The 56,985-nt window shown below is 72.3% G+C and carries 48 protein-coding genes (2 of these 48 cut by a window edge); 18 read left to right on the forward strand and 30 right to left on the reverse strand.

Annotated features, from left to right (window positions below; translation table 11 throughout):
• The 3 genes from glmS to ABZ899_RS00830 all read right to left on the reverse strand — a co-directional run.
• Positions 1–1,745, reverse strand: partial view of a glutamine--fructose-6-phosphate transaminase (isomerizing) gene (gene glmS, locus ABZ899_RS00820; protein WP_361338792.1) — the 5' portion only. Its footprint begins 73 nt before the window's first position; the window shows 1,745 of its 1,818 coding nt (coding positions 1–1,745); its start codon is at positions 1,743–1,745; its stop codon lies beyond the left edge, outside the window.
• A 14-nt stretch (positions 1,746–1,759) separates the two neighbouring features.
• Entirely contained in the window at positions 1,760–2,017 is a 258-nt protein-coding gene (locus tag ABZ899_RS00825) for a hypothetical protein (RefSeq protein ID WP_055623450.1), read from the reverse strand.
• Positions 2,018–2,103: 86 nt separating this feature from the next.
• Positions 2,104–2,961, reverse strand: coding sequence for a DUF4429 domain-containing protein (locus ABZ899_RS00830; RefSeq protein ID WP_361338795.1), 858 nt, complete (start codon positions 2,959–2,961; stop codon positions 2,104–2,106).
• A gap of 81 nt (positions 2,962–3,042) precedes the next feature.
• Here ABZ899_RS00830 and ABZ899_RS00835 point away from each other — a divergent pair, with 81 nt between their 5' ends.
• Positions 3,043–4,623, forward strand: a complete 1,581-nt coding sequence (locus tag ABZ899_RS00835; RefSeq protein WP_361338798.1) for a beta-N-acetylhexosaminidase — start codon at positions 3,043–3,045, stop codon at positions 4,621–4,623.
• Positions 4,624–4,685: 62 nt separating this feature from the next.
• Here ABZ899_RS00835 and ABZ899_RS00840 read toward each other — a convergent pair whose 3' ends face one another.
• From ABZ899_RS00840 to ABZ899_RS00885, 10 genes are all read right to left on the reverse strand, one after another.
• Positions 4,686–6,458: an IucA/IucC family siderophore biosynthesis protein gene (locus tag ABZ899_RS00840; RefSeq protein ID WP_361338800.1), complete on the reverse strand. Its 1,773-nt coding sequence runs from the start codon at positions 6,456–6,458 to the stop codon at positions 4,686–4,688.
• A complete protein-coding gene (locus ABZ899_RS00845; RefSeq protein WP_361338803.1) occupies positions 6,455–6,997 on the reverse strand; it encodes a GNAT family N-acetyltransferase in 543 nt (180 codons plus the stop codon). The genes ABZ899_RS00840 and ABZ899_RS00845 overlap by 4 nt, the downstream gene beginning before the upstream one ends.
• On the reverse strand, positions 6,994–8,277 hold the full coding sequence (locus tag ABZ899_RS00850) for a lysine N(6)-hydroxylase/L-ornithine N(5)-oxygenase family protein (protein ID WP_361338806.1): 1,284 nt from the start codon (positions 8,275–8,277) through the stop codon (positions 6,994–6,996). The genes ABZ899_RS00845 and ABZ899_RS00850 overlap by 4 nt, the downstream gene beginning before the upstream one ends.
• Positions 8,261–9,703: a lysine decarboxylase DesA gene (gene desA / locus ABZ899_RS00855; RefSeq protein ID WP_361338809.1), complete on the reverse strand. Its 1,443-nt coding sequence runs from the start codon at positions 9,701–9,703 to the stop codon at positions 8,261–8,263. Before desA ends, ABZ899_RS00850 begins: the two co-directional genes overlap by 17 nt.
• A 131-nt stretch (positions 9,704–9,834) precedes the next feature.
• On the reverse strand, positions 9,835–10,668 hold the full coding sequence (locus ABZ899_RS00860) for a siderophore-interacting protein (protein WP_361338811.1): 834 nt from the start codon (positions 10,666–10,668) through the stop codon (positions 9,835–9,837).
• Between the two features lie 101 nt (positions 10,669–10,769).
• Positions 10,770–11,816 (reverse strand): ABC transporter substrate-binding protein, encoded by a 1,047-nt coding sequence (locus tag ABZ899_RS00865; RefSeq protein WP_361338813.1) that lies wholly within the window; start codon positions 11,814–11,816, stop codon positions 10,770–10,772.
• 193 nt (positions 11,817–12,009) lie between these two features.
• Positions 12,010–13,170 (reverse strand): acyl-CoA dehydrogenase family protein, encoded by a 1,161-nt coding sequence (locus tag ABZ899_RS00870; protein WP_361338816.1) that lies wholly within the window; start codon positions 13,168–13,170, stop codon positions 12,010–12,012.
• Between the two features lie 6 nt (positions 13,171–13,176).
• Entirely contained in the window at positions 13,177–14,112 is a 936-nt protein-coding gene (locus ABZ899_RS00875) for a hydroxymethylglutaryl-CoA lyase (RefSeq protein WP_361338819.1), read from the reverse strand.
• The gene (locus ABZ899_RS00880) at positions 14,109–16,064 is read right to left on the reverse strand and encodes a biotin carboxylase N-terminal domain-containing protein (protein WP_361338821.1); all 1,956 of its coding nucleotides are present in this window, start codon (positions 16,062–16,064) and stop codon (positions 14,109–14,111) included. Before ABZ899_RS00880 ends, ABZ899_RS00875 begins: the two co-directional genes overlap by 4 nt.
• Positions 16,065–16,072: 8 nt before the next feature.
• Positions 16,073–17,689 carry a carboxyl transferase domain-containing protein gene (locus tag ABZ899_RS00885; RefSeq protein ID WP_361338823.1) on the reverse strand — a complete coding sequence of 539 codons (1,617 nt, stop codon included), beginning with the start codon at positions 17,687–17,689 and terminating at the stop codon, positions 16,073–16,075.
• A gap of 88 nt (positions 17,690–17,777) precedes the next feature.
• Between ABZ899_RS00885 and ABZ899_RS00890 the strand changes: the two genes are divergently transcribed.
• The 4 genes from ABZ899_RS00890 (at position 17,778) to ABZ899_RS00905 (ending at position 20,903) form a co-directional block, all read left to right on the forward strand.
• Positions 17,778–18,392, forward strand: coding sequence for a TetR/AcrR family transcriptional regulator (locus tag ABZ899_RS00890; protein WP_361338825.1), 615 nt, complete (start codon positions 17,778–17,780; stop codon positions 18,390–18,392).
• 96 nt (positions 18,393–18,488) lie between these two features.
• Positions 18,489–19,646 carry an acyl-CoA dehydrogenase family protein gene (locus ABZ899_RS00895; RefSeq protein WP_361338827.1) on the forward strand — a complete coding sequence of 386 codons (1,158 nt, stop codon included), beginning with the start codon at positions 18,489–18,491 and terminating at the stop codon, positions 19,644–19,646.
• 34 nt (positions 19,647–19,680) lie between these two features.
• The gene (locus ABZ899_RS00900; RefSeq protein WP_361338830.1) at positions 19,681–20,559 is read left to right on the forward strand and encodes an acyl-CoA thioesterase II; all 879 of its coding nucleotides are present in this window, start codon (positions 19,681–19,683) and stop codon (positions 20,557–20,559) included.
• 86 nt (positions 20,560–20,645) lie between these two features.
• The gene (locus tag ABZ899_RS00905; protein WP_361338833.1) at positions 20,646–20,903 is read left to right on the forward strand and encodes a hypothetical protein; all 258 of its coding nucleotides are present in this window, start codon (positions 20,646–20,648) and stop codon (positions 20,901–20,903) included.
• 66 nt (positions 20,904–20,969) lie between these two features.
• Here the strand turns inward: ABZ899_RS00905 and ABZ899_RS00910 are convergent, their stop codons facing one another.
• Entirely contained in the window at positions 20,970–21,764 is a 795-nt protein-coding gene (locus ABZ899_RS00910; protein ID WP_361338836.1) for a phosphatase, read from the reverse strand.
• 62 nt (positions 21,765–21,826) lie between these two features.
• Positions 21,827–23,308, reverse strand: a complete 1,482-nt coding sequence (locus tag ABZ899_RS00915) for a PucR family transcriptional regulator ligand-binding domain-containing protein (RefSeq protein WP_361338839.1) — start codon at positions 23,306–23,308, stop codon at positions 21,827–21,829.
• 223 nt (positions 23,309–23,531) lie between these two features.
• Here ABZ899_RS00915 and ABZ899_RS00920 point away from each other — a divergent pair, with 223 nt between their 5' ends.
• The 3 genes from ABZ899_RS00920 to ABZ899_RS00930 are packed head-to-tail and all read left to right on the forward strand — an operon-like array spanning position 23,532 to position 27,718.
• Positions 23,532–24,992, forward strand: a complete 1,461-nt coding sequence (locus ABZ899_RS00920; protein ID WP_361338842.1) for a sodium:solute symporter — start codon at positions 23,532–23,534, stop codon at positions 24,990–24,992.
• 57 nt (positions 24,993–25,049) lie between these two features.
• Positions 25,050–26,030 carry an agmatinase gene (gene speB / locus ABZ899_RS00925; protein ID WP_062670203.1) on the forward strand — a complete coding sequence of 327 codons (981 nt, stop codon included), beginning with the start codon at positions 25,050–25,052 and terminating at the stop codon, positions 26,028–26,030.
• Entirely contained in the window at positions 26,027–27,718 is a 1,692-nt protein-coding gene (locus ABZ899_RS00930) for a thiamine pyrophosphate-binding protein (RefSeq protein WP_361338845.1), read from the forward strand. Before speB ends, ABZ899_RS00930 begins: the two co-directional genes overlap by 4 nt.
• A 9-nt stretch (positions 27,719–27,727) precedes the next feature.
• On the opposite strand, the gene ABZ899_RS00935 is transcribed toward ABZ899_RS00930, so the two are convergent.
• A complete protein-coding gene (locus tag ABZ899_RS00935) occupies positions 27,728–28,534 on the reverse strand; it encodes an endonuclease (protein ID WP_361338848.1) in 807 nt (268 codons plus the stop codon).
• Between the two features lie 211 nt (positions 28,535–28,745).
• Here ABZ899_RS00935 and ABZ899_RS00940 point away from each other — a divergent pair, with 211 nt between their 5' ends.
• The 3 genes from ABZ899_RS00940 to ABZ899_RS00950 all read left to right on the forward strand — a co-directional run bounded on the left by ABZ899_RS00940 (position 28,746) and on the right by ABZ899_RS00950 (position 33,925).
• Positions 28,746–29,624 (forward strand): serine hydrolase, encoded by an 879-nt coding sequence (locus tag ABZ899_RS00940; RefSeq protein ID WP_361338850.1) that lies wholly within the window; start codon positions 28,746–28,748, stop codon positions 29,622–29,624.
• Between the two features lie 100 nt (positions 29,625–29,724).
• The gene (locus ABZ899_RS00945; protein WP_361338853.1) at positions 29,725–33,441 is read left to right on the forward strand and encodes an ABC transporter ATP-binding protein; all 3,717 of its coding nucleotides are present in this window, start codon (positions 29,725–29,727) and stop codon (positions 33,439–33,441) included.
• A gap of 94 nt (positions 33,442–33,535) precedes the next feature.
• The gene (locus tag ABZ899_RS00950; RefSeq protein WP_361338856.1) at positions 33,536–33,925 is read left to right on the forward strand and encodes a hypothetical protein; all 390 of its coding nucleotides are present in this window, start codon (positions 33,536–33,538) and stop codon (positions 33,923–33,925) included.
• A gap of 19 nt (positions 33,926–33,944) precedes the next feature.
• Here ABZ899_RS00950 and ABZ899_RS00955 read toward each other — a convergent pair whose 3' ends face one another.
• The 5 genes from ABZ899_RS00955 to ABZ899_RS00975 all read right to left on the reverse strand — a co-directional run bounded on the left by ABZ899_RS00955 (position 33,945) and on the right by ABZ899_RS00975 (position 40,141).
• Positions 33,945–34,592 carry a hypothetical protein gene (locus ABZ899_RS00955; protein ID WP_361338859.1) on the reverse strand — a complete coding sequence of 216 codons (648 nt, stop codon included), beginning with the start codon at positions 34,590–34,592 and terminating at the stop codon, positions 33,945–33,947.
• Between the two features lie 128 nt (positions 34,593–34,720).
• Positions 34,721–36,556, reverse strand: coding sequence for a glycoside hydrolase family 3 protein (locus ABZ899_RS00960; RefSeq protein ID WP_361338862.1), 1,836 nt, complete (start codon positions 36,554–36,556; stop codon positions 34,721–34,723).
• 343 nt (positions 36,557–36,899) lie between these two features.
• Complete coding sequence (locus ABZ899_RS00965; protein WP_361338866.1) at positions 36,900–38,132, reverse strand: MFS transporter; 1,233 nt, start codon at positions 38,130–38,132, stop codon at positions 36,900–36,902.
• Positions 38,133–38,234: 102 nt separating this feature from the next.
• A complete protein-coding gene (locus ABZ899_RS00970) occupies positions 38,235–39,035 on the reverse strand; it encodes a sugar phosphate isomerase/epimerase family protein (RefSeq protein ID WP_361338868.1) in 801 nt (266 codons plus the stop codon).
• A 59-nt stretch (positions 39,036–39,094) separates the two neighbouring features.
• On the reverse strand, positions 39,095–40,141 hold the full coding sequence (locus ABZ899_RS00975) for a LacI family DNA-binding transcriptional regulator (protein WP_361338871.1): 1,047 nt from the start codon (positions 40,139–40,141) through the stop codon (positions 39,095–39,097).
• A 321-nt stretch (positions 40,142–40,462) separates the two neighbouring features.
• Between ABZ899_RS00975 and ABZ899_RS00980 the strand changes: the two genes are divergently transcribed.
• From ABZ899_RS00980 to ABZ899_RS00990, 3 genes are read left to right on the forward strand one after another with little or no spacing between them, the layout of a single operon-like run.
• The gene (locus ABZ899_RS00980; protein ID WP_361338873.1) at positions 40,463–41,620 is read left to right on the forward strand and encodes a Gfo/Idh/MocA family oxidoreductase; all 1,158 of its coding nucleotides are present in this window, start codon (positions 40,463–40,465) and stop codon (positions 41,618–41,620) included.
• Positions 41,617–42,771: a dihydrodipicolinate synthase family protein gene (locus ABZ899_RS00985; RefSeq protein WP_361338876.1), complete on the forward strand. Its 1,155-nt coding sequence runs from the start codon at positions 41,617–41,619 to the stop codon at positions 42,769–42,771. The genes ABZ899_RS00980 and ABZ899_RS00985 overlap by 4 nt, the downstream gene beginning before the upstream one ends.
• Positions 42,768–43,598, forward strand: coding sequence for a sugar phosphate isomerase/epimerase family protein (locus ABZ899_RS00990; RefSeq protein WP_361338879.1), 831 nt, complete (start codon positions 42,768–42,770; stop codon positions 43,596–43,598). Before ABZ899_RS00985 ends, ABZ899_RS00990 begins: the two co-directional genes overlap by 4 nt.
• Before the next feature lie 64 nt (positions 43,599–43,662).
• On the opposite strand, the gene ABZ899_RS00995 is transcribed toward ABZ899_RS00990, so the two are convergent.
• The 7 genes from ABZ899_RS00995 to ABZ899_RS01025 all read right to left on the reverse strand — a co-directional run bounded on the left by ABZ899_RS00995 (position 43,663) and on the right by ABZ899_RS01025 (position 50,884).
• Positions 43,663–44,058, reverse strand: coding sequence for a hypothetical protein (locus tag ABZ899_RS00995; protein ID WP_361338882.1), 396 nt, complete (start codon positions 44,056–44,058; stop codon positions 43,663–43,665).
• A 235-nt stretch (positions 44,059–44,293) separates the two neighbouring features.
• A complete protein-coding gene (gene rbsD, locus ABZ899_RS01000; protein WP_361338885.1) occupies positions 44,294–44,683 on the reverse strand; it encodes a D-ribose pyranase in 390 nt (129 codons plus the stop codon).
• Positions 44,680–45,582 carry a ribokinase gene (locus ABZ899_RS01005; RefSeq protein ID WP_361338888.1) on the reverse strand — a complete coding sequence of 301 codons (903 nt, stop codon included), beginning with the start codon at positions 45,580–45,582 and terminating at the stop codon, positions 44,680–44,682. The genes rbsD and ABZ899_RS01005 overlap by 4 nt, the downstream gene beginning before the upstream one ends.
• A 108-nt stretch (positions 45,583–45,690) precedes the next feature.
• Positions 45,691–47,646, reverse strand: coding sequence for a substrate-binding domain-containing protein (locus ABZ899_RS01010; protein ID WP_361338890.1), 1,956 nt, complete (start codon positions 47,644–47,646; stop codon positions 45,691–45,693).
• Positions 47,636–49,156: a sugar ABC transporter ATP-binding protein gene (locus ABZ899_RS01015; protein WP_361338893.1), complete on the reverse strand. Its 1,521-nt coding sequence runs from the start codon at positions 49,154–49,156 to the stop codon at positions 47,636–47,638. The genes ABZ899_RS01010 and ABZ899_RS01015 overlap by 11 nt, the downstream gene beginning before the upstream one ends.
• Positions 49,153–50,172, reverse strand: coding sequence for a LacI family DNA-binding transcriptional regulator (locus ABZ899_RS01020; RefSeq protein ID WP_361338895.1), 1,020 nt, complete (start codon positions 50,170–50,172; stop codon positions 49,153–49,155). Before ABZ899_RS01020 ends, ABZ899_RS01015 begins: the two co-directional genes overlap by 4 nt.
• Positions 50,173–50,311: 139 nt before the next feature.
• The gene (locus ABZ899_RS01025; protein WP_361339523.1) at positions 50,312–50,884 is read right to left on the reverse strand and encodes a hypothetical protein; all 573 of its coding nucleotides are present in this window, start codon (positions 50,882–50,884) and stop codon (positions 50,312–50,314) included.
• A 126-nt stretch (positions 50,885–51,010) separates the two neighbouring features.
• On the opposite strand from ABZ899_RS01025, the gene ABZ899_RS01030 reads away from it, so the two are divergent.
• Positions 51,011–51,598, forward strand: a complete 588-nt coding sequence (locus tag ABZ899_RS01030; protein WP_361338897.1) for a TetR/AcrR family transcriptional regulator — start codon at positions 51,011–51,013, stop codon at positions 51,596–51,598.
• A 24-nt stretch (positions 51,599–51,622) separates the two neighbouring features.
• On the opposite strand, the gene ABZ899_RS01035 is transcribed toward ABZ899_RS01030, so the two are convergent.
• Together ABZ899_RS01035 and ABZ899_RS01040 are read right to left on the reverse strand one after the other, a co-directional pair.
• Positions 51,623–52,972, reverse strand: coding sequence for a hypothetical protein (locus ABZ899_RS01035; RefSeq protein WP_361338900.1), 1,350 nt, complete (start codon positions 52,970–52,972; stop codon positions 51,623–51,625).
• A gap of 79 nt (positions 52,973–53,051) precedes the next feature.
• A complete protein-coding gene (locus ABZ899_RS01040; RefSeq protein WP_361338903.1) occupies positions 53,052–53,462 on the reverse strand; it encodes an ATP-binding protein in 411 nt (136 codons plus the stop codon).
• 253 nt (positions 53,463–53,715) lie between these two features.
• Between ABZ899_RS01040 and ABZ899_RS01045 the strand changes: the two genes are divergently transcribed.
• The 3 genes in view from ABZ899_RS01045 to ABZ899_RS01055 are tightly spaced (at most 39 nt apart) and all read left to right on the forward strand, a layout consistent with a single transcriptional unit that may run on beyond the window.
• Positions 53,716–54,519 carry a helix-turn-helix transcriptional regulator gene (locus ABZ899_RS01045; RefSeq protein ID WP_361338905.1) on the forward strand — a complete coding sequence of 268 codons (804 nt, stop codon included), beginning with the start codon at positions 53,716–53,718 and terminating at the stop codon, positions 54,517–54,519.
• A gap of 8 nt (positions 54,520–54,527) precedes the next feature.
• Complete coding sequence (locus ABZ899_RS01050; protein WP_361338908.1) at positions 54,528–54,704, forward strand: DUF397 domain-containing protein; 177 nt, start codon at positions 54,528–54,530, stop codon at positions 54,702–54,704.
• Between the two features lie 39 nt (positions 54,705–54,743).
• Positions 54,744–56,985, forward strand: the 5' portion of a protein-coding gene (locus ABZ899_RS01055; RefSeq protein WP_361338910.1) for an ATP-dependent RecD-like DNA helicase. The gene runs 14 nt beyond the window's last position; 2,242 of the gene's 2,256 nt are visible here — the first part of the coding sequence; the start codon lies at positions 54,744–54,746; the stop codon falls past the right edge of the window.

The following is a 56,985-nucleotide window of genomic DNA, read 5'->3' on the forward strand; positions in this document are numbered from 1 at the left end:
TAGGCGAGGAGTTGCAGCGGGATGCCCATGAGGATCGGGTCCAGCTCGTCCTCGTTCTTCGGGACCACGATCGTCTGGTCCGCCTTCTCCTGCGGCTGGTGCGCGACCGCGAGGATCTTGCCGCTGCGGGCCTTGATCTCCTCCATCGCGGCGCGGTTCTTCTCCAGCAGGTCGTCGTCGGGGACGATCGCGACCGTCGGCAGGGCGGGCTCGATCAGGGCCAGCGGGCCGTGCTTGAGCTCGGAGGCCGGGTAGGCCTCGGCGTGTATGTACGAGACCTCCTTGAGCTTCAGCGAGGCCTCACGGGCGACCGGGTAGCCCCGGACCCGGCCGATGAAGAGCATCGAGCGGGCGTCGGCGTACTGCTCGGCCAGCTTCTCGATCTCCGCCTCCTGCTCCATGATCTCGGCGATCTGCGCGGGCAGCTTGCGCAGGCCCTCGATGATCCGCTTGCCGTCGCGCACGGACAGGTCACGGGTGCGGCCGAGGTGCAGGGCGAGGAGCGCGAAGGCCACCGTGGTGTTGGTGAAGCACTTCGTGGAGACCACACAGACCTCGGGGCCGGCGTGGACGTAGATGCCGCCGTCGGCCTCGCGGGCGATGGCGGAGCCCACCACGTTCACGACGCCCAGGACCCGGGCGCCCTTGCGCTTGAGCTCCTGCACGGCCGCGAGGACGTCGTAGGTCTCGCCGGACTGGGAGACGGCGACGTAGAGCGTGTCGGGGTCCACGACCGCGTTGCGGTAGCGGAACTCGGAGGCCGGCTCGGCGTCCGCGGGGATACGGGCCAGCTCCTCGATCATCTGGGCGCCGATCTGCCCCGCGTGGTACGAGGTGCCGCAGCCGAGGATCTTCACCCGGCGGATCTGCCGGGCCTCGCGGGCGTCGAGGTTGAGGCCGCCGAGGTGCACGGTGGAGAAGCGGTCGTCGATGCGGCCGCGCAGCACGCGGTCCACGGCCTCGGCCTGCTCGTGGATCTCCTTGTGCATGTAGGTGTCGTGGCCGCCCATGTCGTAGGAGGCGGCCTCCCACTCGACGAGGGTCGGCTCGGCGGTGGTGCGGGTGCCCTCGGTGGTGTACGTACGGAAGTCGTCGGCCTTGAGGGTGGCCATCTCGCCGTCGTCCAGGGTGACGATCTGCCGCGTGTGGGCGACCAGCGCGGCGATGTCCGAGGCGACGAACATCTCCTTCTCGCCGATGCCGAGGACGACCGGGGAGCCGTTGCGGGCCACGACGATGCGGTCCGGGAAGTCGGCGTGCAGGACGGCGATGCCGTAGGTGCCCTCGATGAGGCGCACGGTCTCGCGGACCTTGTCCTCCAGCCTCTCCGCCTCCGAGCGGGCGATGAGGTGGACGAGGACCTCGGTGTCGGTCTCCGACAGGAACTCGACGCCGTCCGCCTCCAGCTTGCGGCGCAGGTCGGCGGCGTTGTCGATGATGCCGTTGTGGACGACGGCGACCTTGCCCTCGGCGTCCAGGTGCGGGTGGGCGTTCGCGTCGGAGGGGGCGCCGTGGGTGGCCCAGCGGGTGTGGGCGATGCCGGTGGTGCCCTTGAAGCGCGCCGGTACCTTGGCCTCCAGGTCGCGGACCCGGCCCTTGGCCTTCACGGTCTTGAGACCGGCGGTCTTCGGGGAGGTGACGGCGATGCCCGCCGAGTCGTACCCGCGGTACTCCAGGCGCTGCAGGCCCTCCAGGAGCAGGGGCGCGACGTCACGCTTCCCGATGTATCCGACGATTCCGCACATATGAACAGGTACCCCTAGCCGTAGACGATGCGGCGCAGCTGCCGGAGCGAGAGCTCCGGCGGTGCCACCGCCCGGTATTTCAGGTCCGCCTCGATCCGTTCGAAGATCGTCGCGTTCACCAGGCCCTGGGCCTGGAGCTCGCGGTGGCGGCGACGGACGAACTGCTCGGTCGTCTCGTCGAAGTAGGCGAGCACGTCCTGGATCACCCTCAGTGCCTCGCCCCGGTTCAGGGGCGTGCTGCGGGTCAGATGATCAACAAGGTCGTCGTGCACTCGGTAGATCCTGGGGTATGGGAGATCGTTCCGCAAGAATTCTGCCCGATTTCGGGCAAGCGTGCGCCCGGTGGTGGGGGTGTCTCCTACAGACGCTTCAGTACGGCCTGCTTGGCGGCCGCGAACTCCTCGTCCGTCAGGACACCCGTGCGGTGCAGGTCGCCGAGCTCGCGCAACCGGCGCAGCAGCACGTCGTGGTCCTCGGGGTCCGCCTGCCGCGGGACCCGTCCCTCCGGCGCGGGTGCGGCCGGATGAGGGATACGGGCCTGCACCGCCGCCCCGACCAGGGCCATCAGCGGGTCCTTCCTGAAGCCCCACAGCTCCACCGCGTGCGGGTCGTACTTGGGCGGGGTCGTGGCGGACCCGTGGCGCACGACGAACCGGAGGTGGCCGTTCTCCAGGCCCGCGGCCGGCTGCCACTCCACCGCGCGGACGTCCGTGACCTGGATCGTGCGGGGCCCGCCCGCGGCCTTGGCCTCCTCCGTCTTCCAGTTCCACTCCAGACGGATGCGCTCGCCGTCGAAGGCGGCCGTGCCGTCCCCGGCGGAGAAGGACAGCGGCAGCGAGGGGCCCGGCAGTAGATACCGGTCCACCGGGCCGGCCGGGACCTCGTCCAGCAGCAGCGCGTTGCGGACCTCGTCCACGACATACTCCGCGACGCCGTACCGGTCGGGCTCCACGACCAGTTGGTACGGATCGTGGGGTTCAGTGAGGCGACCGCCCGTGGCGAGCAGCAGCGGGTCCGCGCCGTCCCGCAGCCGCAGCCTGAGCCGGCCGGCCCGCTTGCCCTGCTCGAAGGAGATCCCGGCCAACGCCTCGAGGGGTACGACGAGTTCGCCCAGCGCCGCGCGCAGCAGGCCGACGCTCTTGTCGCGGCCGGGGATCAGCCGCAGGGCGTCGCCGTCGAAGATCCAGGTGCCGTCCCGCTGGATGATTTCCGCCATGGGGTGGATTGTTCCATCCGGGTCGCGAGAGAGTGGTCCAGACCTCTTGGAGCGTCAACGGCTCATGGAAGGGACGCTTTTGTGAAGAACAGAACGCTGCGCCTTCTCGGTTCCCTGTTACTGGTCGCCCTGGGCGTCTCGGTGACCGGGGCCGCTCCCGCCCCCCGCTCGACGTCACCCACCCCGTTCGACCGCGTCATCCCCGCGCCCGCGCACACCACCCCGGGTGGGAACCCGTACCGGATCACCCGCGGCACCCACATCCGGGTCGACGGCTCCCGCGAGGCGCGCCGCGTCGGCGAGTACCTCGCCGGCCTCCTGCGCCCTTCCACCGGCTACCGCCTCCCGGTCACCGACCGCGGCGCCGGGGGCATCCGGCTGCGCCTGCACCAGGGCCCGTTCGGCGCCGAGGGCTACCGCCTCGACAGCGGGCCCGGCGGCGTCACCATCACCGCGGCGGTCCCCGCCGGCCTCTTCCATGGCGTGCAGACCCTGCGCCAGCTCCTCCCGGCCGCCGTCGAGAAGGACTCCGTGCAGCCCGGCCCGTGGCTGGTCGCGGGCGGCACCCTCCATGACACCCCGCGTTACTCCTGGCGCGGCGCGATGCTCGACGTCTCCCGGCACTTCTTCACCGTCGAGCAGGTCAAGCGGTACATCGACCAGCTCGCCCTCTACAAGATCAACAAGCTGCATCTGCACCTCAGCGACGACCAGGGCTGGCGCATCGCCATCGACTCCTGGCCGCGGCTGGCCACCTACGGCGGCTCCACCCAGGTCGGCGGAGGCCCCGGCGGCTACTACACCAAGGCCGACTACAAGGAGATCGTCCGGTACGCCTCCTCCCGCTATCTGGAGGTCGTCCCCGAGATCGACATGCCCGGGCACACCAACGCCGCGCTGGCCTCGTACGCCGACCTGAACTGCGACGGCGTCGCGCCCCCGCTCTACACGGGCACCGCGGTCGGATTCAGCTCGCTGTGCGCCGGCAAGGAGATCACCTACGACTTCGTCGATGACGTGATCCGCGAGCTGGCCGCGCTGACCCCCGGCCGCCATCTGCACATCGGCGGCGACGAGGCGCACTCCACCAGCCACGAGGACTATGTGGCGTTCATGGAGCGGGTGCAGCCGATCGTGGCCCGGTACGGCAAGACGGTGGTGGGCTGGCACCAGCTGACCGGGGCGACCCCGGCCGAGGGCGCGCTCGCCCAGTACTGGGGCCTGGACGGCACGAGCGCCCAGGAGAAGGAACGGGTCGCCGCGGCCGCGCGCAACGGCACCGGGATCATCCTGTCGCCGGCCGACCGGATCTACCTCGACATGAAGTACACCGCCGACACCCCGCTGGGGCTGTCCTGGGCGGGCCTGGTGGAGGTGCGCCGGGCCTACGACTGGGACCCGGCCGCCTATCTGCCGGGGGCGCCCGCGTCGGCGATCCGCGGGGTCGAGGCCCCGCTGTGGTCGGAGACGCTGACCCGGTCGGACGAGATCGAGTACATGGCGTTCCCGCGGCTCCCGGGCGTCGCCGAGCTCGGTTGGTCGCCGGCCTCGACGCACGACTGGGACGCGTACAAGGTGCGGCTCGCCGCGCAGGCCGAGCGGTGGGAGGCGCTGGGCATCGACTTCTACCGGTCGCCGCAGGTGCCCTGGCCCACGGCGTAGCGCACACGACGGCGGGCGCCCGCGGAGGACCGTACTCCGGGGGCGCCCGCCCGTCCGTGGGGCTACAGCCCGGCGATGGGGTTCTTCAGGGTGCCGACGAGCTGGAGGGCGCCGGCCGGGTCCGCGAGGTCCACCATCTGCCGGTTGTCGCGCAGTTGGAGGCGGTTGAGGCAGGACAGCGCGAACTCGGGGACGAACATGTCGTACCGCTCGAACTTCTCGGCGAGTTCGGGCACCGACCGCTGGTAGTCGCGGGTCACCTCGGCGACCGTCCGCCAGAAGGCGTCCTCGTCGAGGACGCCCTCGGTGGCGAGGTTGGCGGCGAGGAAGCGGAAGAAGCAGTCGAAGACGTCCGTGAAGATCGACAGCAGCCTGGTGTCCTCGGGCACGTCCACCCGCACCCGCTCGACCGCCGGCGGCAGCACCGCGTCCGGGTCCATGACGGCGATCTCCTCGGCGATGTCCTTGTAGATCGCGCGCCGGACCACACCGTCCTTCAGCACCAGGACGACGTTCTCGCCGTGCGGCATGTACACCAGGTCGTAGGCGTAGAAGCTGTGCAGCAGCGGGGTGAAGTAGGCCCGCAGGTAGTGCCGCAGCCACTCCACCGGGTCCAGGCCCGACCGCTCGATCAGGGCGCCCGCGAACGACGCGCCCTCGTGGTCGACGTGCAGGAGCGAGGCCATGGTCGCCGGCGTCTCGCCGTCCTCGAGGCGGGGCACGGGGCTCTCGCGCCACAGCGCCGCCAGCATCTTGCGGTACGGCGAGTACCGGTCCGTCGCCGCCTCGTACTCCAGGTGCCGGTAGCCGACCGCGGCCCGCTCCCGGATGATCGACAGGCCCGTCGAGCGCAGCACCGGATCACCGTCGACGAGCTGGGCCAGCCAGTCGTTGATGGCGGGCGTGGCCTCCATGTAGGCGGCCGAGAGCCCGCGCATGAAGCCCATGTTGAGGACCGACAGGGCCGTCTTCACATAGTGCTTCTCCGGGCTCGTGCTGTTGAAGAACGTCCGGATGGACTGCTGGGCCAGGTACTCGTCGTCGCCCTCGCCCAGGACGACGAGGTGCTCGCGGGCGACCTCGGCGGCGAAGGTGACCGCGAGCTTGTTCCACCACTGCCACGGGTGCACCGGGATGAGGAGGTAGTCCCGGGGGTCGAGGTCCCGCGCGCGCAGCACCCCGTGGAACCGGTCGACGGTCTCCGCGCCCAGCTCCTCCCGCATGAACGACTCGTACTCGACGCCGACGCCCGCCGTGAAGGCGGCGCGTGAGCGGTGGGCCGCCAGCCACACCAGCCGTACCGGACGCGCCGCCTCCGGGGCGTACGCCAGGTACTCGTCGACGCCGAAGCCCAGCCGGCCGTTGTTGGCGACGAAGCAGGGGTGGCCCTCGGTCATCCCGGCCTCGATCGCCTGGAATCCGGAGCGGGCCAGCTCGGCCACCGGGACCCGCGGCTTGGTCAGCTTGTAGCAGGTGCCCGAGAGGGTGGAGGAGATCTCCTCCAGGTAGACGGGCAGGATCTCGTCGCTCAGCCCCAGGGACTTCTGCAGCTCGATGAAGAAGTCCAGCGCGGCGAGCGGGAGTTCCGTCCCGTCGCGGTGGCGGGCGATCGAGTCGGCGTCGATCCCCCAGTGGTCCAGGGCGCGACGCACGGCGGTGAACGTGTACCGCGTGCGCCCGTCGTCGCTGCGGACCACATAGCCGCCGTCGCCGGACGGCTCGGGGGTGAGCAGGCGCTCGTGGGCGAACTCGGCGAGGGCCTTGCGGACGAGGAGGCGGTTGGCCCGCGCCCAGCGGTGGGGGGACAGATGCGCCACGGCGTCGGACGGCGTCATACGGCTGCTCCTCGGGCTGCCTCGAACCGGTCACGGGTGCAGAAGCTCAGCAGCGCCTTCTTCTCGGGCTTCTGGATCTCGCGCTCGGCCACGAACCCCACCGCCGCGTTCAAGGCGTGGACGGCCGAGTTGGCGACGTCCGGCTCCACGACGACCCGCCGGACCCCGGGGTCCTCGAAGAGGTGCTCCATCACGGCGGTGATCACGGCCCGGGTGAAGCCGTGCACGGGACGGTCGGTCGCCGGCGTGAGGAAGTGCATGCCCACGTCGCCCGGCAGCGGGTCGTACAGGCCGACCAGCTCGCGGTGGGCGGGGTCGTACCTCTCCATCAGGAAGGCGGGCGCCCCGTGCTCGTCGAGACCGAGCAGGGCGTGGTGGTGCTCGTCGGCCGCGATCTCCATGTAGGCGCGCTCGACGTCCTCCAGCCTGGCGTCCTGCATCATCCAGAACGCGGCCTTGGGGTGGGTCACCCAGGAGTGCAGTAGCTCGGCGTCCCTCAGCGGGTCGAGGGGGCGGAAGGTGAAGGTGCGGGTGCTCATACGGAGAACTCCTGGAACGCGATCGTCTTCTCGACCGGGTAGTACTCGGCGCCGAGCAGCTCGCGGATGATGTACGCGTTGCGGTACGGCCCCATGCCCAGGTCGGGGCTGGTGATGCTGTGCGTGTGGACACCGGCGTTCTGGAGGAAGACACCGCGTCCGGTGACGTCGATGGCGTAGTTGCGGGCGACGTCGAAGTTGCCCCGGCCGTCGTAGACCAGGCGGTCGCGCACCGGGCGCAGGAACTCCGGCTCGGCGTACCTGTAGCCGGTCGCCAGCACCAGGCCCTGCGACTCGATCGTGAAGTCCTTGCCCTGCTCCTCCTGGCGGAACGACAGGGTGTACGTGCCGTTCTCGTGGCGCGCGCCGGTGAGGGCGGAGTTGGTGAGCAGCCGCGTGGGGACGGGGCCGCCGAGGCTCTTCTGGTAGAGCAGGTCGAAGATCTCGTTGATCAGGTCGCCGTCGATGCCCTTGAACAGGCCCTTCTGCTCGGCGGTGAGCCGGTAGCGGGTGTCCTCGGGCAGCTCGCGGTAGTAGTCGACGTACTCCGGGGACGTCATCTCCAGCGTGAGCTTGGTGTACTCCAGCGGGAAGAAGCGCGGGGAGCGGGTGACCCAGTTCAGCCGGTAGCCGTGGACGTCGATCTCGCTGAGCAGGTCGTGGTAGATCTCGGCGGCGGACTGCCCGGAGCCGACCAGGGTGATGGACTCCTTCCTCTGCAGCTCCGCCTTGTGCTGGAGGTAGCGGGAGTTGTGCAGGAAGCCGCCGCCGAGGCCCTCGCACGCCTCGGGTATGTGCGGCGGGGTGCCGGTGCCGAGGACGAGGTGGCGGGCCCGGTAGGTGTCGCCCGCGTCGGTGCGCACGGCGTAGACCCCGGCCTCGTCCTCGTACGTCACCTCGGTCACCGTGGTGCCGAAGCGGATGCTGCTCAGCCGGCTCGCGGCCCAGCGGCAGTAGTCGTCGTACTCGACGCGCAGCGGGTAGAAGTTCTCGCGGATGTAGAACGAGTAGAGCCGCCCCTTCTCCTTCAGGTAGTTCAGGAAGGAGTACGGCGAGGTCGGGTCGGCGAGGGTCACCAGGTCCGACATGAACGGCGTCTGGAGGTGGGCGCCGTCCAGGAACATGCCCGCGTGCCACTCGAAGTCGGGCTTCGACTCCAGGAACACGCCGTCGAGTTCGGCGATCGGTTCGGTCAGGCACGCGAGGCCGAGGTTGAACGGGCCGAGCCCGATGGCCACGAAGTCGTGGACCACGGGCGGGTTGTCAGGACGCGCGGTCAAGGGAGTCTCCCAGGTACTGCTCGGCGTGGCCGGCGATCAGGTCGAGGACGGCGGCGATGTCGTCGGTCGTCGTCTCGGGGTTGAGCAGGGTGAACTTCAGGTAGTGGCGCCCTTGGACCCTGGTGCCCGCGACCACGGCGTCGCCGGAGGCGAACAGCGCCTTGCGGGCGTACAGGTTGGCCCGGTCGATCTCGGCCGGGTCGGTGACGGCGGCCGGGATGTGGCGGAAGACCAGGGTGGACAGGGCGGGCTCCACGACCACGTCGAAGCGGGGGTCGGCGGCCAGCAGCCGCCAGCCCGCCGCGGCCAGGTCGCAGACCTCGTCGAAGAGCTGCCCGATGCCGTCGGCCCCCATGGTGCGCAGGGTCATCCACAGCTTGAGCGCGTCGAAGCGGCGGGTGGTCTGGAGGGACTTGTCGACCTGGTTGGGGATGCGCTCCTGGACCATGCGGCGCGGGTTGAGGTAGTCCGCGTGGTAGGTGACGTGCCGCAGGGTCGCGGCGTCGCGGACCAGCACGGCGGACGAACTGACGGGCTGGAAGAAGGACTTGTGGTAGTCGACGGTGACGGAGTCGGCATGCTCGATGCCGTCGATGCGGCCCCGGTACTTCACGGAGGCCAGCAGGCCGCAGCCGTAGGCGGCGTCGACGTGCATCCAGGTGCCGTACCGCTCGCAGAGCCCGGCGATCTCGGGCAGCGGGTCGATGGAGCCGAAGTCGGTGGTGCCGGCGGTGGCGACGACGGCCATGGGCACCAGGCCGTCCCGGGTGCAGCGCTCCAGCTCCCGGGCGAGCGCGACGGTCTGCATGCGCTTGGCGTGGTCGACCGGGACGGAGACCACGGCGTCCGGGCCGAGGCCGAGCAGTTTCGCGGACTTCTTCACGCTGAAGTGGCTGACCTCGGAGGCGAGGATACGCAGTTTCGCCAGGCTGTCGGTCTTGGCCTCCTCGCGGGCCAGCAGCAGCGCCTGGAGGTTGGACTGGGAGCCGCCGGAGGTGAACACGCCGTCGGCGGCCGGGCCGAGGCCGATGCGGGCGGCCGTCCAGTCGACCAGCTTGCGCTCGATCAGGGTGCCGCCGGCCGACTGGTCCCAGGTGTCCAGCGAGGAGTTGACGGCGGACAGCACCGCCTCGCCCAGCACCGCCGGAATGACGACCGGGCAGTTGAGGTGGGCGAGGTAGCGCGGGTGGTGGAAGTAGACGGCGTCCCGGAGGTAGACGTCCTCCAGCTCGTCGAGCACCGCGGCGGTGTCGTGCAGCGGGCGGTCGAGATCGATCGCGTCGATGGCGGGGGCGAGGTCGTCGACCGAGACGCCGGTGAACGGACGGTCGGTGGCGGCGAGTTTGGCGGCCACCCGCTCGATGCCTTCGGTCACGGAGCGGCGGTACCGCTCCGCGGTCGTGTCGTTGAGCAAGTGCGAGCGCATGGGGAGGTCCTCCGGTGGGGACGGGGCTCTGGAGCGGGAGCAACTTAGGTAAGGCTAACCTAAGTTGACGTTGCTTGTGCCGGGTTCGGACGTGACCGGGATCACGGGGGGGGGCTGACGGACGCCGGACGTCACGCCGCCGCGCGCAGCTGTTCCTCGCTCATGCCCTGCCGCCAGTAGCCCACGAAGGTGACCCTGCGGCGGTCCAGGCCGCGTTCGGCGACGAAGTGCCGGCGCAGCGCCTTCACACAGCCGGACTCGCCGGCGAGCCACACGTACGGCCGCTCGGCGGCGGGGATGTGGGCGGCCCGGACGGAGTCCAGGGCCAGGGGGATGCCCTCGGGGTGCGCCCGGTCCCGGACCAGCCAGGTGATCCCGGCGTCGGCGGCGGTCGGCAGCTCCTGGACGTCCCCGGCGTCACGGACCTCCAGCCACACCTGGGCGGGCGTCCCGGCGGGCAGCGTCTCGAGGACGGCGGCGACGGCGGGTACGGCGGTCTCGTCGCCCCACAGGACGACCGGCCCGGTGTCGGCGGGCGGCCGGAAGCGGATGGCCCGGTTGTCCGCGACGGCGGGGCCGAGCACCAGCACCCGGTCACCCGCGGTGGCCCGCGCGGCCCACGAGGAGCCGGGGCCGGCCGGAGTGTGCAGCACGAAGTCGACGTCGATCTCGCCGGCGTCGCGGCGCAGCGCGCGCAGCGTGTACGACCGCATCACCGCCCTTACGCCGTCCGGCAGTTCGCGCCAGCCCTGCCACCAGCCGTCGCCCAGCTCGACGGGGACGCGGGGCTCGCTCTGCCCCGGGTGCGGCAGGAACAGCGACAGGGACTGGTCGCGTCCGTCGGAGAGGAAGTGCTCCAGGTCCGCACCGCCGAAGGTGACCCGGACCAGGGACGGCCCGAGCCGCCGCGTCCGTACGACATGGAGGGCGAAGAAGCGGAAGGGGGCGGCGACGGCGGTGGTCATAGGGGGCGACTCCCGGATCGGCGTCGGTGTGCCTGCTCAAGGGGGTGCGGGGACCGCGCGACCGGCCACGGCCGGCCCGCGGTCCCCCGAGCGGCCGTCTCTCAGGCGACCTTCTCGGCCTTCTCGATGGCCTCGGCCAGGTTCGTCAGCAGCGGGGTGCACTTGGCGTACGACAGGATCGGCTCGGGCGAGCGCGGGACGACCTGCCCGGCCTTCACGGCGGGCAGCTTCTTCCAGGTGCCCTCGGTGATGTCGGCCGGCTGGATCGTCTGGGTGCGGTCGTCCATCATGATGATGTCGGCCGGGTACTTGTCGACGTTCTCCCAGCTCAGGCTCTCGTACCAGCCGCCGCCCTCCTTCTTGGCGCTCTCCGGCGGCTCGACGAAGTTCACGCCGAGGGCCTTGAAGTACTCCAGGTCGATGGAGAGGTTGGTGCCGGAGACGTAGAAGATGTCCTGGCTGGCGGAGCCGGCCATGACCTTGATCTCCGGGCGGGACTTGGCGGCCTTGCGCAGTCGCTCGGCGGCGGCCTCGAACTCCTTCTTGGCCTGCGCGGCCCCGCCGGTCCTCAGGTCGGCGCCGAGGGACTCGGCCAGCTCCCACACCCGCTCCAGCGGCTGGGTCAGCTGACGGTCGTACACGGAGACGGCCACGCTCGGCGCGAGCTTGGCGATCTTGTCCTTGGACGCCTCGGGGACGTACCAGAGGGTGCCGGCGCTGTCGAAGGTCGTGGAGATGAGGACCTCGGGGGCGAACGCCGCGTACTTCTCGACGCTGAACTGGTCCCAGACGTTGCCGAACACCGTCAGCTTGCTGACGTCCATGTCGCCGGCCTGCACGTCGGCCTTGCCGTCCTTGGTCTTCGTCGGGCCGAAGACGCCCTCGACCTCGATGCCGTAGTCGTACAGGGCGGCCGCCACGCCGACGAAGGCGACGATCTTCGTGGGGACCTTGTCCAGCTTCACGGTCGTGCCGCGGTCGTCCTTGAACGTCCAGGGGCCGGACTCGGCCGCGCCCCCGGCCTCGTTCGACCCGTCGCTCTCGGCGTCGTCGTCCCCGCAGGCCGCGAGCACGGCACCGAGACCGAGGGCGCCGCCGGCGGCGAGGATGCCGCGGCGGGTGAGGTGGGTGGCTCTGGCGTTGGACATGGCTACGCTGCTTTCGAACAGGGCTGATCACCGCTGGACAGTTCGAAGATAGGTTAGCCTAACCTGAGCTGATGTCCAGGGGTGGGGCGCCGTGAGTCCCGCGCCCGCCCGTGAGCGGACCCCTGTACGCGGCGAGGCCCAACGCCCCGGTTCCTGCGGGACGTTGAGCCTCATTCGGGTCGTTCGCGGCAGGTCAGCCCACCAGCCCCAGCTCCCGCGCGATCAGCATGCGCTGGACCTCGCTGGTGCCCTCGCCGATCTCCAGGATCTTGGAATCCCGCCACATCCGGGCCACCGGGTACTCGTTCATGAAGCCGTAGCCGCCGTGGACCTGCGTGGCGTCCCGGGCGTTGTCCACCGCGACCGTGGACGAGTACAGCTTCGCCAGCGCCGCCTCCTTCTTGAACGGCTCCCCGGCCACCAGCCGGGACGCCGCGTCGCGCCAGGCGAGGCGGGCCGTGTGCGCCTTCATCTCCATGTCGGCGATCTTGAACTGGATGGCCTGGTTGGCGCCGATCGGACGGCCGAACGCGTGGCGCTCCCTCGCGTACTTGACCGACTCGTCCACACAGCCCTGCGCCAGGCCGGTGGCCAGCGCCGCGATCGCGACACGGCCCTCGTCCAGGATGCGCAGGAACTGCGCGTACCCGCGGCCTTCCTGGCCCAGCAGGTTGGCCGCCGGGACACGGACGTCCACGAAGGACAGCTCGCGGGTGTCCGAGGCGTTCCAGCCGACCTTGGAGTAGGGGGCGGCGACCGTGAAGCCCGGGGTGCCGGCGGGCACGATGATCGAGGAGATGAGCGGCTTGCCGTCCGGCTTGCGGCCCGTCACCGCCGTGACCGTCACCAGACCGGTGATGTCGGTGCCGGAGTTGGTGATGAAGCACTTGGTGCCGTTGATCACCCACTCGTCCGTCGACTCGTCGAGGCGGGCCGTCGTCCGGGTCGCGCCCGCGTCGGAGCCGCCGTCCGGCTCGGTCAGGCCGAACGCGCCGAGGATCTCACCGGAGCACAGCTTCGGCAGCCAGGTGCGCTTCTGCTCCTCGGTGCCGAACAGATGGATCGGCATGGCGCCCAGCGAGACGCCCGCCTCCAGCGTGATGGCCACCGAGGAGTCGACGCGGGCCAGCTCCTCCAGGGCGATGCCCAGCGCCAGGTAGTCGCCGCCCATACCGCCGTGCTCCTCGGGGAACGGCAGGCCGAACAGCCCCATGCGGCCCATCTCCCGCACGATCTCGTACGGGAACTCATGACGCTCGTAGAAGTCGCCGATCTTCGGCGCCACGACGTCGTGGGCGAACTCCTCCACCGTGCGGCGGAGGTCCTCCAGTTCGGGGGAGAGACGGTGGTCCATGGCGGTTCACTGCTCCTTGTGGGAGAGGGCTCGTACGGTGCGGGAGGGGCTGGGCCGTCCCAGCTGGTCGGCCATCCACGCGCTTGTGGCGACGAGGAGGCCCAGGTCGACTCCGGTATCGATGCCGAGGCCGCGCAGCATCCACACGAGGTCTTCCGTGGCGAGGTTGCCGGTGGCGGACTTGGCGTACGGGCAACCGCCCAGCCCGCCCGCGGAGGCGTCGACGGTGGTGACGCCGTGCTGGAGGGCGGCGTAGGTGTTGGCGAGGGCCTGACCGTAGGTGTCGTGGAAGTGCACGCCGATGACGCCGGTCGGCACCCCCTCCTCGTTCAGCATCGAGAGCAGGGCGCGCACATGGGCCGGCGTCGCCACGCCGATGGTGTCGCCGAGGCTCAGCTCGTCGCAGCCCATCGCGACGAGCGCCTTGCACACCCGGACGACCTGGGGGAGCGGGACGGCACCCTCCCAGGGGTCGCCGAAGCACATCGACACATACCCGCGCACCTGCACGTCCTCGTCCTTGGCGCGCCGCACCACAGGCTCGAACACCGCGAGGGACTCGTCCAGCGTCCGGTTGAGGTTGGCCTTGGCGAAGGACTCGGTGGCGCTGGCGAACACCGCGACGCGCCGGGCGCCGAGGGCGAGGGCCCGGTCCAGACCCCGGTCGTTCGGGACCAGGACCGGCAGCTCGACCCCCTCCAGGCCGGAGACGAGCGGGAACAGGTCCTCAGCGTCCGCGAGTTGGGGCACCCACTTCGGATGGACGAAGCTCGTCGCCTCGATCGTCGTCAGACCGGCCGAGGCGAGCCGGCGGACGAACTCCGCCTTCACCTCGGTGGGCACGGTCGACTTCTCGTTCTGCAGGCCGTCGCGCGCGCCGACCTCGTGGATGCGCACCCGGGCCGGCAGACCCGGCGCCGGGACGGTCATGGGCAGCGTCATCGGACCTCCTCCGCCGGGGTGATGACCACCAGGACCTGGTCCATGGCGACCGTGGAACCGGGTGCGACGTCGAGTTCGGCGACCGTGCCGGCGTGCGGGGCGGAGATGACGTGCTCCATCTTCATCGCCTCCACCACGAGCAGGCTCTGGCCGGCCGTCACCTCGTCGCCCACGGCGACCTTCACCACCGTCACCGTCCCGGGCATGGGCGCGGTGAGCGAGTCGGCGCCCGCGTGGGCGGCACCGGTGAGCGAGGCGGCCACCGGGTCGTGGTCGCGCACCTGCCAGGCGTCGCCGTCGCGGCCCAGCCAGTCGGCGGCCCGGTGGAAGGTGTGGCGGACGCCGTCGAGGGTCACCGACACCTCGTCGTCCGTGACGACGGCGGAGCCGCGCGGCGTGTACTCCACGGGCTCCTGCGCCCGCAGGTGGAAGCTCACCGGCCGCGGGGTGCCGCCGAGCCGCCAGCCGCTCGGCACCGAGAACGGATCCGTCCAGCCGTCGCCCTCCGGGCGCAGCGCGTCGAGGCGGACGGCCGCCGCCGCCTCGTACACCTCCTCGGGCACCTCGGTGGTGACCAGGTCGTCCACCACGCGCTCCACCAGGCCCGTGTCCAGCTCACCCGCCATGACCGCCGGATGCGCCAGCAGCCGCCGCAGGAAGCCCGCGTTGGTCGGCACGCCCAGGGTGACCGTCCCCGCCAGGGCCGCCCGCAGCTTCCGCAGCGCGGTCGCGCGGTCGGGGCCGTACGCGATCACCTTGGACAGCATCGGGTCGTACAGGCTGCCGACCTCCGTGCCCTCGCTGAGCCCGGAGTCGGTGCGCACGCCGTCGCCCTGCGGCTCGCGCAGCCTCAGGACCGTGCCGCCGGACGGCAGGAAGCCGCGCGCCGGGTCTTCGGCGCAGACGCGCGCCTCGACGGCGTGCCCGGTGAACGTCACGTCGTCCTGCCCGAAGGCCAGACGCTCGCCGGCCGCCACCCGCAGCTGCCACTCCACCAGGTCGATCCCGCCCGTGGCGCCGGCCGCACCGATGGATACGACCAGCTCGGTGACCGGGTGCTCCACCTGGAGGCGGGTGTTCATCTCCATGAAGTAGTACGAGGACGGGTCGCCGCCCGGCACGATGAACTCCACCGTGCCCGCGCCCCGGTAGCCGCAGGAGCGGGCCGCCTGCACGGCCGCCTCGCCCATCCCCGCGCGCGTGGCCTCGTCGAGGAGCACGCTGGGCGCCTCCTCGATGATCTTCTGGTGCCGGCGCTGCAGCGAGCACTCGCGCTCCCCGAGGTGCACGACGTTGCCGTGCCCGTCGGCCAGGACCTGGATCTCGATGTGCCGGGGCCGGTCGATCCACCGCTCGACCAGCAGGGTGTCGTCGCCGAAGGAGGCGCGGGCCTCACGGCGGGCCGCGGCGATCTCGTCCGCCAGCAGTGCCGCGTCCCGTACCAGCCGCATGCCCTTGCCGCCGCCGCCCGCCGACGGCTTGAGCAGCACCGGCATGCCGATCTCGCGCGCGGCGTCCGCCAGTTCGGCGTCGGTGAGGCCGCTGCCGCTGGAGCCGGGAACCACCGGGACACCGGCCGCCTTCACGGTCTCCTTGGCCCGGATCTTGTCGCCCATCAGGGAGATGGCGTCGGCGGGCGGCCCGATGAAGACCAGCCCGGCGTCGGCGCAGGCGCGCGCGAAGCCGGCGTTCTCCGCGAGGAAGCCGTAGCCGGGGTGGACGGCCTGGGCGCCGGTGCGGGCGGCCGCCTCCAGCAGCCGCTCCACGGACAGATAGCTCTCGGCCGCCGGCGCCGGACCGATCCGGACCGCCGTGTCGGCCTCGCGCACATGGCGGGCGTCGGCGTCCGCGTCCGAGAAGACGGCCACCGAGCGCACGCCCAGCGCGCGCAGGGTACGGACGACCCGGACGGCGATCTCGCCCCGGTTGGCCACGAGTACGGTGTCGAACATGGTCCCCCTCACATCCGGAAGACGCCGAACTGGGGGTCACCCAGGGGCGCGTTGGCACAGGCGGTCAGGGCCAGACCCAGCACCTGGCGGGTCTCCAGCGGGTCGATGACCCCGTCGTCCCAGAGCCGGGCGGTGGCGTAGTAGGCGTTGCCCTGGCGCTCGTACTGCGCGCGCACGGGCGCCTTGAACGCCTCCTCGTCCTCGGCCGGCCAGGTCTCCCCGCGCGCCTCCAGCTGGTCGCGCTTGACGGTGGCGAGGACCGAGGCGGCCTGCTCGCCGCCCATGACGGAGATCTTGGCGCCCGGCCACATCCACAGGAAGCGGGGCGAGTAGGCCCGGCCGCACATGGAGTAGTTGCCAGCGCCGTAGGAGCCGCCGACCACGACCGTCAGCTTCGGCACGCGCGTGCAGGCCACCGCCGTGACCATCTTGGCGCCGTGCTTGGCGATGCCGCCGGCCTCGTAGTCCTTGCCGACCATGAACCCGGAGATGTTCTGCAGGAACACCAGCGGGATGCCGCGCTGGTCGCACAGCTCGATGAAGTGGGCGCCCTTCTGGGCGGACTCGGAGAACAGGATGCCGTTGTTGGCGACGATGCCGACCGGGTGCCCGTGGATCCGGGCGAAGCCGGTGACGAGCGTCTGCCCGAACTCGGCCTTGAACTCCGCGAAGCGGGACCCGTCGACCACGCGCGCGATGATCTCGCGCACGTCGTAGGGGGTGCGGGAGTCGACCGGCACGGCGCCGTACAGCCCGTACGGGTCGACCTTCGGCTCGACGGCGGGCGTGACCTCCCAGGGGAGGTCGCGGCGGGCGGGCAGGGTGGCGACGATGTTCCGCACGATGCGCAGCGCGTGCGCGTCGTCCTCCGCGAGGTGGTCGGTCACGCCGGACACCCGGGAGTGGACCTCGCCGCCGCCGAGCTCCTCCGCGGTGACGACCTCGCCGGTGGCGGCCTTCACCAGCGGGGGCCCGCCGAGGAAGATCGTGCCCTGGCCGCGCACGATCACGGCCTCGTCGCTCATCGCGGGGACGTAGGCGCCGCCGGCCGTGCAGGAGCCGAGGACCGCGGCGATCTGGGGGATGCCCGCGCCGGACATCCGGGCCTGGTTGTAGAAGATCCGCCCGAAGTGCTCGCGGTCCGGGAAGACCTCGTCCTGCATCGGCAGGAAGGCGCCGCCGGAGTCGACCAGGTACAGGCACGGCAGCCGGTTCTCCAGGGCCACCTCCTGGGCGCGCAGATGCTTCTTGACGGTCATCGGGTAGTAGGTGCCGCCCTTGACCGTGGCGTCGTTGGCGACGATCACGCACTCGCGGCCGCCGACCCGCCCGATGCCCGCGATGACACCCGCCGCCGGGGCCTGCCCGTCGTACATCCCGTCGGCGGCGAGGGGGGCGAGCTCCAGGAAGGGTGAGCCGGGGTCGAGCAGGGTGTCGACCCGGTCGCGGGGCAGCAGCTTGCCGCGCGCGGTGTGCCGGGCGCGGGCCTTCTCACCCCCGCCGAGCCGCACCGCGGCCAGTTTGGCGCGCAGTTCCTCCCCGAGCGCCCGGTGGGCCTCCTCGTTGGCCCGCCAGGTCTCCGACGCGGGATCCGCCGCGCTCTGGAGCTCCGGTGCCTCGTGCATCCTCGCGGTCCCCTCACCTTGTTAATGAGCGTTAACGCATTTTCCTTCAGGTTAACGACCGCTAACCTCCCTGTCTAGAATCGTTCCCATGGCCACCAGAACCGACGCCCCCACCCGCCGTGAACAGATCCTCAAGGAGGCCGCGCGGCTCTTCGCCGAGCGCGGATTCCACGGCGTCGGTGTCGACGAGATAGGCGCCGCCGTCGGCATCAGCGGTCCCGGCCTCTACCGGCACTTCCCCGGCAAGGACGCGATGCTCGCCGAACTGCTGGTCGGGATCAGCGGCCGGCTGCTGACGGGCGCGAAGCGGCGCCTGGCGGAGGCGGACGGGGTGCCGGCGGAGGAGGTCCTCGACTCCCTGATCGAGGGCCACATCGACTTCGCCCTCGACGACCGCCCCCTGATCACCCTGCACGACCGCGAGCTGGACCGCCTGCGCGACAGCGACCGCAAGCTCGTGCGCCAGCTCCAGCGGCAGTACGTCGAGCTGTGGGTGGGGGTGGTGCGCCGGGTCTATCCGGAGCTCACCGAGCCGACCGCCCGCTCGGCCGTCCACTCGGTGTTCGGCCTGCTGAACTCCACCCCCCACCTGGGCCGTCCGGGTGCCCTGCCGGGTCGCGGGGCCACCGCGGACCTGCTCCACCGGATGGCGCGCGGGGCCTTCGGGGCGGCCGGGGGCGGGGCGCGTCCGCCGGGGGAGTGACGAGCGTTACGGTCGTTCCACCCTGGACGTCCTTCGCTACCCGCCGGTACGGTTGATGAGCAAGCGCTTAGACATGTACCGGTGGAGGTGGACGGCGTGCGCCGTACTGTGTTCAACGAGGACCACGAGGCGTTCCGGGAGACCATCCGGGCCTTCATCGAGGCCGAGGTCGTACCGGTCTACGACGAGTGGTTCGCGGCGGGCCAGGCGCCCCGCGACTTCTACTACAAGCTCGCCGAGCTGGGCGTCTTCGGGATCCGCGTCGATGAGGAGTACGGCGGCGCCGGCATCGAGTCGTACAAGTTCGAGGCGATCATGTACGAGGAGACCGCCCGCGCCGGTGTGCAGTTCGGCGGCTCCGGTGTGCACGTGCTGCTCGGCCTGCCGTACCTGAAGATGCTCGCCACCGACGAGCAGAAGAAGCGCTACCTGCCGAAGTTCGTCACCGGCGAGGAGATGTGGGCGCTGGCGATGACCGAGCCGGGCACCGGCTCCGACCTCGCGGGCATGAAGACCACCGCCAAGCTCTCCGAGGACGGCACGCACTACGTCCTCAACGGCGCCAAGACCTTCATCACCGGTGGTGTCCACGCCGACCGCGTGATCGTGTGCGCCCGCACCGCCGCGCCCACCGCCGAGGACCGCCGCCACGGCATCTCCCTGTTCGCGGTGGACACCAAGTCCGAGGGCTACTCCATCGGCCGCAAGCTGGACAAGCTGGGCCTGCGCACCTCCGACACCGCCGAGCTGGCCTTCGTCGACGTCAAGGTCCCGGTCGAGGACCTCCTCGGCGAGGAGAACAAGGGCTTCTACTACCTCGGCCACAACCTCGCCTCGGAGCGATGGGGCATCGCCTACGGCGCCTACGCGCAGGCCAAGGCCGCCGTCCGGTTCGCCAAGCAGTACGTCCAGGAGCGCACCGTCTTCGGCAAGCCTGTCGCGTCCTTCCAGAACACCAAGTTCGAGCTGGCCGCCTGCCAGGCCGAGGTGGACGCCGCCGAGGCCGTCGCCGACCGCACCCTGGAGGCCCTGGACGCCGGTGAGCTGACGCCCGCCGAGGCCGCCTCCGCGAAGCTGTTCTGCACCGAGGTCGCGCACCGGGTGATCGACCGCTGCCTCCAGCTGCACGGCGGCTACGGCTTCATGAACGAGTACCCGATCGCGCGCCTGTACGCGGACAACCGCGTCAACCGCATCTACGGCGGGACCAGCGAGATCATGAAGACGATCATCGCGAAGGACATGGGCCTGTAAGCCCCCGACCTTCCCCGCCACGAGAAAAGGTGCCATGAACGAGGCACTTCAGAGCCTCCTCGAGCTGCTCGACCTCGAGCAGATCGAGGTGGACATCTTCCGCGGCCGGTCCCAGTCCGCGGTCGTCCCGCGCGTCTTCGGCGGGCAGGTCGCGGCCCAGGCGCTCGTCGCCGCCGGCCGCACGGTGCCCGCGGACCGGCCCGCCCACTCCCTGCACGCGTACTTCCTGCGCATGGGGGACCCGGGCGCGCCCATCGTCTACAACGTCGACCGCATGCGCGACGGGCGCTCCTTCACCACCCGCAGGGTGGTCGCCGTCCAGCACGGCAAGCCGATCTTCGCGCTGTCGGCGTCCTTCCAGACGTACGAGGAGGGCCTGGACCACCAGGCCCCGATGCCGCCGGCGCCCGACCCGGCGTCGCTGCCCACCTCCGAGGAGCGGCTGCGCGGCTACGGGCACCTCGACCCGGCGGTCGTCGAGCGGTTCCTGGAGGCACGCCGGGCGGTCGACCTGCGCTATGTCGACGAGCCGCCGTACGGCCGGTACGGCGAGCCGCGCGAGCCGCACTCCCAGGTGTGGTTCCGCACCAACGGGAAGCTCGCCGACGACCCGCTGCTGCACGTCGTGCTGGCCACGTACGTCTCCGACATGACCCTGCTGGACTCGGTGCTGCTCGCGCACGGGCGGGGCGGCTGGGCCGTCGGCGACGTGGTGGGCGCCTCGCTGGACCACGCCATGTGGTTCCACCGGCCGTTCCGCGCCGACGAGTGGCTGCTGTACGACCAGGAGTCCCCCTCCGCCCACGGCGGCCGCGGCCTCGGCCAGGCCCGCATCTACACCCAGGACGGCCGGCTCGCGGTGTCGGTGATCCAGGAGGGCGTGGTCCGCGTCCCGCGCGGCGCCGGCGACTGAATCGCGGGGCCTCCCCCGAGCCGGATACGTGATCTTCGCCTGATGTGGGCAGGGATGCGTCGACGGTCACAGCGACAGGGGGGACCTTGCCCAAAGACGCGAAGGAACTGGTCGACAAGCTGCTGGGCCAGCGGGAAACCCAGAAGAGGAGCAGTAAGCCTGGGCCCCATCCCGACGAGATCTCATTGCTCCAGGTCGACGCCCAGCTCGCCCTGGCGAAGAGCAACGTCGAACTCGCCGAGGCGCTGCAGGCGTTCGCCGGTACCGCCGACAAGCACAACGGAGCGCTCAATAAAGCCATCGTCGAGCTGACCGCCAAGGTCGCCGCACTGCGCACACGCTGACGAGTCCGCCGCCGCCCGGCCCGTTCGGGGCGGGGGCGGCGGGGCGCCGGCCCGGGCGGGCGCGCCTCAGGCGTCGCCGAGGCCCGCCTCCGTCAGCAGGTACGCCGTCATCGGGTCGTAGTGGCGCGGGCTGACCACGTGGTCGTCCAGGGGGACGACGACCTGCACGGTGCCCTCGGCCTCGGCGAGGAACAGGGCCGGGTCGTTGCTGTCGGCGTAGCCGACGGAGTCCACGCCGTGCTGGCCCGCGTACCCCGCCCAGCCGTGGTCGGCGACCACGAGATCGGGCAGCGGACGGCCCTCGCGCTCCAGGCCGGTGAGGATCGCCTTCATCGGGTCGCCCGAGTGCGTGTGCCACAGGGAGGCGCCGTGCTCCAGGACGGCCACGTCGGCGAACTGCATGACATAGCCCTCCTCGGTCTGCAGGCCCTCGGGGATCACGACGATCTCGCAGCCGGCGGCGCGCAGCGCGGCGGCCGTGGCGCGGTGCACGTCCAGCAGGCCCCCGGGGTGGCCGGTCGCGAACAGGACCCGCTGCGAGCCGTCGGCCGCTTTGCGCAGCCGGGCCGCCATGCGCTCCAGCGCGGCCACCGTCAGCTCCGGGTCGATGGTGTCCTGGCCGTGCCGGTGCTCGGCGTCGTCGCTCACACCGACGCGCTCCGCCATCACCGCCAGGACGTCCTGCTCGTCGGTCCAGCGGTCGCCGAGCTCCAGGCCGAGCCAGTAGTGGCGGTTGCCGTTCGCCAGCTGACGGTAGTGGGAGAGGTTGTTCTCGCGGGGGGTCGCGACGTCGCCCGCGATGCGGGTGCGGACGAGGTGGTCGACGAGCTCGGCGCGGCTGGGTGTCCCGGGTATCGGCATGGTTCCCATTGTGGGGCAGACGCCCGGCACGGCGTCTCGGTCCGGGGCGCGTGCGACGCGGGTCACTGCCCCGAACCGGACGCTTCGGCATGGCGCAGGGCGAACCACAGCTCCATGCGGACGTCCGCGTCGTCGAGGTCCGCCTCCAGCAGCGCGGCGCACCGGGCGATCCGCTGCCGGACGGTGTTGCGGTGCACGGACAGCGCCACCGCCGTGCGGTCCCAACTGCCGTGCAGCGACAGCCAGGTGCGCAGGGTGTCCGCGAGGGTGCCGGTCAGCGGCGCGAGCAGCGCGTGCGCGTGCGCCCGCGCCGCGTCCCCGGGGACCAGCTCGGCCAGGGCCGGGCGGTGCGTGCCGTGCCGGTGCAGTGGCGTGCGGGTGGCCCGTGCCCGCGCCAGCGCCCGGGCCGCCTGGGTGTCCGCCACGGTCCACTCCCCGGCCGGCACCGGGCCGCTCACTCCGAGCGTCCAGCCGGGCTGGGCGTCCGGCACCCGGTCCGCCGGGACGAGGACGCGGACGACGTCCCGCCCCAGGTCGACCAGGGGCGAGCCGAGGGCCGCGCCCAGCGCGGACGCCGCCACCGGATCGCACGGGGGCGTGCCGGGCGCCGCGTGCACGACCAGCCAGGTCTCCGCGCCCAGCAGCGGGGCCACCGTGTGCGGCTCGGCCCCCAGCAGCAGCCGTACCAGGGCGGAGGAGCGGGCCGCCCCCGAGCCGCTCTGGTGCTCGCCGGTGAGCAGGGACAGCAGGACGGCGGCGACGGAGGCGACGGTGTGGTCCCCGGACCGGTGCTGCGGCGCGGCCACCCCGAGGACGAAGCCGTGCCCGGCGCCCAGCGCGTACGCGGCGAGACGGGTGTCGCCGGCCGTGTCGGTGGCGGAGGTGGGCGTGCCGGGCCCCGAGGGCCGGACGACCGCCGCGAGCGCGGCCAGCGCCCGGCCGGCCGCCGGGTCCGCCGCGCGGCCCGCCGCGGCGACCCGCGTCCCCTCGGGGCCGTACAGGACCGCGTGCCCGCCCACCCGCTGGGCCAGCTGCCGCAGCACCGCCCGCACCGGGTCCGGGCGCGCCGCGGCGGCCGCCAGGCTCTGCTGGGCCTCCGCGACCCGCCGCAGCTCGGCGAGCCGGGCCTGCGCCATGAGCTGCCACACCGCCCGCGCCACCCCGGAGAACGTGGTGCGCGGCGGCACCTCGAGCAGCGGCAGACCGTGGGCGTCGCACGCCTCGACGAGGGCGCGCGGCACGGTGTCGTGCACGGGAGCGAGACCGAAGCCGAGGGCGGCGCCGCCCGCCGCGACGATCCGCCCCACGTAGTCGTCGAAGTAGGTCCCCGTGCCGGCCGCCTCCGGGACGTGCACGCCCGCCGACAGCAGCAGCTCGCCGCCCAGCAGATAGGGATAAGGATCGGCCATCTCCGAGGTGTGCGCCCAGTGGATCACCGTGTCCGCGTCCACGGGCCCGGCGATCTGGCGCAGACCCAGGTCGTCGCGGGCCAGGAGGGCCGACAACGGCACGGGCGGGGTGGGCGGAACCGCATGGTCCGGCATAGATGGTTCCTCCACTCGTGAGACGGCGAATGGATGAAACGTACACTTCGCAGTCACTTTCCGGCCACCTACTGTCATTGCAGTCCGGCAGCCGCGGGTGGGGGTCCCCCCGCGGGAGCGGGTTCGAGCGTGGGGGAGGGCGGTTGTCCCCGCGATCGCTGCCGGCCGTCCCCACCCCATCTGCACGACACGCCACCGGGATGTGCGCGAAGGAGGCCCCACCATGGCCGTCGACTACACAGTGATCGTCGTCTATCTGGCCGGCATGCTGGCCATGGGCTGGTGGGGCATGCGCCGCGCCAAGTCCAAGAGTGAGTTCCTGGTCGCCGGACGCCGGCTCGGCCCCGCGATGTACTCCGGCACCATGGCGGCGATCGTCCTCGGCGGCGCCTCCACCATCGGCGGCGTGGGCCTCGGCTACCAGTACGGCCTCTCCGGCGCCTGGATGGTCTTCACCATCGGCCTCGGTCTGCTCGCCCTCTCCGTCTTCTTCTCCGCGCGGATCGCCCGGCTGAAGGTCTACACCGTCTCCGAGATGCTGGACCTGCGCTACGGCGGCCGGGCCGGTGTCATCTCCGGCGTCGTCATGTGGGCGTACACCCTGATGCTCGCGGTCACCTCCACCATCGCCTACGCCACGATCTTCGACGTGCTGTTCGACATGAACCGCACCCTGGCGATCGTCCTCGGCGGCTCCATCGTCGTCGCCTACTCGACGCTCGGCGGCATGTGGTCGATCACCCTGACCGACATGGTGCAGTTCGTGGTCAAGACGATCGGCGTGCTCCTGCTCCTGCTGCCCATCGCCGTCGTCAAGGCCGGCGGGTTCGGCGAGATGAAGGCGAAGCTGCCGACCGAGTACTTCGACCCGCTGGGCATCGGCGGTGAGACGATCTTCACCTACGTCCTGATCTACACCTTCGGCATGCTCATCGGGCAGGACATCTGGCAGCGCGTGTTCACCGCCCGCAGCGACACCACCGCCAAGTGGGGCGGCACCGTCGCCGGCACCTACTGCCTCGCCTACGCCCTCGCCGGCGCGGTCATCGGCACCGCGGCCAAGGTGCTGTACCCGAACCTCTCCAGCGCCGACGACGCCTTCGCGACCATCGTCAAGGACGAGCTGCCCATGGGCGTGCGCGGCCTGGTGTTGGCCGCCGCCCTGGCCGCCGTGATGTCGACCTCCTCCGGCGCGCTCATCGCCTGCGCGACCGTCGCCAACAACGACATCTGGTCGCGGCTGCGCGGGGTGGTCCGCCCCGACGGCGAGGCGCACGACGAGGTGAAGGGCAACCGTGCCTTCATCCTGCTGATGGGCCTCGCCGTGATCGGCACGGCCATCGCGCTGAACAACGTCGTCGAGGCCCTGACGGTCGCCTACAACCTGCTCGTCGGCGGGCTGCTCGTGCCGATCCTCGGCGGGCTGCTGTGGCGCCGCGGGACCGCGCAGGGCGCGCTCACCGCGGTCGTGGTCGGCGGTGTCGCGGTGATCACGCTGATGGCCACGCACGGCATCCTCGCCAACGAGCCCGTCTACTACGGCCTGTTGTCCTCCCTCGTCGCGTACGTCGCCGTCTCGCTGCTGACGAAGCCCACCGACCCGGCCGTCCTCGCCCTCTGGCGCGAGCGCCTGGCCGGACGGGAACCCGAACGCGCGTCCGAACCGGTGCCGGCCGGCCAGTAGAGTCATAGGCACATATCCCGCATACGCCATTCCGCGTAGAAAAGAAGGCATTTCCTCATGACCAGCAACGAGACGCCCCGCGGCCCCGTCGACTCCTCCCGCGTCCCGCGGTACGCGGGTCCCGCGACCTTCGCCCGGCTCCCGCGCCTCGACGAGGTCGGCCGCGCCGACGTCGCCGTGGTCGGTGTGCCGTTCGACTCGGGCGTCTCGTACCGGCCGGGCGCCCGCTTCGGCGGCAACGCCATCCGCGAGGCGTCCCGGCTGCTGCGTCCCTACAACCCGGCGCAGGACGCCTCCCCGTTCGCCCTCGCGCAGGTCGCGGACGGCGGCGACATCGCCGTGAACCCGTTCAACATCAACGAGGCCGTCGACACCATCGAGGCCGCCGCCGACGACCTGCTCGGCACCGGCGCCCGTCTGATGACCCTGGGCGGCGACCACACCATCGCCCTGCCGCTGCTGCGCTCGGTGGCGAAGAAGCACGGCCCGGTCGCCCTGCTCCACTTCGACGCGCACCTCGACACGTGGGACACCTACTTCGGCGCCGAGTACACGCACGGCACCCCGTTCCGCCGCGCGGTCGAGGAGGGCATCCTCGACACCTCCGCCCTGTCCCACGTCGGCACCCGCGGCCCGCTCTACGGCAAGCAGGACCTGACCGACGACGAGAAGATGGGCTTCGGCATCGTCACCTCCGCCGACGTCTACCGCCGGGGCGCCGACGAGGTCGCCGACCAGCTCCGCCAGCGCATCGGCGACCGCCCGCTGTACATCTCGATCGACATCGACTGCCTCGACCCGGCCCACGCGCCCGGCACCGGCACCCCCGAGGCCGGCGGCATGACCTCCCGCGAACTGCTGGAGATCCTGCGCGGTCTCGCCTCCTGCAACCTGGTCTCGGCGGACGTCGTCGAGGTGGCGCCCGCGTACGATCACGCGGAGATCACGTCGGTGGCCGCGTCCCACACGGCGTACGAACTGACCACGATCATGTCCCGCCAGATCGCGGCGGCGCGCGAGGAGGACGAGGGCAAGTGACCCACGACCACGACCTGGTACTCCGCCCGACGCAGGAGCAGATCACCGCCGCCCTGAACCCGCCGGCCGGCCGCAACGGCGGGGACCTGGTCGTGGAGACGCTGGCCGGGCTCGGCGCGACGACCGTGTTCGGGCTGCCCGGCCAGCACGCGCTCGGGATGTTCGACGCGCTGCGCCGCAGCGACCTGCGCTACATCGGGCTGCGCGTGGAGAACAACGCCGGGTTCGCCGCCGACGCCTACGGCCGGATCACCGGGGAGGCGGCCCCGCTGCTGCTGTCGACCGGTCCGGGGGCACTGACCTCGCTGGCCGCGCTCCAGGAGGCGGCGGCCGCCTCGGCGCCGGTGCTGGCGATCAGCAGCCAGATCCCGACGGCGGGCCTCGGCGGGGGGCGCCACGGCTATCTGCACGAACTCCCGGACCAGGCGGCCTCGTTCCGGGGTGTCGTGAAGTCGGTCCACACCGTGCGCACCCAGTCCCAGATCCCGTCCGCGATCGAGGCGGCGTGGAAGTCCGCGCTCACCACCCCCCACGGCCCGGTGTGGGTGGAGATCCCGCAGGACGTCCTGCTCGCCGAGACCTCGATCCCGGTCGTCACCGGCGGCGACGCCCTCCCCGAGGACCTGGTGCCGCGCCCGGAGCTGACGGCGGTGGCGGCCCATCTGCTGTCCCACGCCCAGCGCCCGGCGATCATCGCGGGCGGGGGAGTGGTCCGCGCGGACGCCTCCAAGAAGCTGCTCCGGCTGGCGGAGACCCTTCAGGCGCCGGTGGTCACCACCCCCGGCGGCAAGGGCGCGTTCCCCTGGGAGCACCCGCTGTCGCTCCAGTCGTGGATCGAGGACCGGCACACCACCGACTTCCTGGAGGACGCCGACGTCCTGCTGGTGGTCGGCTCAGGGCTCGGTGAACTCTCCTCGAACTACCACACGTTCCGGCCGCGCGGCCGGGTCGTCCAGATCGAGGCCGACCTCGGCAAGCTGGAGTCCAACCACCCCGCGCTGGGCATCCACGCCGACGCCCGGCCGGCGTTGCAGGCGCTGCTGGAGACCGTGTCCCGGCGGCACGACCCGGAGGCCCCCGAGCGGGTGCGCGAGGTGCTCGCGAAGGTGGCCGCCCGGATCGCCGCCCAGGACCTCACCCTGGAGCAGGAGGTGCTGGCGTCCGTGCGCCGGGCCCTGCCCGCCGCCTCCCCGTCCTTCTGGGACATGACGATCCTGGCCTACTGGGCCTGGTCGGCGTTCGACGCCAAGGGCCCCAACCGCATGCACTCCGCCCAGGGTGCCGGCGGCCTCGGCTACGGCTTCCCGGCGGCGCTCGGCGCGGCGGCCGCCGACCCGACCCGCCCGGTGCTCGCGGTGTCCGGCGACGGCGGCGCGCTCTACTCGATCGCCGAGCTCGCCACGGCCCGGCAGTACGGGCTGAACGTCACCTGGCTGATCGTCGACGACGGCGGTTACGGCATCCTGCGCGAGTACATGAACGACGCCTTCGGCGAGGCCACGGCGACCGAACTGACGCGTCCGGACTACGTGGCGCTCGCCGAGTCGTTCGGCGTCCCCGGGGTCAGGACCACGCCCGAGGCCCTGGAGACGGACCTCGCCAAGGCCCTGTCCGAGCCCGGCCCCTCGGTGGTCGTGCTCCCGGCGGTGCTGCGCATGTTCGCGCCCACGCACCTGGGAACGGAGTGATCCGGGGGGCTACCAGATCGACTCGACCCACTCCGGGTGGTCGATGAACGGGTTGCGGTTGCCCTGGTACGACGCGTGGATGACGTCGTTGCGGCGCTTCTCGACGGCGTCCGGCGGGTCCTCGTCGTTCCACTGCTTCAGGACCGACAGACGTCCGTGGTACGGGACGCTGCCGTTGATGGAGTCGTTGGCCTCGAGGTCGGGCCGGCCGTCGTCGCCCTCGTAGCGGACGGCCATGTAGAGGATCATGCGGGCCACGTCGCCCTTGACGGCGTCGCGGGGCTCGAAGGAGTTCGAGTCGGTCAGGCTGCCACCGGAGTTGGTGAAGCCGCTGCCGCCGTTGTCGAAGTCCTTGTTGCCGCGGACGGAGTTGACCTGGACGTCCTCGGCCCGCAGGTGGTGTAGGTCGGTGCCGGGCCCGGCCGAGGTGCCGAAGTCGCCGTGGGACTGGGCCCACACGTGCTCGCGGTTCCAGTTGCCGGTGTTGCCGCCGTTCAGCGACTTGCTGCGGGAGATGCCGCTGTAGAGCAGCTTGACGTTGTTGCTGTTGGCCGGGTCCTGGTCGGTGACCTTCAGGGCGTCCCAGACGGCCGAGTAGGAGAGCTTCGTCTGGTTGCTGATGATCCCGTGGAGGGCGGTCTTCAGGGCGGGGCCGGTCTTGCCGAGCGCGGCGGCGTAGTACGTGTCGTCGTACGCCGTGGTGGTCGCGGCGGCCGGGGCGGCGGTCAGGGCCGGGGCGGTGAGCCCGGCCAGGAGGGCGGCGGTGGTGAGGGCCACGGACGTCCAGCGCCGGGGGCGTGGGGATGTCGCCGGCATGAGGGGTCTCCTCTCGCGTGCCTACGCGGGTTGAGCGAAGGCGGCATCCGGAGCGTGACATGGGCATGAAGGCGTGTCGAGATCCTCTGTGTGTCCATCGGGTGAAGAAGCGCCGCAATGCGGCACAGAAGGAGACGAGTTGCGGCGCTGCGGCGCCAACTCGGTCCCGTCCCCGTACAACCATTCGCGCGTCCTCGTTGGTCAACAAGCCATGACTCACGGGACAGCGAGCGAGAACTCCACGGGCGCGACCAGGCGCGCGCGAGCGGTAGTCGCGGCGGGCCTGGGCGCCGGCCTCGTCATAGCGCCGCTCGCCGCCGCCGCACCGGCCGCCGCGGCGACCCCTGCCGTCGGCTGCACCTCGGCCCAGCCGGGGCTGGCCGACAAGCTGAAGCGGGACATCACCGCCGCCCTGGCCAACCGCACCGGCACCGTCGCGGTCGGCCTGTACGACCGCACCACGAAGACCACCTGCACGCTCCGGGCGACCACCGCCTTCGACTCGGCCAGCGTCGTCAAGGTCACCGTCCTGGCCACGCTGCTGTGGGACGCCAAGAAGCACGACCGGTACCTCACCGACCGCGAGGCGTCCCTCGCCAAGGCCATGATCACCAAGTCGGACAACGCCGCGACCACCACCCTGTGGAAGCAGCTCGGCATGACCAAGATCAAGGGCTTCCTCAGCGCCGCCGGCATGACGATGACCGTCCCCGGCGCGAACGGCTACTGGGGTCTGACCCAGATCAACGTCACCGACGAGCAGAAGCTGCTCAAGCTCGTCACCGCCAGGAACACCGTGCTCAGCGACAACTCCCGCGCCTACATCCTCAAACTGATGGGCCAGGTCGTCTCCTCGCAGCGCTGGGGCACCCCTTACGGCGTGCCGTCCGGCGTCTCCGTGGCCGTCAAGAACGGCTGGCTGCAGCGCGCCATCCACGGCTGGCGCGTGCACAGCGTCGGCGCCTTCAAGGGAGGCGGCCACGACTATGTGATCACGGTGCTCAGCCACGGCAACAGCACCATGAACTACGGCATCGCCACCATCCAGGGCGTCGCCAAGGTCATCCACAGGGACCTCGCGGCGAGCTGACCTCCCCGCCACGCCCCGCCGAATTGTTGCGGCGGGATGAAATCCGAGCTCACGGACGTTGGTGCCTTCCGGCAGACCAGGACGAACGGGAGGCACGGGCGTGGCAGCGCAGCCAGGATGGGCACGACGACTCTGGGGCTACGCCTGGCGCTACCCGAAGGACGTGATCCTCGCCCTCGGCTCCTCCCTCGGCGGCATGGCCGTCATGGCGCTGGTCCCGCTGATCACCAAGGTGATCATCGACGATGTGATCGGCGGCACGCGCAGCATGGCCGTCTGGGCCGGGCTGCTGATCGCCGCCGCCGTCGCCGTCTACGTCCTGACCTTCGTCCGCCGCTACTACGGCGGCCGGGTCGCCCTCGACGTCCAGCACGACCTGCGGACCGACATGTTCCGGACGATCACCCGGCTCGACGGGCGCCGGCAGGACGAGCTGTCCACCGGACAGGTCGTCGGCCGCGCCACCAGCGACCTCCAGCTGATCCAGGGCCTGCTCTTCATGCTCCCGATGACCATCGGGAACTTCATGCTCTTCCTGATCTCCCTGGCCGTCATGGCGTGGCTGTCGCCGCCGCTGACCCTGGTCGCCCTCGCGGTCGCCCCCGCCCTGTGGTGGATCGCGCGGCGCAGCCGCAGCAGGCTGCACCCCTCCACCTGGTACGCCCAGGCCCAGGCCGCGGCCGTCGCGGGCGTGGTCGACGGCGCCGTCAGCGGTGTGCGCGTGGTGAAGGGGTTCGGGCAGGAGGAGCAGGAGACCGGCAAGCTCCGCGAGGTCGGCCGCCGGCTCTACGCCGGGCGGCTGCGCACCGTCCGGTTCAACGCGAAGTACACCCCCGCCCTCCAGGCCGTCCCGGCGCTCGGCCAGGTCGCCATGCTCGCCCTCGGCGGCTGGCTGGCGGTGCGCGGGCACATCACGCTCGGCACCTTCGTCGCCTTCTCCACCTACCTCGCCCAGCTGGTCGGCCCGGTCCGCATGCTCGCCATGGTCCTCACCGTCGCCCAGCAGGCGCGAGCGAGCAGCGAGCGCGTCCTGGAGCTGATCGACACCGAGCCCTCGATCAAGGACGGCGCCAGGGCCCTCCCGGCCGACGCCCCCGCCACGGTCGAGTTCGACGACGTCTCCTTCGGCTACGACGAGGAGCGGCCCGTCCTCGACGGGCTCAGCCTGGAGATCCGCGCCGGCGAGACCCTCGCCGTGGTCGGCGCCTCCGGCTCCGGCAAGTCCACCGTCTCCCTGCTGCTCCCGCGCTTCTACGACGTCACGCGCGGCGCCGTCCTCGTCGGCGGCCACGACGTGCGCGAGCTGACCCTCGACTCGCTGCGGGCCGCGATCGGGCTCGTCCCCGAGGACTCGTTCCTCTTCTCCGACACCGTCCGCGCCAACATCGCCTACGGCCGCCCCGACGCCACCGACGAGCAGATCGAGGCCGCCGCCCGCGCCGCCCAGGCGGACCGCTTCATCGCCGACCTGCCCGAGGGGTACGACACCAAGGTCGGCGAGCACGGCCTGACCCTCTCCGGCGGCCAGCGCCAGCGGATCGCGCTGGCCCGCGCGATCCTCGCCGACCCCCGCCTCCTCGTCCTCGACGACGCCACCTCGGCGGTGGACGCCCGCGTCGAGCACGAGATCCACGAGGCGCTCAAGCACGTCATGGAGGGCCGCACGACCCTCCTCATCGCCCATCGCCGCTCCACCCTCGGCCTCGCCGACCGCATCGCGGTCCTGGACGCCGGCCGGCTCGCCGACATCGGCACCCACGAGGAGCTCCAGGAGCGCTCCGCCCTCTACCGCCGGCTGCTCACCGACCCCGACGAGCTCGGCGGGGTCTCGCCCGGCCACACCCAGCCGCCCTGTCCCCAGGAGGACACCTCCGTCCGGGACGAGCTGGACGCCGAGTTCGACGCCGAGCGCGGGGTCACGCCCCGGCTGTGGACCGGCGACCGCGAGCCCAAGGACCTCGCGCTGGCCCAGTCGCCGGCCACCCCGGAACTGCTCGCCCAGGTCGAGGCCCTGCCCCCGGCGCTCGACACCCCCGACGTCGACGAGGCGAGCGCGGTCCGGCCCGAGCGGTCGTACGGGCTGCGGAGGCTGCTGCGGGGCTTCGGGCGCCCGCTGCTGATCAGCCTCTCCCTGGTCGCCGTCGACGCGGGCATGGGCCTGCTGCTGCCGATCCTGATCCGGCACGGCATCGACTCGGGCGTCGGACAGGCCGCCGTGGGCGCGGTGTGGGCGGCGTCCCTGCTCGGCCTGCTCGCGGTCGGCGTCCAGTGGGCCGCGCAGGTCGGCGAGACCCGGATGACCGGGCGCACCGGCGAGCGGGTGCTGTACGCGCTGCGGCTGAAGATCTTCGCCCAGCTCCAGCGACTCGGCCTGGACTACTACGAGCGCGAGCTGACCGGCCGGATCATGACCCGGATGACGACGGACGTGGACGCGCTGTCCACGTTCCTGCAGACCGGCCTGGTCACCGCGTTCGTCTCGGTCGTCACCTTCTTCGGCATCATGGGCGCCCTGCTGGTGCTCGACGTGCAGCTCGCGTTCGTGGTCTTCGCGACGCTGCCGCCGCTCGTCGTCGCGACCTACTTCTTCCGCCGGGCGAGCGTGAAGGCGTACGAGCTGGCCCGTGAGCGGGTGTCGGTGGTCAACGCCGACCTCCAGGAGTCGGTGGCGGGCCTGCGGATCGTGCAGGCGTTCCGGCGCGAGCGCGACGGCGGCGCCCGGTTCGCCGAGCACAGCGACAGCTACCGCCAGGCCCGGATCCGGGGCCAGTGGCTCATCTCGATCTACTTCCCGTTCGTGCAGTTCCTGGCGTCGGCGGCGGCCGCGGCCGTGCTGATCGTGGGCGGGGTGCGGATCGACACGGCCACCCTGACGACCGGTGCGCTGGTGGCGTACCTGCTCTACATCGACCTGTTCTTCGCGCCGGTCCAGCAGCTCTCCCAGGTCTTCGACGGCTACCAGCAAGCCACGGTCTCGCTCGGCCGTATCCAGGAGCTGCTGCGCGAGCCGACGTCGACGCGGGCCGCCGAGGAGCCGCGCGAGGTGCGGGAGCTGCGGGGCGAGATCGCCTTCGAGGACGTGCACTTCGCCTACGGCGACGACGAGGAGGCGCTGTCCGGCATCGACCTGCGCATCCCCGCCGGGCAGACGGTCGCGTTCGTCGGGGAGACCGGCGCCGGCAAGTCGACCCTGGTGAAGCTGGTCGCCCGGTTCTACGACCCGAGCGCGGGCCGTGTCACCGTCGACGGCACCGACGTGCGGGACCTGGACCTGACGTCGTACCGCCACCGGCTCGGGGTCGTGCCGCAGGAGGCGTACCTCTTCCCCGGCACCGTCCGGGACGCCATCGCCTACGGGCGTCCCGGCGCCACCGACGCCGAGGTCGAGGCGGCCGCGCGGGCGGTGGGCGCGCACGAGATGATCGCGACCCTGGAGGGCGGCTACCTCCACGAGGTCGCCGAGCGCGGCCGCAACCTCTCCGCCGGGCAGCGCCAGCTGATCGCGCTGGCCCGCGCCGAGCTGGTCGACCCCGACGTGCTGCTCCTGGACGAGGCGACGGCCGCCCTCGACCTGGCCACGGAGGCGCAGGTCAACCAGGCCACGGACCGGATCGCGGGCCGTCGTACGACGCTCGTGGTGGCGCACCGGCTGACGACGGCGGCGCGGGCCGACCGGGTGGTGCTCATGGACCACGGCCGGGTCGCCGAGGACGGCACGCACGAGGAACTGCTGGCGCGCGGCGGGCGGTACGCCGAGCTGTGGCGGACCTTCCTCGGGCAGGCCGAGCCGGAGGAACCGGTCGGCGTGGCCAGGTGAGCGCGGCGGCGTGACGGCCGTGCAACCATCCGGCGTACGCCCGGCGTCCGTACACCAGTACGCTCAACGCCGGTGTACGGGGAGGACTTTCGCAGTGGACAAGGGTGGGATACGCCGACGACTGGCCGTCTGCCTGGCGCTGGTGACGGCGTCCGGGCTGCTCGCGATCGCCGTTCCGGCGCAGGCGCACGCCGCGCCGAGCCGCTGCGAGGGGCGCAAGGTCAGGACGTACCCGTTCTCCACCGGGACGCTGTACGTGTACAGGAAGAACGGCTACGTCTGCGCCGTCACGCTGCCGAAGAACCCCGGCCCCAAGCAGCGCATGATGGTCAGCGTGCGGGCCTACCGGGCCAACCCGGTCACGGACGAGGGCCAGTACACCCGCCGGGCCGGACCGGTCACCGTCCACGCCGGGCACCGCTGTGTGTGGGTGAAGGGCAAGGTGGGCCGGGGCTCGGTGAGCAAGGGCTGGATCCTGTGCTGACCCGCGGCGCGACCCGCCGTCACATCCGCCGGGCGCAGCCGACCGGCTTCTCGCCGCCCACCTCCACGTACAGGGCGGTCGACGAGGGGCACTGGGACCGCCTGTCCACGGTCCTCGTCACCTTGTAGCCCGGCTTGTGCTCGCCCTCGCCGTCGCAGGCCGTCTCCCGGACCTGCCCGTCGCCCGAGCCGTAGACGCAGTCGCCGACGATCGTGCGGGGGCCGCCCCCGCCGCCGGGGTCCCCGGGGTGGGGCGGCGTGAGGTTGCGCATGCAGGCGTAGCCCTGGGGAACCGCGCCGTCGCCGTCCTCGTCGGAGGTCCGGTCCTGGGCGCTGATGTGCAGGACGAAGTCCGTGGTCCCCGGGCACGGCGCGCCGTCGCGGACCGTGCCGTCGTGCCGGGCCACGACCCGCGCGGCCGCCCGTTCGCTCGTGCACGGCACCTCGGTGAAACTGGTCCGGCCGAACGAACTGCACTCGTCCACCGCGAGGAACACCGCCCCGTGCCCACCGGGCCCCGGCGCGGTGGCCCGCCCCGCGGACCCGCCCGCGCTCGGGCCCGGCGGGCCGTCCCCGGGGGCTCCCGAGGAACCCTGGCACCCCGTCAGCAGCGCGGCGAGCAGCGCCGGCACCGCCCACACGGCCGTCCCACCCCGTCCTCCACGCATCGCACCCCCCGGTCCAGCGTGACCCGCGACAGCGGGTACACGCCAGACATACGGGGCCCTTTGCGCCGGTCGGTGACGAGTGCGCCCGTTGTGTGGCGTACGGGCGCTACGTCCGATGCGTCAGGAGGTCAGCGGCCGCGGTACGACAGCCCGTGGCCGACCGGGAACAGCACCCGGGCCGGGTCGTCCGCGCGCTGCACCGGCACGGGCAGCCTGCCCTGCGGGGCCACCCGCCCGGCGATCACCCTGGCGGCGGCCCGCAGTTCGACGTCCGTCCAGGCGTAGGCCGCCAGGAAGGCCCGCACGCCGGGCAGACGGGCCACGTCGTAGGGGTTGCGGATGGCGACCGCGACCACCGGCTTCCCTGTGGCGAGAAGCTGTTCGACGAGTGTCTTCTGCGTACTGGACGCCGTGACGTTGTACGTGCCGACCACCACCGCGTCCGCCTCGCGCGCCGCCTCCACGGCCCGGGCGATGGTCACCGAGGACGGCGCCGTGCCGGTCGACAGGGCGGTCGCCGTGAAGCCCAGCTCGGTCAGGGCCCCGGCGAGCACACCGGTCGGCGGGCCCGTCGTGCCGGACGGGGAGGCCGGGTCGGCGCCCACGACCAGCACCCTGCGGTGGGACCGGCGGGACAGCGGCAGCAGCGACCCCTCGTTGACCAGCAGGGTCGTGGTGCGCTCGGCGATGCGGTCGGCGGCCTTCAGGTGGGCCGGCGTGCCCACGGAGAGGTCCACGCCCGACTGGCTGACGTACGGGTCGTCGAACAGCCCGAGCTTCGCCTTCAGGCGCAGGATGCGCAGGATCGATTCGTCGAGCCGTGCCTCGGTCAGCTCGCCGTCCTGCACGGCCTTCAGGACCGCGTTCCACGCCACGTCCAGGTTCGGCGGGTTCAGGAGTTGGTCCACGCCCGCCTTGAGCGCCAGGACCGGGACCCGGTCGTCGCCGTACTTCGTACGGACCCCCTCCATGCCGAGCGAGTCCGTCACCACCAGCCCGTCGTAGCCGAGTTCCCCGCGCAGGATGCCGGTGAGGATCGGGTGGGAGAGGGTGGCGGGGTCGCCGGAGTCGTCGAGGGCCGGGACCATGAGGTGCGCGGTCATGATCGAGTCGATGCCGGCGCGGACGGCGGCCCGGAACGGCGGCGCGTCCAGCTTCTCCCACTGCTCACGGGTGTGGGTGATGACCGGGAAACCGGTGTGGCTGTCGACGGCGGTGTCGCCGTGGCCGGGGAAGTGCTTGGCGGTCGCGGCGACCTGGCGCGCGTGCTGGTACCCGGCGACCTCGGCGGCGACCAGGGCGGCCACCGCGTCCGGCTCGGAGCCGAAGGAGCGCACGCCGATCACCGGGTTCGCCGCGTTGACGTTGACGTCGGCGACGGGGGAGTAGTTCTGCCGGATGCCCAGCGCCCGCAGCTCCTCCCCGGCGAGCCGGCCGAGGGTGCGGGCGTCGGAGCGGGAGCCGCCGGCGCCGACGGCCATGGCGCCCGGGAAGAGCGTGGCGGGCTCCCCGACCCGGCACACGATGCCGTGCTCCTGGTCGGTGGAGATGAGCACGGGCAGCCCGCGCGGCTGGGCGAGCGACGCCTTCTGGATGCCGTTCGACAGACCGGCGATCTGGTGCGGGTCGCGGGTGTTGTGCGCCCAGGTGAAGTAGATGATGCCGCCCACCCGGTACTTCGCGAGCAGTTCGGCGGCCGTGCGCACGCCGATCTCCTGGAGGTTGGCGTCGATGTCCGCCTGGTCCGGGTCGGTCGCGGAGTGGCCGTAGACCCGCATGACGAAGAGCTGGCCGACCTTCTCGGGCAGCGTCATCCGGTCGATGAGGGCGCGCAACTTCCTGTCGTCGGGCGGGGCGGCGTGCGCGGTGCCGCCGAGGGCCAGGGCGCCGGTGAGACCGGCCGTGGCCGCCAGGACCAGGCGTCTTGAAGGCGATGCGGTGCTTCCCGTGCTGGTGTCGGGCACGTGCGCTCCTTCCGGAGGTGGCGCTGTGAAGGAAACTTCCGAGGAGTCACCAATATCCGGGAAGTTTCTGCCAGTCAAGGGAATGGACCGTAACCGAAGAGGGCCGCCATCGGCGCAGTTGGAGGGGGGCGCGCCGATGACGGCGTGCTGCCGGCCGGGGCACGGCTGGAGAGGGTGGTCAGCGATCGCAGCCAGCAGCGAGGCCGACACCGTGCCACGGTGACTCTCCGGCAGCTTGCCCGTTGGACGAGGGGCGACGGGGCTGGGTTCCCCGGAACGGGCGCCGTCGGCGAAGTCGGGACGCCGGTGGCGGGCGGGGCGGACGGGACTGTCGCAACACCCTTTAGTCCTCGGAGAGGGCGCCGTCCCGCAGTTCCGGGGTGCTCGCCCCGACGTACGTCACCGCGAGCACGCACAGCAGGCCGCCGAGGACGAGGGCCGTCGCCCCGTCCGTCCAGCCGGCGACCAGTCCGCCGCGCAGGTTGCCGAGGTGCGGGCCGCCCTGGCCGACGATCTGCTCGGCGGCCGTGACCCGGCCCAGCAGGGCGTCCGGGGTCCGGGTCTGCACGATCGTGACCCGGGAGACCACCGACAGGGAGTCCGCGCCGCCCGCCACCGCCAGCAGCCCGAGTCCCGTCCACGGATTGCTCACCAGGCCGAACAGGGTCAGGGCCACCCCCCAGGTCCCGGCCCCGCACAGCATCACGAGGCCGGGGCGGCCCAGCCGGGTGACCGGGCCCGACACCGCCGTCGCCGTGACACCGCCGACCGCCACGGCCGACATGAAGAGGCCGAGCGTGCGCGGATCGCCGCCGAAGCGCTCCGCGTTGACGAGCGGGAAGAGGCTCACCGGCATCGCCAGCACCGTGGCGGCCAGGTCGGTGATCAGCGCGCCGCGCACCACGCGGTGCCCGGCCAGGAAGCGCAGCCCGTCCAGGACGCCGTGCACCCCCGCCCGCGACGGCTCGCCCTCGGGCGGCAGCGCGGGCAGCCCGAAGGCGCCGTAGAAGGCGAACACGAAGGTCAGGGCGTCGATCAGATAGCAGGCGCCGATGCCGAACCAGCCGAGGCACAGGCCGCCCACCGCCGGGCCCAGCAGCATCATCGACTGGCCGGACACCTGGTTGAGGGCCAGCCCCGCCGCCACCTGCTCCTTCGGCAGCAGCCGCGGCACGAACACCCCCGCCGCCGGGCCGCCGACCGCCCCGAAGCAGGAACCGGCGGCCACGAGCACGAGGACCCCGAGCACCGGGACGTGTCCGGTGAAGCCCTGCACCGCCAGCAGCAGCGCGCAGACCGCCTGGCCGACGGTGGCGGTCAGATAGATCCGGCGCCGGTCGCCCCGGTCCACCCACGATCCCGCGAGCAGCCCCACGACGACCATGGGCACCACCTGCGCGAGACCGACCGCGCCGCTCCAGATGGTGCTGTGCGTCATGTCCCAGACCTGGTAGAGCACGGTCACCATGGTCATGAAGCCGCCGAGCATGGACACCGTCCGCCCGATCAGCAGCCGCCGGAAGACGGGGGAACCGCTCAAGGGCCGTACGTCGATCAGGGCACGCGTGAGGCTCATGACAGCAGGGCTGGGTGACGGGCGGGCTCAGGCACGAGGGGGTACGTTATAGCGCCCCTCGAAGCCCGGCCACCGAATTTCAGGGCCGGTCGCCCCTCGCGCCTACGCGGACTCGTTCAGCAGCCGGGACAGGTGGTCGCGGCCCGTGTCGAGCAGACCCTCCAGCGGCGCGGCGTCCTCGTGCCAGCGCTTCTCGTACTCCCAGCACAGCCAGCCGTCCCAGCCGTGCCGGGACAGGACCTCGACGCACTCGGCGAGCGGCAGCACCCCGGCGCCGAGCGGCAGCGGAGCCGTGTCGTCGGCGGTCGCGATGTCCTTGACCTGGATGTAGCCCAGATGGGGGGCGAGGGCCGCGTAGCTCTCCGCGGGCTGCTCACCGGCCAGCCAGGTGTGCATGACGTCCCACAGCGCGCCGACGTTGCGGTGCCCGACCAGGCCCAGCACCCGCATCGCGTCGGCGGCCGCCCGGTGCGAGTCGTGGGTCTCCAGCAGGACGCGCACCCCGCTGTCGGCGGCGTACTCCGCCGCCGTGCCGAGCCGGCGCGCGGCGATCGCGTCCGTGGCCTCGGGGGCCTGCTCCGGGTCGGCGCCGGGGAGGACCCGCACGTAGGGCGCGCCGATGTCGTGGGCGAGGTCGACGAGCGTGCGCACCTCCTCGATGACCGGCCCGTCGTCCCCGGGCGCCGCGATCCGGGTGTACCCGGCGACGCCCAGCGGTTCCACGCCGGCCGCCTTGAACTCGGCGGCCACGTCCGCCCGTTCGCCGGGCCCGAGGCCCGGATGCACCGGCTCCTCGGGGTGGGCGCGCAGTTCCACGCCGTGGTAGCCGTGCGCGGACGCGAGCCGCAGCACGTCGGGGAGGGGCAGACCGGGGACGCCGAGAGTCGAGAACGCCAGCTTCATGTACCTCACCTTGCCAGGGAAACGAGGTCCACACATCCGGCCGGACACGGGCCGCCGCGTCAGCCCCGCGGCACCCCGGAGGACCCCCGCACCATCAGTTCCCCGCGGATCGTCGCCAGGTCGCCCGGGGGCGGCTCCTCGCGGCCCATGGCGATGCGGCCCGCTCGGGCGCCCGCGTCGGAGAGCGGGAGGCGGACCGTCGTGAGGGAGGGCACGGCGTCGATGCCGAACGGCAGGTCGTCGAAGCCGGCCACCGAGACGTCGTCCGGGATGCGCAGTCCGGAGTCGCGCAGGGCCGCGCAGGCGCCCAGCGCGACGGAGTCGTTCGCGGCGACCACGGCCGTCAGGGACGTGTCGCGGCGCAGCAGTTCCAGCGTCGCCTCGTAGCCGGACCGCCGGTCGTAGCGGCCGTGCACGATCAGGCGGTCGTCCACCGGTATGCCGTGGGCCTCCAGCGCGGCCCGGTGGCCCTCCAGCCGGTGCCGGGTGGTCGTGCGCTCCAGCGGGCCCGCGATGTACCCGAGCCTGCGGTGCCCGAGCCCGATCAGATGCTCGGTCAGCTCACGCGCGCCCCCGCGGTTGTCGAAGGCCAGCGCGATCGCGCCCGTGCCCGGCGCGGGCGGCCGCCCGCACAGCACCACCCGGGTCCCGGCGTCCGACAGCTTGCGCAGCTTCGCCGCGGCGGCCTCCGCGTGCGGCGCGCTCTCCACGGCGCCGCCGGTCAGCACCACCGCGGCCGCCCGCTGCCGCTGCAGCAGGGTGAGGTACGTCAGTTCGCGTTCCGGCGACCCGCCCGTGTTGCAGACGACCGCGAGCCGCTCGCCGCCCGCCCGGCCGCCGGGGCCGCCGATCTCGGACTGGATGGCGCTCGCCATGATCCCGAAGAACGGGTCGGCGATGTCGTTGACGAGGATGCCGACCAGGTCGGAGGTGGCGGCGGCCAGCGAGCTGGCGGGGCCGTTCAGCACGTAGTCCAGCTCGTCCACCGCGCGCAGCACCCGCTCCCGGGTGGAGGCGGCGACGGGATAGTTGCCGTTCAGCACGCGCGACACCGTCGCGGGCGAGACCTGGGCGCGGGCCGCCACGTCCGCCAGGGTCACCGTCATCTCGTCGTCCTCCGGTCGCGCATGTCGTGGAACCCCCCGGGCCGCCCGTGCTCGGGCCGCCACCTCGTAGACAGGCCGTGAGTGGCCGCGGTTCCGTGTATGTCGAGCAGACCTTAAGGCCAACCACCCCGGTTGTTCGTCCCCTCGAACAACTCGACCCCGTCACGGTCTTGTCTCCACCCCTGCTCGGAGGTAGCTTCACCAGCGCGTAGAAAGCGCTTGCCGTGACGCTGGGCGAGGGAGGGGGTACGCGGCGTTCGCGCGCACCTGTGCGACGACCGCGCGCGAACGCCGCGCACGGCACCTACGGAGGGCAACGACGTGACACGCAAGACGGTGCGTATCGCCATGAACGGTGTGACCGGGCGCATGGGTCACCGCCAGCACCTGGTCCGCTCGATCCTGGCCCTGCGCGAACAGGGCGGCCTCGATCTGGGCGACGGCACCCTGCTGTGGCCGGAACCGGTCCTGGTCGGCCGCCGCGAGCACGCCCTGAAGGCCCTCGCCGACCGGTACGGACTGGACCCGACGCACATCTCCGCCGATCTCGACGCGGTCCTCGCCGACCCCACCGTCGACATCTACTTCGACGCCCAGGTGACCTCCGCCCGCGAGGAGGCCCTGCGCAAGGCGATCGCCGCGGGCAAGCACGTCTACACCGAGAAGCCGACGGCCACCGGGCTGGCGGGCGCCCTGGAACTCGCCCGGCTCGCGACCGCCGCCGGCGTCAAGCACGGCGTCGTCCAGGACAAGCTCTTCCTGCCGGGCCTGCGCAAGCTCAAGCGCCTGATCGACGGCGGCTTCTTCGGCCGGGTCCTGTCCGTGCGCGGCGAGTTCGGCTACTGGGTCTTCGAGGGCGACTGGCAGGAGGCCCAGCGCCCGTCGTGGAACTACCGCGCCGAGGACGGCGGCGGCATCGTCGTCGACATGTTCCCGCACTGGGAGTACGTGCTGCACGAGCTGTTCGGCCGGATCACGAGCGTCCAGGCCCTCGCCACCACCCACGTCCCGCGGCGCTGGGACGAGAACGGCGAGCCGTACGACGCCACCGCCGACGACGCGGCCTACGGCCTCTTCGAACTCGAGGGCGGCGTCGTCGCGCAGATCAACTCCAGCTGGGCCGTGCGCGTCGACCGCGACGAACTCGTCGAGTTCCAGGTCGACGGCACCGAGGGCTCGGCCGTCGCCGGACTGCGCCGCTGCCGTGTCCAGCACCGCGGCACCACCCCCAAGCCGGTCTGGAACCCCGACGTCCCGGCCACGTACTCCTTCCGCGACCAGTGGCAGGAGGTCCCCGACAACGAGGAGTTCGACAACGGCTTCAAGGCCCAGTGGGAGCTGTTCCTGCGGCACGTCCACGCCGGCGCCCCCTACCACCGGGACCTCCTCGCCGGAGCCCGCGGCGTCCAGCTCGCCGAACTGGGCCTGAGGTCCTCGGCCGAGGGCCGCCGCCTCGACGTACCGGAGATCACGCCGTGACCATCCACCTGCCCGACGCGCACGGTGCCCCCCGCGCCTACGAACCCCGCACCGAGCCCCTGGCCCCCGCCTCGGGCGCCCCCCTCACCTCCCGCACGGTCTTCGCCGCGGCCCACGTCGTCGCCGACCCGTACGCCGACGTCACCCCCGACTCCCCGGCCGCCGTCGACTGGGACGCCACCCTCGCCTTCCGCCGGCACCTGTGGTCCCATGGCCTCGGCGTCGCCGAGGCCATGGACACCGCCCAGCGCGGGATGGGCCTGGACTGGGCGGGCGCGGCCGAACTCATCCGCCGCAGCGCTGCCGAGGCCCGGGCGGTCGGCGGCCGTATCGCCTGCGGGGCGGGCACCGACCAGCTCACCGGCCCGGCCTCCCTGGCCCAGGTCCGCGCCGCGTACGAGGAACAGCTCGCGCTCGTGGAGGACAGCGGGGCCCAGGCGATCCTCATGGCCTCCCGCGCCCTCGCCGCCACCGCGACGGGCCCCGAGGACTATCTGCGGGTCTACGGCCACCTGCTCCGCCAGGCCGCCGACCCGGTGATCCTGCACTGGCTCGGCCCGATGTTCGACCCGGCGCTGGAGGGCTACTGGGGCTCGCCCGGCCTCGACGCGGCCACGGACACCTTCCTCCAGGTCATCGCCGCCCACCCCGGCAAGGTCGACGGCGTCAAGGTCTCACTGCTGGACGCCCGGCGCGAGGTCGGGCTGCGCCGCCGGCTCCCGAAGGGCGTGCGCTGCTACACCGGCGACGACTTCCACTATCCCGAGCTGATCGCGGGCGACGAGCACGGCTTCAGCCACGCCCTGCTCGGCGTCTTCGACCCCCTCGGCCCGCTGGCCGCCCGAGCGGTCCGCGTTCTCGACACCGGCGACACGGACGGCTTCCGCGCCCTCCTCGACCCGACCGTCGAGCTGTCCCGCCACCTCTTCCAGGCGCCCACCCGCTTCTACAAGACCGGCGTGGTGTTCCTGGCCTGGCTGGCCGGCCACCAGACGCACTTCACGATGGTCGGCGGCCTGCAGTCCGCCCGCTCCCTGCCCCACCTCGCCCGCGCCTACGAACTCGCCGACCGGCTCGGGCTGTTCCCCGACCCGAAGCGGGCCGAGGAACGGATGAGGACCCTGCTGTCCCTGTACGGAGTGCCCGCGTGAGCGACCTCGCCCGCTTCAGCGTCAACCAGATGACCGTCAAGCAGCTCCCGCTCCCCGAACTGGTCGCCGCCTGCCGCGAGCTCGGCGTCCCGGCCGTCGGCCTGTGGCGCGAACCGGTCCAGGAGTACGGCGTGGAGGCGGCCGCCCGGCTCGTCCGGGACGCCGGCCTGACGGTCACCACCCTGTGCCGGGGAGGCTTCCTCACCGCGATCGACCCGGCCGAGCGCGCTCGGGCCCTGGACGACAACCGGCGGGCCGTCGACGAGGCGGCCACCCTGGGCACGGACGTCCTGGTGCTGGTCTCCGGCGGCCTGCCCGCCGGCTCCCGGGACCTGCGGGGGGCGCGGGAGCGGATCGCCGACGCCCTGGGCGAGCTCGGGCCGTACGCCGAGGCGCGCGGCGTGCAACTGGCCGTCGAGCCGCTGCACCCGATGTTCGCCGCCGACCGCTGTGTCGTGTCGACCCTGGCCCAGGCGCTGGACCTCGCGGAACGCTTCCCGGCCCGGCAGGTCGGAGTCACCGTGGACACGTACCACATCTGGTGGGACGAGGACGCGCCCGCGCAGATCGCCCGGGCGGGCGCGAGCGGCCGGATCCACACCTTCCAGCTCGCCGACTGGATCACCCCGCTGCCCGCCGGCGTCCTGAACGGCCGGGGCCAGCTCGGCGACGGCTCGGTCGACCTGCGCCACTGGCGGGACCTCGTGGAGGCGGCCGGCTACACCGGGCCCATCGAGGTGGAGCTGTTCAACGACGCCCTGTGGGCACGCGACGGCCGGGAGGTGCTGGCGGAGACCGTCGCACGCTTCACCCGGCACGCCGTCTGACGCATACGCCCGCGCGGCGTCGCGGCCCAGGTGTATTGATCACGAGCGTTGTCAACGCTCGTGATCAATACACCTGGCGCCCGGTCGCCCGCCGTTCCAATACGGTCAGGACCGCCGGGACCAGCACGCCCACCGTCCGGGCCATGGCCGGCCGGGGCAGCCCGGTCCTGGCGGCCACGTCGGTGGTCAGCGGGTCCGCCTCCTCGGCGAGCAGGCGGGCCATCAGACCGCCGGTCGCGGGACCGCCCACGGTGGGCACACCGGTCAGCGGGGCGCCGGGCGGGGTGGCGACCATCTCCGCCTCCCCGGACAGCGCCGTCACGGTCGTGCAGATCACCTGCCGCGCCCCGGCCTCGTCCGTGCCCAGCAGCCGGGCGATGTCCCCGACCGCCTCGTCACCGAGTTCGTCGAGCACGTCGTCCTGGAAGGCCACGAGGGGAATCTCGTCCAGCTCCTGCATAACTGAAACGCTACGTCCGCACCGGTGGAACGGCACGCCGAGGGCGGGCCGGAGGACCGCGGAAAAAAATCCGGCGAAGCGTGCAACCCTCCCCGCACCTCGCGGGTCGTACTTGGCGTCAGGACCTTTGGAGGGGGATCTGGGGGGATCGCGGGGGTTCTGACGGGAGGGGACGCGAGGGGCCCGGTCGACGGACCGGGCCCCTCGAAACGTCGTCACGGCCGGGGGGGACCGGTCAGAAGAAGACGCCGCAGCGCAGCAGCACGTTCGCGTACGGCCGGGCCTCACCGGTGCGCACCACCAGCCGCGCCCCGGCCGACAGCTCCTTGAGCCGCTCGTGCGGCACCAGCTCCAGGGCGGGGCACGTCTGCGCGAGCAGCGAGGCCGCCTCGGGGTTCGCGTCCCGCACCTCGGCCGCCGCCGTCGCGCCCTCCACCACCAGCTCGGCCAGCAGCCCGTCCAGCACCTCGGCGAACGACGGCACCCCGGCCCGGAACGCCAGGTCCACGACCCGCGGCCCCGCCGGGATCGGCATCCCCACGTCACACACCAGGACGCCGTCGCCGTGGCCCAGCTCGGCCAGCGCGCCGGACAGCCCCCGGTTCAGGATTCCGGCCCGCTTCACAGCGCCTCGGCCTCCGCCGCCGTCGGGAACGACACCTGAGCACCCTCCCGCGTCACCGCCACCGCACCGACCCGGGCCGCGTACGCCGCCGCCTCGGCCAGGGTGGCGCCGGCACCCAGCCGCCAGGCCAGCGCCGCCGTGAACGCGTCGCCCGCACCGGTGGTGTCCACGGCCTCCACCTTCACCGCCGGGACCCGCGTGACCCCCTCCGAGGAGGCCACCAGGGCGCCCTCGGCGCCGAGCGTCACGACCACCGAGCGGGGCCCCTTGGCGAGCAGGATCCGCGCCCAGTCCTCGGGGGAGTCGCCGACCGCCGCGTCACCGAGGACGACCCGCGCCTCGTGCTCGTTGACGATGAGCGGGTCGCAGGCCGCCAGGACGTCGGCCGGCAGCGGCCGCGGCGGCGACGGGTTGAGCACGAAGCGGCTGCCGTCCGCCAGGTTGCGCACGACCTCCGCGACCGTCTCCAGCGGGATCTCCAGCTGCGTCGAGACGACGCGGGACGCCTGGAACAGGCTCGCGGCGGCCCGTACGTCGGCCGGGGTGAGCCGGCCGTTGGCGCCGGGGGAGACCACGATGCTGTTGTCGCCGGACGGGTCCACGGTGATCAGCGCGACCCCGGTCGGCGCTCCGCCGACCAGCACGCCCACCGTGTCCACGCCGGCCGCGTGCTGCGAGTCCAGCAGCAGCCGGCCGTAGGCGTCGTCGCCGACCCGCGCGAGCAGGGCCGTGCGCGCGCCGAGCCGGGCCGCCGCGACGGCCTGGTTGGCGCCCTTGCCGCCCGGGTGGACGGCCAGATCGGAGCCGAGCACGGTCTCGCCGGCGCCCGGCCGGCGCTCGACACCGATCACCAGGTCGGCGTTGGCCGACCCCACGACCAGCAGGTCGTAGTCGTACATGAGGTTGCTCCCCTGAATCCGGTCCCCGTGATGACGCCTGGACGGGCGGCCGCCACCGGAACCCATGCTCCGGCAACGACCGCCCACCCGTGGGCCGTTCGGCCGATGTCAGCCCTTGAAACCGGCCACGTTCTGCTTCGTGACCACCTTCACCGGCACCTTCACCGTCTGCTCGACCTTCTTGCCGTCGAGGGCCTTGAGGGCGTTGTCCACGGCGATCTTGCCGAGCTGGGACGGCTGCTGGGCGACGGACGCGTACAGCGAGCCGCCCTCCACCGCCTTCAGGCCGTCGGGCGTGCCGTCGAAGCCGACCACGGACACGGACGTCCCGGCCTTCGACCCCAGCGCCTTGATGGCGCCGAGGGCCATCTCGTCGTTGGCGGCGATGACGCCCTGGACGTCCGGGTGGGCCTGGAGCAGGTTCGACATGACGTCGAGGCCCTTGGTGCGGTCGAAGTCGGCGGGCTGCTGGGCGACCACGTCGATGCCCGGGAACGCCTTGAGGCCGTCGGCGAAGCCCTGCGCCCGCTCACGGGCGGCCGAGGTGCCGGCCTGGCCCTGCAGGATCACGATCTTCCCCTTGCCGCCCAGCTTCTCGGCGATCGACTTGGCGGCCAGCTCACCGCCCGCCACGTTGTCGGAGGCGACCAGGGTGGCGGTCTTCGCGTCGTTGACCCCTCGGTCGACGGCGACGACCGGGATGCCGGCCTTGTCGGCGGCCTTCACGGAGTTGCTCGCGGCGTCCGAGTCCACCGGGTTGACGACGATCGCGCCGACACCGGAACTGGTGAAGTTCTGCAGCTGGTTGGCCTGCTGCGAGGCGTCGTTCTGGGCGTCCGTCACCGTCAGGTCCACGCCCAGCTTCCTCGCCTCGGCCTGGGCGCCCGCGCGGATCTGCACGAAGAAGGGGTTGTTGAGCGTCGACAGCGACAGCCCGACCCTGCGGTTCGACGACCCGTTCGCGTTGTCGTGCAGGAACGAGGTCGCGCCGACGATCGCCACGGTCACGACGGCCGCGAGCGCGTACGTCCCCGCCTGCCTGCCCCTGCCGCCGCCCGGACCGGTGCCCGCGGCGAGCGGCGTGGCGCCCGCCTTGCGGCGCAGCGTGTCGAAGAGGACGGCCAGCGCGATCACGACGCCGATGACGACCTGCTGCCAGAACGCGGAGACGTTCAGCAGGTTCAGGCCGTTGCGCAGCACCGCGAGGATGAGCGCGCCGATCAGCGTGCCGGACGCCTTGCCGGTGCCGCCCGCGAGGGAGGCGCCGCCGATGACGACCGCGGCGATCGCGTCCAGCTCGTAGCCGTCGGCGGCCTGCGGCTGGGCGGAGGACAGCCGGGAGGCGAGCACGACACCCGCGACGGCGGCGAACACACCGGACAGCGCGTAGATGGCGAGCTTCTGCCGCTTCACCCGCAGCCCGGACAGCCGGGCCGCCTCCTCGTTGCCGCCGATCGCGTACATCGACCGGCCGATGTAGGTGCGGCCGAGCACGAACGCGGCGATCAGGCCCATCACGATCATCACCAGGACCGGCACCGGCAGCCAGCCGCCGAGCGTGTCACCGAGGTGCGACACCGAGTCCGGGAACGGGATCGGCGAGCCCTCGGAGATCACCAGTGACAGACCGCGGGCCACCGACAGCATCGCGAGCGTCGCGATGAACGGCGGGAGCTTGCCGTAGGCGATGAGGAAGCCGTTGACGAGTCCGGCCGCGACACCCGTCGCCACCGCCAGCAGCACCGCTATGACGACCGGCACCCCGTGCGAGGTCGCCGACCAGGCCAGCACGGTGGCCGACAGCGCCGCCACCGAACCCACCGACAGGTCGATGCCCGCCGAGACGATGACGAAGGTGACGCCGAAGGCGAGGACGGCGGTCACCGCCGCCTGCACGCCGACGTTGAGCAGGTTGTCGGTGGTCAGGAAGTCGCCCGACAGCGCCGACATGGCGATCACCAGGACGATCAGCGCGGTGAGGGCGCCGTTGTCGAGGAGCAGGCGGCGCAGCCCGCCGGTCGCGCCACCGGCGCCCGGGTTCCTCTTGAGCGTGTCAGTGGCCACGAGCGGCCTCCTTGTCGGTCGTGGGGTTGCTGACGGCGAGTGCCATCACGGAGTCCTGGGTGGCCTCGTCGGCGGACAGTTCGCCCGCGATCCGGCCCTGGGCCATCACCAGCACCCGGTCGCTCATGCCGAGCACCTCCGGGAGATCGCTGGAGATCATGAGGACGGCGGCGCCGTTCGCGGTCAGTTCGTTGATGAGCTGGTAGATCTCGACCTTGGCGCCGACGTCGATCCCGCGCGTGGGCTCGTCGAGGATCAGCACCCTGGTGTCGGCGAGCAGCCACTTGCCGATGACGACCTTCTGCTGGTTGCCGCCGGAGAGCGTGCGCACGTGCTGGCCGAGCCCGGCCATCCGCACGCCCAGCTGCTTCGCGATCCGCGCGGCCGCCTCCTGCTGGCCCTTGCGGTCGACGAGCCCCGCGCGCGTGGCGGCCCGCAGGGTGACCAGGCCGAGGTTCTCCTCCACCGACTGGTCGAGGACCAGCCCCTGGCCCTTGCGGTCCTCGGGGACGAGCCCGATGCCGGCCGCCATGGCGGCGTTCACGTCGTGCCCCTTCAGTGAGGCGCCGTCGACCTTCACGGCGCCCTTGTCGTACGGGTCCGCCCCGAACACCGCCCGGACGACCTCGGTACGGCCCGCGCCGACCAGCCCGGCGATGCCGACCACCTCACCGGCGCGCACCTCGAAGCCGACGTCGTGGAAGACGCCGTCGCGGGTGAGGCCCTCGACGGTGAGCAGCGCCGGGCCCGCGTCGGCCCGTTCGCGCGGGTACTGCTGCTCGATTGAGCGGCCCACCATCAGCCGGACCAGCTCGTCCTCGGGCGTGGACGCGGGGACCTGCCCGACGCTCCTGCCGTCCCGTATGACGGTGACCCGGTCGCCGAGCGCGGCGATCTCCTCCAGGTGGTGGGTGATGAAGACGATCCCGACGCCGTCCTCGCGCAGCCGCCGCACGATCCCGAACAGCGTCTCGACCTCATCGGAGGTGAGCACGGCGGTCGGCTCGTCCATGATGAGCACCCGCGCGTCCAGGCTGAGCGCCTTGGCGATCTCGACCATCTGGAGCCGGGCGATGCCCAGTTCACGCACCCGCGTGCGGGGCGGGACACTGAGCCCGACCCGCTTCAGCAGGACCTCGGCGTCGGCTTCCATCCGGGCCCGGTCGATCATCCCGAACCGGCGCGGCTGCCGCCCCAGGAAGATGTTCTCGGCGACCGTGAGGTCCGGGACCAGGTTGAACTCCTGGTAGATCGTGGCGATCCCGAGGCGCTCGGAGTCCTGCGCCCCGTGGATGCGCACCTCCTCGCCGCCGACCAGGATGCGCCCGCCGTCCGGCGTGTACGCGCCGGAGAGCATCTTGATGAGGGTGCTCTTCCCGGCGCCGTTCTCACCGAGCAGCACATGGACCTCGCCCCGGCGCAGGTCGAAGTCGACGCCGTCCAGCGCGACCACGCCCGGGAAGGCCTTCCGGATGCCCTCGATGCGCAGCAGTTCGTCCGGATCGCTCACGACGTGCTCCTTTGCACTGCGGTGGGGGGCGCGCCGCACGAGCGGCGCACCACGAGACGGGCGGGCAGGGTGACGGACTCGCCGGTCCGCCCCTCGACGCGGTCGACCAGGGCCCGTACGGCGGCCCGGCCCAGCTCGCCGGTCGGCTGGGCGATGGCGGTGATCGGCGGGTCGGTGTGCACGAACCACCGGATGTCGTCGAACGCGGCGAGCGCGATGTCGTCCGGCACGCGAAGGCCCCGCGCGCGGACGGCGTCCAGCGCGCCCAGCACCATCAGGTTGTCGGCGGCGAAGACGACCTCGGGCGGCTCGGGCAGGTCGAGGAAGCCCTCGGTGACCCGGCGCCCGCTCTCGGCCTGGAAGTCGCCCTGCCCCGTGTAGGCGGCGGGGAGTTCGAGCCCGTGGGCGGCGAGCGCCTCCCGGAAGGCGTCCACGCGTTCGCGGCCCGTCGTGGTGGCCGCGGGCCCCGCGATGATCGCGAGCCGGCGGTGCCCGAGCGCGTGCAGATGGGCCACGAGGTCCCGCACGGCGGCCCGTCCGTCGGCGCGCACGACCGGCACGTCCACCCCGGGGATCCAGCGGTCCACGAACACCATCGGCGTCCCCGCGCGCGCGGCGTCCAGCATCAGCGGGGAGCCGCCGTCGGTGGGGGAGACCAGGAGCCCGTCGATACGGCGGTCCAGCAGGGTCCGTACGTGGTGGTCCTGGAGGTCGGGGCGCTCGTCGGCGTTGCCGATGATCACGCTGTACCCGAGCCTGCGGGCCTCCTCCTCGACGGAGCGGGCGAGCTCGGTGAAGTAGGGGTTCAGCACATCGCTGATGACCAGGCCGAGCGTGCGGGTCTGGTCGGTGCGCAGAGAGCGGGCGACGGCGTTCGGGCGGTAGCCCAGGGCCGTCACGGCGGCCGTCACGCGCCGGCGGGCGTCCTCGCTGACCGAAGGATGCCCGTTCAGGACGCGCGACACCGTGGCGACGGAGACGCCTGCCTCGGCGGCGACGTCCTTGATGCTCGCCATGACCGTTCCACCTCCTCGTGGAATCGATTACACGGAGGATTGGAAACGATTACACGAGCGGAGGCAAGAGGCTGCGGGTGGCCGAGACCAAACCTTTACCGGCGGGTGGCCGACTCGAGAGCCCGGCCACCCGCGCGCGTCAGACGGCCCGCCGGGTGCGGCCCAGGCGCAGGGCGGAGACGAGGAAGAACACCCCGCCGAGGAAGGCGTATCCGGCCAGGGCGCCGAGCGAGGGGTCGGCCTGGCCCGCCTGTCCGAAGAACGACGCTCCGGCGAGCGTGGAGATCCCGCCGCTTGCGATCATGGCCCACTGCCCGCCCATCCGGCGCCGGGAGACGCCGACGAGCAGCTGGACGAGGCCCGCGGTGATCGCCCACACGCCCCAGACGCGCAGCACGGCCGGGATGCCGGAGGCGGCGGCGACGGCGAGGCCGATGCCGGTGAGGGCGCTGAGCGCGATGTTCAGGTACAGCTGCCGTACGGGGCCGCCGTTCTCGCGGGCGGACCGGAGGTCGACGACGGCGCAGGCCACGTCGAACAGCGGATAGATCACGAGCAGGGCCCCGGCCGCCGGAGTCAGGCTGCCCGCGGTCGCGAACAGCAGGGCGGCCCACACGGCGGCGAACGCGAAGCGCAGCAGGTACAGCTTGCGCAGGGCGGCGGTGGCGTCGGTGGCGTCGGTGGCGGGGGAGGTGTCGAGGGCGGTGTCCATGGCGGGCCTTCCGGTGGCGTGGGACGTCTGCATGAGGGAGAACGTTCGGTCTCTTTATTAGGGGCGCGGACCGTGACATCTGTCAAGACCGAACGTTCTCCCTCATGGCTTGGTAGCCTCGGGGCCATGAGTGAGGGCACAGCGAAACGGGGCACGTCGGGCGGCGTGTCGGAGGCGCGGACACGGCTCCTCGGCACGGCGACGAAAATCTTCTACGCCGAGGGCATCCACTCCGTCGGAGTCGACCGGATCATCGCCGAGGCGCAGGTGACCCGCGCGACGCTCTACCGGCACTTCACGGGCAAGGAGGAACTGGTCCTCGCCTATCTGGACCTGGCCCACCAGGGGATCCGGGCACAGGTGGGAGCCGCGCGGGAGAGCGCCGCGTCCCCGGCCGACGAGGTCAGGGCGGTGGCCCGCTCCATAGCGGAGGGCATCCGCTCGCCCGGCTTCCGCGGGTGCGCCTTCCTCAACGCGGTGGCGGAATACCCCGACCCGTCCCATCCGGTCCACCAGGCCGTCCTGGCCCACCGGCAGTGGTTCCTGGAGACGGTGACGGAGCTGCTGGCACGGGCCGGCCACGAGCCCGCCGACGAGGCCGGCCGGCATGTCGTCATGCTCCGGGACGGCGCGATGGCGGCGGGGTGCCTGTTCGATCCGGAACTGGTCTGCGAGACGTTCTTGCAGGGGGTGGAGGGCGTCCTCGCCTCGTGAACCCTCCTGGGAGCGGCCCCGGCGTCAATCGACGGGTGTGATGAGGCCGTTGTCCCGGCTCCACTGCCAGATCGCGTCCCACCGGTGGTCGTACTCGTGGACGGCGCCGGCGCTGCGGATCCGGTGGTACGCGTCGACCGTGCGGGGGTCGTCCCGCAGGGCCAGCCCGTAGCCGGCCTCCAGCACCGTCGGGGGATCGCCGCTTTCGAGGAGCGCGGCCAGGCTGCCGGCGACGGCGGCCGTACGGTCCGGGCAGGACGCCAGGAGGGCCGCCGCCGCGGCGTGCAGCTCGGGATCCGCTTCCTCGACCAGCCGGAGCAGTCGCGGTACGGCCTCCCGGACGAGGTCGGCGTCGCCCACGGCCGTGCGGCAGGCGCCGAGCCGCACCTGGGCGTCCGGGTCGCGGAGAAGGGCGCGCAGGGTCGGGCGGCCCCGGGGTGCCGGGCGGGCGTCGTCTCCGAGGGGGAGGAAGAGGGCGGGCACCGCCCGGCGCACCTCCACGTCGGGGTGTGCGGCGTGGCGCAGCCCGGCGGCCTGCCGCCCGGGGTGGTCGAACTCGTCCAGGGCTCGCAGCACCCGCGCGAGCGTGGCGGGGTCGGCCTCCTCGGCGGCCCAGGCACTCAGGACGTCGCCCTCGCGCCGCGCGTACGGCGAGTCGTCCGCGAGGATTCCGCGGACGCGCAGGTAGTCCGCCAGGAAGCGGCGGTGCGCCGGGGCGGGGTGGTGCCGGTGGGCCACCACGGCCGACCAGGTCTCCTCGCTCCGCCGGTCGAGAAGGACTCGGAGCACTTCCCACCAGGTCGCGTGGTCCTCCTCCGGAACGGCGGTGGCCCGGGTGATCAGCTCATCGACCGGGGTCAGGATCCGGAAGGCCCACTCCAGGGCGGTGAGGATGCCGGCGTGGCCGTCCCGGACGGACAGGCCGCCGAGGGACACCTGGTGGGTGAAGTGGAAACCTTCGGCGTCGTCGGGGAGACGGACCGCCTCCACCGGCCCCTGTGCTCCGGTGCGGCGCCGCAACTCCTCCTCGACGCCGGTCTCGTGCCAGGCCGTGGCGAGAGCGAGGAGCCGCTCACGCGTCTCCTCGGGAAGGCGCAGCCGGGGTTCGCGGCCGAGGACGGCCGTGGCGACGGCGGGGGAGCCGCCGTCGACGGCCCGCCACAGCGGGGTGGTCCCGTCCGGCAGCACGCGGTCGGGATCGGCCCCGCCGTCGACCAGCGCACCGGCGACGACGGAGTCGAAGGCGGCGACGGCCGTACACAGCACGGGGAGCCCGTCCGCCCCGGCGGTGTCCGGATCGGCGCTCTCGTTCAGCGACTCCTGTACGGCCACGGGGTCTCCGGCCCGGACGGCGTCCACCAGCGGTCGGCTCAAGCGGCTCTCCCTCGTGCGAGACGAAACGTCGAGCATCGGCCGCCCTTACGCGCCGGGCAACTGGATTTCGTACGGCCGGTCAGCCCGCCGCCAGCTCACACCAGACGTACTTGCCCCGGTTGCCGTCCCGGGCCGAGGGCTGCCACCCCCACACGTCGGCGCAGGCCCGCACGAGGGCGAGGCCGCGCCCGTCCTCGTCGTCGGCGGTGTGCGCGAACGCGCGGGGCGGTCGCGGGGGTTCGGGGTCGGCGTCCCAGGCCCCGATGCGCAGAGTGCCGGGCGGTGCCCAGCGCACGCGGAGGGCGGCGGGGCCCTTGGCGTGCCGTACGGCGTTGGAGACCAGTTCGGCGGCGAGCAGTTCGGCGACGTCCACGAGTCCGATGAGCCCGTGCATGGTCAGGATCAGGCGCAGGGTGCGGCGACTGACGGTGACGGCACGGAGGTCGTTGGGGAGGTGGAGGGAGTACTCCCAGGGGGCGCTCTCGGGCATGCGAAGTCCGTCTCGGTGAGGGGGGATGGGATGGGCGGGCCCCGGTGTCATTGCCGCCTCCGTCAGGGCGTGACGGGGCGGTGCGCTTCCGGATGCCGGTTTCGCAAGGTGCTCGCTGCGTCACAGACAGTAGATATAAATCTAGAGATGCGGCAAGCCGGTCGCGTAATCTGACCCCGAACGGGTCGCGCCTGGGGGCGCGTTGGTCCAGAGGGCGGTAGAGGCTTTGAGGCGCGAACCAACAGCACGGCAGATGCGGCTGGCGACGGAACTGCGCCGACTCCGCGAAGCGGCGGGCCTCACGTCACGCCAGGCAGCGGCCCTGCTGGGGGTGAGCCCGGCCCAGATCACCCACATCGAGTCCGCTCTCGCGGGCGTCAGTGAGAAGCGGCTGCGCCGGCTGGCGGCGCACTACGCCTGCACGGACGAGGAGTTCGTGGACGCGCTGGTCGCGATGGCGACGGACCGGACGCGGGGCTGGTGGGAGAAGTACCGCGGGCTGCTGCCGACGTCGTTCCTGGATCTGTCCGAGCTGGAGCACCACGCGTGCTTCCTCCGCCATGTGGCCATCCTGTATGTGCCGGGACTTCTGCAGACCGAGGACTACTCGCGCGCCGTCTTCTCGTCCCGGCTCCCGGAACTGACAGCCGAGGAGCTGGAGCTGCGGATCGAACACCGGAAGGCGCGTCAGCGGTTCGACATCCCCTACGAGGCGGTGATCCACGAGGCGGCACTTCGCATCCGGGTCAGCGACCGGGCCACCTCAAGAGCACAGCTCGTGCGGCTCCTGGAGCTGTCGGAAGCGCCTCACATCACTGTGCGTGTCATCCCCTTCGACCTGGACGGTTTCGCCACGGCCTCCAGCGCGATGACCTACATCGGTGGGGCCGCGCCCCGGCTGGACACGGTGGCACGCGACGCTCCTCACGGTGCCCTGCTGGTCGACTCGGAGCCTCAACTCCAGCTCTATCGAACGCGTTTCCGTAAGGTAGAAGACCAATCGCTGGAACCGAGCCGATCGCGTGACCTCATCCACAGGTTGGCGAAGGAGCTGTGAGGCATCCCATGGACAACTGGCGCAGGTCGACCTACTCGGGCGAGGGCGACGGCAATGAGTGCGTGGAGATAGCGAACTCGACGAGCCGTGTGGCCGTCCGCGACTCCAAGGCCCCCGCCCGCGCCACCCTCACCTTCCCGGCCCCCGCCTTCGACCGGTTCCTCGCCGCGGTCAAGAAGGACTGAGGCATCCGGACTGTCACACCCCACCGGTACCGTCGGATCATGTCCAACCAGTCCGCACCGGCCGACGGGGAACGCCGGCTCGCCACGCTCGAAGGCGTGCTGGAGCGCATCACCTACGCCAACGAGGAGAACGGCTACACGGTCGCCCGCGTCGACACCGGCAGGGGCGCCGGGGATCTGCTGACCGTCGTCGGCGCGCTGCTGGGCGCGCAGGTGGGGGAGTCGCTGCGGATGGAGGGCCGCTGGGGCTCGCACCCGCAGTACGGCAAGCAGTTCCACGTCGAGAACTACACGACCGTGCTGCCCGCCACCGTCCAGGGCATCCGGCGTTACCTCGGCTCGGGCCTGGTCAAGGGCATCGGCCCGGTCTTCGCCGACCGCATCACGCAGCACTTCGGCGTGGACACGCTGCGGATCATCGAGGAGGAGCCGAAGCGGCTCATCGAGGTGCCGGGGCTCGGGCCCAAGCGGACGAAGAAGATCGCCGACGCCTGGGAGGAGCAGAAGGCGATCAAGGAGGTCATGCTCTTCCTCCAGACCGTCGAGGTGTCCACGTCGATCGCCGTGCGCATCTACAAGAAGTACGGCGACGCCTCCATCTCCGTCGTGAAGAACGAGCCGTACCGCCTCGCCGCCGACGTCTGGGGCATCGGCTTCCTCACCGCCGACCGGATCGCCCAGTCCGTCGGCATCCCGCACGACAGCCCGGAGCGGGTCAAGGCCGGTCTGCAGTACGCGCTGTCGCAGGCCACCGACCAGGGCAACTGCTACCTCCCCGAGGAGCAGCTGATCAAGGACGCGGTGAAGCTCCTCCAGGTCGACACCGGCCTCGTCATCGACTGCCTGGCCGAGCTGGCGCAGGTCCCGGAGGACGGCTCGGACCCCGGTGTCGTACGGGAGAAGGTGCCGGGCCCCGACGGCGCCGCCGAGCCGGTGACGGCCGTCTACCTGGTGCCGTTCCACCGGGCGGAGCTGTCCCTGTCCGCACAGCTGGTGCGGCTGCTGCGCACCGACGAGGACCGGATGCCGGGCTTCGGCGACGTCGACTGGGAGAAGGCGCTCGGCTGGCTCAGGGCCCGCACCGGCGCCGACCTCGCGCCCGAGCAGGAGGCCGCCGTCAAACTGGCCCTGACCCGGAAGGTCGCCGTCCTGACCGGCGGACCGGGGTGCGGCAAGTCCTTCACGGTCCGCTCGATCGTGGAGCTGGCGCGGGCGAAGAAGGCGCGGGTGGTCCTCGCCGCCCCCACCGGCCGGGCCGCCAAGCGCCTGGCCGAGCTGACCGGCGCCGAGGCGTCCACCGTCCACCGCCTCCTGGAGCTCAGGCCCGGCGGCGACGCGGCGTACGACCGGGACCGTCCGCTGGAGGCCGACCTGGTCGTGGTCGACGAGGCGTCCATGCTGGACCTGCTCCTGGCGAACAAGCTGGTCAAGGCCGTACCGCCGGGCGCCCACCTGCTGTTCGTCGGGGACGTGGACCAGCTGCCCAGCGTCGGCGCCGGCGAGGTGCTCAGGGATCTGCTCGCCGACGGCAGCCCGGTCCCGGCCGTGCGGCTCACCCGCGTGTTCCGCCAGGCCCAGCAGTCCGGGGTGGTCACCAACGCGCACCGGATCAACGCCGGGCAGCACCCGGTCACCGACGGCATGAAGGACTTCTTCCTCTTCGTGGAGGACGACACCGAGGAGGCCGGCCGCCTCACCGTGGACGTGGCGGCCCGGCGCATCCCGGCGAAATTCGGCCTCGACCCGCGCCGGGACGTGCAGGTCCTGGCCCCCATGCACCGCGGACCGGCCGGGGCGGGCACGCTCAACGGCCTGCTCCAGCAGGCGGTCACACCCGGGCGCCCCGACCTGCCGGAGAAGCGCTTCGGCGGCCGGGTCTTCCGTGTCGGCGACAAGGTCACCCAGATCCGCAACAATTACGAGAAGGGGGAGAACGGCGTCTTCAACGGCACCGTGGGCGTGGTCACCTCGCTCGACCCGGTCGACCAGCGCCTGACGGTGCTGACGGACGAGGACGAGGAGGTGCCGTACGACTTCGACGAGCTGGACGAGCTGGCGCACGCGTACGCGGTGACCATCCACCGCTCCCAGGGCAGCGAGTATCCCGCCGTGGTGATCCCCGTCACGACCGGAGCATGGATGATGCTCCAGCGGAACCTGCTGTATACGGCGGTGACCCGCGCCAAGCGCCTGGTCGTCCTGGTGGGCTCGCGCAAGGCGATCGGTCAGGCGGTGCGCACGGTGTCGGCGGGGCGGCGCTGCACGGCGCTCGACTTCCGGC

This window comes from Streptomyces sp. NPDC046859, assembly GCF_040645135.1.
GTDB lineage: Bacteria > Actinomycetota > Actinomycetes > Streptomycetales > Streptomycetaceae > Streptomyces.

What these genes read in the sequence shown, in the direction of transcription:
- ABZ899_RS00830 (WP_361338795.1), bottom strand. Translation starts at nt 2,961, where the DNA reads ATGGCGGAAATCATCCAGCGGGACGGCACCTGGATCTTCGACGGCGAC.
- ABZ899_RS00840 (WP_361338800.1), bottom strand. Translation starts at nt 6,458, where the DNA reads ATGACGCCGTCCGACGCCGTGGCGCATCTGTCCCCCCACCGCTGGGCG.
- ABZ899_RS00845 (WP_361338803.1), bottom strand. Translation starts at nt 6,997, where the DNA reads ATGAGCACCCGCACCTTCACCTTCCGCCCCCTCGACCCGCTGAGGGAC.
- desA (WP_361338809.1), bottom strand. Translation starts at nt 9,703, where the DNA reads ATGCGCTCGCACTTGCTCAACGACACGACCGCGGAGCGGTACCGCCGC.
- ABZ899_RS00860 (WP_361338811.1), bottom strand. Translation starts at nt 10,668, where the DNA reads ATGACCACCGCCGTCGCCGCCCCCTTCCGCTTCTTCGCCCTCCATGTC.
- ABZ899_RS00865 (WP_361338813.1), bottom strand. Translation starts at nt 11,816, where the DNA reads ATGTCCAACGCCAGAGCCACCCACCTCACCCGCCGCGGCATCCTCGCC.
- ABZ899_RS00870 (WP_361338816.1), bottom strand. Translation starts at nt 13,170, where the DNA reads ATGGACCACCGTCTCTCCCCCGAACTGGAGGACCTCCGCCGCACGGTG.
- ABZ899_RS00875 (WP_361338819.1), bottom strand. Translation starts at nt 14,112, where the DNA reads ATGACGCTGCCCATGACCGTCCCGGCGCCGGGTCTGCCGGCCCGGGTG.
- ABZ899_RS00880 (WP_361338821.1), bottom strand. Translation starts at nt 16,064, where the DNA reads ATGTTCGACACCGTACTCGTGGCCAACCGGGGCGAGATCGCCGTCCGG.
- ABZ899_RS00885 (WP_361338823.1), bottom strand. Translation starts at nt 17,689, where the DNA reads ATGCACGAGGCACCGGAGCTCCAGAGCGCGGCGGATCCCGCGTCGGAG.
- ABZ899_RS00890 (WP_361338825.1), top strand. Translation starts at nt 17,778, where the DNA reads ATGGCCACCAGAACCGACGCCCCCACCCGCCGTGAACAGATCCTCAAG.
- ABZ899_RS00900 (WP_361338830.1), top strand. Translation starts at nt 19,681, where the DNA reads ATGAACGAGGCACTTCAGAGCCTCCTCGAGCTGCTCGACCTCGAGCAG.
- ABZ899_RS00910 (WP_361338836.1), bottom strand. Translation starts at nt 21,764, where the DNA reads ATGCCGATACCCGGGACACCCAGCCGCGCCGAGCTCGTCGACCACCTC.
- ABZ899_RS00915 (WP_361338839.1), bottom strand. Translation starts at nt 23,308, where the DNA reads ATGCCGGACCATGCGGTTCCGCCCACCCCGCCCGTGCCGTTGTCGGCC.
- ABZ899_RS00920 (WP_361338842.1), top strand. Translation starts at nt 23,532, where the DNA reads ATGGCCGTCGACTACACAGTGATCGTCGTCTATCTGGCCGGCATGCTG.
- speB (WP_062670203.1), top strand. Translation starts at nt 25,050, where the DNA reads ATGACCAGCAACGAGACGCCCCGCGGCCCCGTCGACTCCTCCCGCGTC.
- ABZ899_RS00935 (WP_361338848.1), bottom strand. Translation starts at nt 28,534, where the DNA reads ATGCCGGCGACATCCCCACGCCCCCGGCGCTGGACGTCCGTGGCCCTC.
- ABZ899_RS00940 (WP_361338850.1), top strand. Translation starts at nt 28,746, where the DNA reads ATGACTCACGGGACAGCGAGCGAGAACTCCACGGGCGCGACCAGGCGC.
- ABZ899_RS00955 (WP_361338859.1), bottom strand. Translation starts at nt 34,592, where the DNA reads ATGCGTGGAGGACGGGGTGGGACGGCCGTGTGGGCGGTGCCGGCGCTG.
- ABZ899_RS00965 (WP_361338866.1), bottom strand. Translation starts at nt 38,132, where the DNA reads ATGAGCCTCACGCGTGCCCTGATCGACGTACGGCCCTTGAGCGGTTCC.
- ABZ899_RS00970 (WP_361338868.1), bottom strand. Translation starts at nt 39,035, where the DNA reads ATGAAGCTGGCGTTCTCGACTCTCGGCGTCCCCGGTCTGCCCCTCCCC.
- ABZ899_RS00975 (WP_361338871.1), bottom strand. Translation starts at nt 40,141, where the DNA reads ATGACGGTGACCCTGGCGGACGTGGCGGCCCGCGCCCAGGTCTCGCCC.
- ABZ899_RS00995 (WP_361338882.1), bottom strand. Translation starts at nt 44,058, where the DNA reads ATGCAGGAGCTGGACGAGATTCCCCTCGTGGCCTTCCAGGACGACGTG.
- ABZ899_RS01005 (WP_361338888.1), bottom strand. Translation starts at nt 45,582, where the DNA reads ATGTACGACTACGACCTGCTGGTCGTGGGGTCGGCCAACGCCGACCTG.
- ABZ899_RS01020 (WP_361338895.1), bottom strand. Translation starts at nt 50,172, where the DNA reads ATGGCGAGCATCAAGGACGTCGCCGCCGAGGCAGGCGTCTCCGTCGCC.
- ABZ899_RS01025 (WP_361339523.1), bottom strand. Translation starts at nt 50,884, where the DNA reads ATGGACACCGCCCTCGACACCTCCCCCGCCACCGACGCCACCGACGCC.
- ABZ899_RS01030 (WP_361338897.1), top strand. Translation starts at nt 51,011, where the DNA reads ATGAGTGAGGGCACAGCGAAACGGGGCACGTCGGGCGGCGTGTCGGAG.
- ABZ899_RS01040 (WP_361338903.1), bottom strand. Translation starts at nt 53,462, where the DNA reads ATGCCCGAGAGCGCCCCCTGGGAGTACTCCCTCCACCTCCCCAACGAC.
- ABZ899_RS01045 (WP_361338905.1), top strand. Translation starts at nt 53,716, where the DNA reads ATGCGGCTGGCGACGGAACTGCGCCGACTCCGCGAAGCGGCGGGCCTC.
- ABZ899_RS01050 (WP_361338908.1), top strand. Translation starts at nt 54,528, where the DNA reads ATGGACAACTGGCGCAGGTCGACCTACTCGGGCGAGGGCGACGGCAAT.